Below are 57379 nucleotides of genomic sequence, written 5' to 3' on the forward strand. Positions count from 1 at the left end.
ATCGTCCGGTCATAGCTGTTGTCGCGCATGGGTCGCTCCTTTCCGCGATCCCATCACCGAATATCTGAACTCGCACAATTGCGAGTGAGCGAAGCGAGCGCGGCAATCCAGGGGCCGCACGCTCGGAGCAAGCGGCTCAGGATCGCCGCGTCGGCCTGTCCAGGCTCGCGTCACGCGCCGCTCCCCGTCCTTCGGACCCTCGCGATGACGAGACTCTTCGCCCGGTTCCACTTGCAAGCGCCCCGCCCTGCAATCCGCCGCGACTGCCGTCAGACCGCGTTGACGACCTTTTCCATCTTGTCGCGGACGATGCGGGCGACCTCGCCGACTTCGGCGGAATCGATCATGCTCATGGCCGCAGCCGGGTCCATGGCGGAAATCTCGATGCCCTCGGAGCCCTTGTCCTGGACGACGACGTTGCAGGGCAAAAGGACGCCGAGCTTGTCCTCGGCGGTAAGCGCGCGATGGGCAAGCGGCGGGTTGCAGGCGCCGAGGATGAGGTACGGCCGGAAGTCGGCGTCGAGCTTCTTCTTCAGCGTCGCCTTGACGTCGATCTCGGTCAGCACCCCGAAGCCTTCCTTGGAAAGCTCCTCGCGGGTCCTGGCGACGACGTCGTCGAAGTCGCCGGTGACCGTGCGGCTGATGTGGTAGCTCATGGTGTCGGTGCTCATGTCTTCCTCTCCCTTGTTCGTATCCAATCGTTGCGCGGCATAGTGGCAGAGCTAGGGCGCCGGTCAATTCGGAAAAGCGAATATACGAAGGTGTTGAAAAGAAGGGGGGAGTTTTTGTCGCGAAGGGTTCTGTTCTGTCTCGCGGCCGCGCGTTCGCTTTCGCTCACTGGCCTCCGGCGAGGCCTCACATTCGCTCAAGCAGCCGTTCGCCCTTGCGAAGCCTTTCGGCTTCGGTATTTCGCTCACGGCCGCGCGCTCACTAACGTTCGCTGGCCTCCGCGGGGGCGCGCTGTCGCGCGTCGGCCGTTCGGCCTTGCGAAGCCTTCCGGCTTCGGTTGGTCGCTCGCGGACGAGTATTCCCTGATGTTCGCTGGCCCGCGCGGAGCTGCGAACGACGTGGGCCGGGCGTTGGCGCGAAAACCTCAGCCTAGATTTCCAGTTCCCGCGCCTCTTCCGGCAGCATGATCGGGATGCCGTCGCGGATCGGGTAGGCGAGCTTGGCGGCGCGGCTGATCAGTTCCTGGTGCTCGGCGTCGTATTCCAGCGTCGTCTTGGTCACCGGACAGACCAGGATTTCCAAGAGCTTGCGGTCGAGCTTGTGAGCAGGTGCGGACGGAGAAGCCTCGGTCATGAAAATGTCCTCATCGAAACGCGAATTTGCGGCGAAGATTATTGCAGCCGCGAGACGTTGTCATCGCCGTTTCGGGCCAGGTCGATCTCGGTGATCGCGATCAGCGTCTCGGCCCGGCTCTTGAGGTCAGGCGCCTCCAGCAGCGCCTGTTTTTCTGCCGGTCCGTAGGGGCTCATCATCGCCAACGCGTTGACCAGCGCCTCGTTGGAGGCCTTGTCGAGGCTGTCCCAGTCGGTGTCGAGGTTGTTGGCGTCGAGATAGGCCCGGAAGGTGTCGAGAAGGGCATTGCGGTCGACCGCGTCCTCGCCGAGGTGCGGCGTATAGTCCGACATGAACGGCTCGGTGCTGATGCGACACATCCGGTAGGGCTTGTCCGTCTCGACCTCCCGATCGATGGCGAAGCGGACGATGCCGGTCAGCGTCACCAGATAGCGCCCGTCGCCGCTTTCCTGAAAGGCGACGAGCCGACCGGCGCAGCCGATCTGGCACAGCGCCGGAACCGGATCGACCGTCGCGTCGTCCAGCGTCAGGTCGGGCTGGACCATGCCGATGACGCGGGATCCCGCAAGGCAGTCGTCGATCATCTGGACGTAGCGCGGCTCGAAAATGTTGAGCGGCATCCGTCCGCGCGGCAGGAGCAGCGCACCGGTCAACGGAAAAATCGGGATTTCCGTCGGCAGGTCGCCGGGACCGTCATATCGCGCGTTGCCAGCAAGCATCCAGAGTCCTTTCCATCTCCACGCCGCAAAGGGGTCGGACCCTATTCACGGGCGTTTTAGATCATGGACTCCTAAACTAGCTCGCCGTTCTTAAAAGTCACGAGAAGAGAACGGCGGAAAGCTTGCGGCGACCTTCCGCCGAGGCGGGATCCTTCGCTCCCCAGGCCTCGAAAAACTGCAGAAGCTGCTTGCGGGCGGCCTCCTCGTTCCAGGTCCGGTCGCGGCGGACAATCTGCACCAGATGGTCGACCGCGGCGCTGCGGGCATTGTGGGCGTTGAGCAGGAGCGCTAGGTCGAAGCGGGCCTGATGGTCGTCCGGGTCCTTCGACAGCCGCTCTTCCAGCTCGCTCGGATCGCCGAGCTTTTCGGCCTGTTCAGCAAGCTCCACGGCGGCGCGGGCGGAGGCGACGGCCGGATCGCCGGCCTTGGAATCCGGCACCATGGCGAGCGTCTGGCGGGCGCGCTCCAGGTCGCCGGTGGCCGCATAGCACTGGGAGAGGCCGGCGAGCGCGACGACGTTGTCGGACTCTTCCTGAAGGACGGCGGCGTAGAGCTGGGCCGCGCCGCCCCAGTCCTTGTCCTCGCGGGCCGCGGCAGCCGCTTCCAGCGCCTGGTCGATGCCGGTTTCCTCGGCCGGGCCGGCGATCTTGTCGACGAACTGGCGAATCTGGCTTTCCGGCAGCGCACCCATGAAGCCGTCGAGGGGCTTGCCGTCCTTGAAGGCGATGACCGCCGGGATCGACTGGATGCCGAGCTGGCCGGCGACTTCCGGGTGGTTGTCGATGTTCATCTTGACCAGCTTCACCCGGCCCTTCGTCTCGGCGACGACCTTTTCAAGGGCCGGAGCGAGCTGCTTGCAGGGGCCGCACCAGGGCGCCCAGAAATCGACCAGCACGGGCACCTCGGCCGAAGCCTCGATGACGTCGGCCATGAAGGTCTGGGTGGTGGTGTCCTTGGCGACGCCGCCGGCGGCCGCGCCGCCGGACGTGCCGTTGCCGCCGATGATGAAATCCGGGTGGCTCATGTCGTTGTCTCCCAGCGGATCGTCCGGCCGGCGCGGGCATGGCCGTCGCGGCGGACGTGGATGGATATTAGTTCGCCCTAAAATGCAGTCTCGGCCCGCCGATTACAAACCCGCGGCGACGGATTCTTCCGACACCGCCAGGACGCGGGGATCATGGCCGCAGGCGCGGGCGAATTTCAACAGATCGTCCCGCGCGATGGTCGTGGTGGCGGTATTGATCAGCGGATGGAAGTTGAGGACCTCTTCCTGCATCATCCGTGCGTCGAACACGGGCTGGACGCGGTGCGTCGTGCGGTCGTTGAAGAGGCCGAAGGGGGTGACGGCGCCCGGCTCGACGCCGAGGACCTCGACGAGGAGTTCGGCCTTGCCGAAGCTGACCCGGCCGCTGGCGCCGATCAGGCCATGGATCTGCTTCAGGTCGATGGTGGCATCTTCCAGGGCGACGACGAGGAAGATGTTGCCCTTCTTGTCCTTCAGGAACAGGTTCTTGCTGTGGCCGCCGGCGATCTCGCCGCGCAGGCGCCGGGATTCCTCCACCGTGAAGAGCGGCGGGTGCTCCACGGTCGTCACCGCGATTCCCTCACCTGACAGGAACTGAAAGAGATCGTCGGGGGTGGCTCGTGTCTGTTCCGGCATGGCGGCTCCGGCGGATTTTCTGGCGGCGGGCGAACGGCCGGCCGGTCGGGATCGGTCTGCCGCAACGCCTAACGCGGTTTGGCGACGAAGGAAAGCCGGGCGTCGTCCATTTTCCGGCGCTGCCAGCCCCTGACCGCCGAGCGCGAGCAAATTCAGTGCGCAACCTCAGGTCATTTACTTCGCCTTAAGGTTAATCTGCGCCTTCTGGTGTGGAGCACTTCACGCAACTGAGGTCCACCATGTCGTATCGCAGTGTCTTTCTTGCCCTTGCCGTCGCCGGCGCGGGCATCGCCCCGGCGACAGCCGCCGATCTCTACACGCCGCCGCCGCCGGAGCCGGTGTTTCAGCCGGCGCCGCCCGTCTCGGCCCTGCGCTCCGGCTTCTATGTCGGCGTCAATGCCGGCCTGATGCGCGGCACCTACGACGTCACCGTGGTGACGCTGCCGGACCCGCCCTATTCGGGCTATGGCGCCCTCGTCGGCGTGCAGGCCGGCTATGACCACTACATGGACGGTTTCATGCTCGGCGTGGAAGCGGACATGGGCCTCAGCAGCCTGCACCACGACACCATCGACGTCTTCGGTGCCAAGAATTCCAGCGACATGCTGTGGCTGTCGACCCTGCGCGGCCGCATCGGCGCGCCGGTCTCCAACGATTTCCTGATCTACGCCACCGGCGGTCTGGCGATTGCGGAGATGCGCATGGAGCGCGGCCCCGACAGTCTCGGCCGGGCGCCGGGCCACGAGAGCAACATCCATTACGGCTGGACGGCCGGTGCCGGCGCCGAATTCGCCATCACCGACAACGTCATGCTGCGCGGCGAGTATCTCTACGTCGACCTCAGCGAGGAACGCTACAACGTCGCCCGCGGCCTGCCGCAGATCGACAACACCTATAGCGGCCATCTGATCCGCACGGCCCTCAGCTACAAGTTCAACTGAGGATGGGTTGATCTTGTCGCTCGCGGTCAATCGGCTGCGCCGATGACCTCCGCGGGGGCGGCCTGACCGGCCGGCGGCCATCCGGCCTTGCGAACCCCTCGGGTTCGGATGCGATCGATCGACAGGCTTGGGGAAACGCGGCCGGGAGCAACGCGCGGGCGGCGAGGACATCGCCGCCCGTTTTTTGCGCCTTCCGGCGGGGCTTGGGCGGCCAGAAAAAGGACTTGCACGGCTCACCGATTTGGGCGATACATGCGCCCCGTCGGCGGAACGGCCGGCGATCGAGCGGGTGTAGCTCAGGGGTAGAGCACAACCTTGCCAAGGTTGGGGTCGTGGGTTCGAATCCCATCGCCCGCTCCAGATTTTCCCCTTCAATCGGAAAATCCTCGGCATCAAAGACGGTCCCTTTCGGGGCCGTTTTTGCGTTTTGGGGTTCCGCTGGAGACATTTTCCGCCACGTTCAGATCGCGTTCATCTGGCTTTCAAGATGGTGTGGGCAATAGCTACCGCACATTGTCGTTCTTCGGCCGGCAAAACCGGTGCCGGAGAGATCTCAACGAGGGGGAATTGCCATGGGGCAAGGGATTTCACGTTCTGGGGCCGTCCTTGCGGCGGCCGCGATATCGATCAGCCTTTCCGGCGCCTTTGCCGGCACCGCCGTCGCTGAGACGGAGCGCTATGCCAAGGTCGAGGGCTGGACGGTCGTCGCCGTCAGCCGCGACGGCAGCTTCCGCAGTTGCCGGGCCGCCGTCCGCGGCCGGAGCGGCTTTTTGCGCATCGCCTTTGGCGGCCGCGCCTGGACCGTTTCCGTTCCCGGCGACGGCCGCACGGGCAAGTTCGACGGCAACCTCACCATCGACGACATGTCGGATGCGTTCCGGTTCCGCTCCGGCAACGGCAAGCGCGCCGCGGCCCGGGTCCGCCCGCATGTGATCGACGGTATCCGCGCCGGCCGCAGCCTGTCCGCCACGCTGAATGCCGGCCGGATGTCCTGGCCGCTCGACGGATCGGCGGCGGCGCTTTCCGCCGTCGAAGAGTGCTTCGCCAACAAGGGCAGGGCTACACCGGCTGCACAGCGGCCCGCAGCACCCGCAAAGCGCCGCGCCGCCGGCGCCTGCCCGGGCGGCGACAAGCCCCTGCCGGTCACCGGTCTCTGCCCGGGGGAGGCGCGAGAGGCGTTCCTTTCCATGCGCGCACCCGAGGACTACAGACTGGAGCCCGGCTGCCGCTGGGTCGTCAACGAGACGCCGTTTGCCGGCGCCGACGAGGTGGTGATGTACCTTGCGACCGAGTGCAAGGGCCGCACGGCACGGCTCGATTTCTCCGCCCACAATCGCGGGTTCGAAATGAAATCCAGCGCCGGCGACGTCAAGATCACCGGCATCACGGTCGATGCCGCCGATCCGGAGAAGTCGGTCCAGCGCTTCGCGCGCCAGGCGATCGAGGACAAGCAGCGCCGCCGCGACTGCACCCTGCAGATGGCCGAGGACGGCCAGCGCTACAATCTCGACCTGCCGCCGGCCGAAGTCAGGCGGCTCTCGGCCGAGGGCCCCTATGGCTGGGAATGCGGCCCCTACGGCACCCGCGACGACGCCAGCCACTGGCGCATCTTCGGCGGCTATGGCTGGCACTTCGAGGTCGGCCAGGACGCCTATGCGTCGGTCTCGCCGGAGTCGGTGCGGCTTCTGCACCGCGTCGATGACGGCAATTCCGACAGTCTTGATGGCTGGCGGGTCATGTACGGCGACCGATAGCGCGGACTGCTCGGTCTCACTGAGATCCCAACGTGCTGGCAACGACGGCGTCATACCCGGTTCCGCAAACCGGGTATGACGCTCCTTGGATATTTGGTCCCGCGCCGATCCCGGACAGGCGTAACTCTCTGTGGCCATTCCGTGGGCCTAGCGGGAGGATAAAAACGAACCGGGGTTTGCGGAACCGGGTATCCGCGCACCCGATCGTCCTCAGGTCTTACCGAACCCCGTCATCGCGTCCCCATCGTGCATCCGGTCCAGCACCTGCAAGGTCAGCTTTCCGATTTCTGACGGGAAATCCGGGTTCGACCGCATGAGCGCCGCGGCGCGGCGGCCCTGGTCCAGCCTTCGAATCTGGTCCTGCACATCCCGGATGTCGTCGGACCCGTGAACCGTGGCGCCGAATGCGGCCTTGCCGCGGGTGATCCGGCCCTGGGCAAGCGCGGGGGTTGTCCGGCGATCGCAACGACATGCCGCTTTGTCGTTGGCGATGCCGCAGGTCCGGGCGACAAAGGCGGTTACCCTGTCGCGGGCCCGTTTCAGGCGCTGGCGATAGGTCGCGGGCGCGATCTCCAGCACGGCGGCCGCCTCGGTTTCGGTCAGCTCGAACACATCCCCCAGGACATAGGCGATCCGCAGATCGCGGCCGAGGCAGACCAGCATGGCCAGCGTACAACCGATCTTGACCTCCTTGATCGCCAGCGAGAGCTCTGCCCCGCTCAGGCCGCTTTCGTGCGCCGGCGCAGCGCCATCGGCCAGATCCTCGGCGAAGGCGTCGAACGTCAGGCGCATCGCCTCGACCCGGCCGCGGCGGCGCTCATGCACGAGATGCCGGCAGGCCACCCGCAGGGCCCAGCCGCCGGCGGCTTCGACCTCACGCAGGCTGCCCAGATGGGTGACGATCTTGATCAGGATCTCCTGGCTCGCGTCTTCGGCATCCGCGGGGTTCGCCAGCATGCGCAGCGCCAGATTGTAGACGGGACGCTCGGCGGCACGCACGATCTCTTCCAGGGCGGCGCGGTCTCCCTCCCGCGCCGCCAGTACCGTTTCGGGATTGAGGTGGATCATCCCTCCAACTGCCCTTTCAAGGCGACCAGTTCCCGCGCCAGAATCCGTATCTGGTCATCTAGCGCGCCCTCCAGCATTTCGAGAGGCACGGGCGGCGCCATCAGGACGAAGGAATAGATCGCGCCCGCTGCGCCGTTGGGGGTGACGCGCGAAAACGCCGTGCCCTCGGATCCGTCGGGAAAGGTCATGTGCCAGTCAACCGTGCCGCTGTCCCGGTCGGCGACGGTTTTCAGCCCGATGGGCGCGACACCGTTCGGCGTCACCAGATCGGCGCTTTCGGTATCGGCGCGGCGGAAGGCATTGGTCCATTTCGGCAGATTGGCCGGCGTCGCGACAAAGTCGAACACGGCGGCAGCCGGTTTGTCGATGGACACGGATTGAACGTCGAAGGTCTTCATCGGTCTCTCCTGTTTGATCGGCAGCCGTTGAATCGGTCTGCAGATAGTAAGGAGGCAGGAGTAAGAAGAACCGTGACAGGATTTTTCAACTTTTTTCCGGGGCGCAGCGAAGGACTCCTGGAGGCCCATTCCGGACCGGAAGAAACGTGTCCTGGAGCAGACCCGGTTGCCGGTACCGGGCCGCCGGCCACGGCAATGGTTCTCGAATGTGCCGATGCCAATGCCGCCCGGTCCTCCTTGCCGCAGGACGCCTGTCAAGCGCTTGTCCCTTCGCGGGGGACGAAGGATTCGGCCGGATGCATGTCTACATTTGTGGATTGGGGCCTGTTTCTCAACAGGCCCTGGAGGCGGCCAAGGCGGGATCGCGCGTCCTCAGGCGCTCGATGTCCTGCGCCATGCTCTCCGCCAGCGCGGCCAGATCGCCTGGGTCGGTCCCACGGTGGGCTTCAATCCTCAGCGCCATCAGGTCCGCCTGATAACGTAGCGCCAGATGCCTGACGTCGGCATCCGGGGGCAACTCGCCGCGGTCCCGGGCCCGGGTGAAAAACCCGGCGATCTCGGCTTTCATGTCGTCGAGATAACGTCGCGCACTGGCGGCGATGGCGGCATCGTCGGCGGTAGCGTCGAGAAGGGTCTTGAGCAGCATGCACGCCCGTCCGGCGCCATCGCCTCCCGCGGGCCGAGCGAAGGCGCGCAGCAGGTCGGCCAGCGCCGCAAGCGGCGAGTTTGCCTCGGCGACCTGCTGCCGCATCGTGTCCCGAAAGCGACGGGCATAGCGCTCGAGGCTCGCCAGATAGAGCGCCTCCTTGCTCTTGAAGGCGGCATAGATGCTGCCGGGCTTCATGCCCAGCGTCCCTTCAAGATCCTTCAGCGACGTGGCGTGATACCCCTTCAGCCAGAACAGTTCGAGCGCCGCGTCCAGCGCCTTCTCGCGGTCATATGCCTTGGCCCGTTTCATTGCTCGAAAATACCCCATCGCATCGGAATTGTCTTGCACGGCCCGGCCACCGACGGCCCTCACTATTGAGTGATCACTCAAATTTAGTATTGAGCGATCACTCAAACTGGTCAAGGGTGCACTGCTTCACCGGCCCTGGGCCACATCCAAAAAGGAAACCGAAAATGACCGATTTCACCCTGCACGACATGGACAGCGCTCCCGACGCGTCCAAGCCGCTCCTGACCAAGTCTCAGGCCCTCTTCGGCATGATTCCCGGCCTGCATGCGGTCATGGCAGAAGCCCCGGCGCTGCTTGAGACCTACCAGCTTGCCCACAAGCTGTTCCAGGAGACGAGCTTCGACAAGGATGAGCAGACGGTCGTCTGGCAGACCGTCAACGTTGAAAACGAATGCCATTATTGCGTCCCTGCGCATACCGGCATCGCCAAATCCATGGCTGTCGACGACACGATCACGGACGCGTTGCGCAACAAGACGCCATTGCCCAACGCGCGCCTCGAGGCGTTGCGTACCTTCACGCTCAAGGTCATGCATCAGCACGGCAACCTGTCGGATTCCGACTTTGAGGCCTTCTTCGCCGCAGGTTTTACCAAGCGCCAGGTTCTCGAGGTGATCCTGGGCTACGCCCAGAAGGTCATGTCGAACTACACCAACCACGTTGCCAAGACGCCGGTAGACAGGCCCTTCCGGAAGTTCGCCTGGTCGCCCGCCGACAAAGCCGCCTGACCGGCCTGGCGGCCCGGAACTGCATCCGGGCCGCCATTTCCCGCAAGCGCCGCAGGCCGTTGAGGACGCGGGCGACGCTCCCGACCGGCTTCGCGATCAAGGCGCTGCCCGGACTGTTCGGCTCGAAAAGCGCTTGCCGGTCGGTCGAGAACAGGCAGCCGCCGCGACTGCACCCTGCCGACGACGGCAACTCGGACAGCATGAACGGCTGTCGGATCAGATATGCCGACCGGCAGGACGGTTGATCGTGGGGCTTTGCAGAATGGCTGAAGTCCCGGCAGGCTTGGCGTTATACCCAGCGTCACAAACCGGTTATGACCGTCCTTCATGCGGGTTCCCTACCGCGGAATCAGCGCCCAATAATCGAGGTCGAGGATGACGCCCTCGACGTAGTTGCCTTCAGAATCCTTCAGCGGGAAGTCGGTGCACGGCCGGTCCTTGGTCGCTACGGTGCGCAGCCTCAAGGCGCCGACGTCCTCGCGGCCGGGCAGAGTTGCCGTGTCGAGCACTTCGGACCAGGCGAATACCGTGTCGCCGGCGAACAGCGGGGCGACGTGCCGGCCGGCATTGATGGCGGCGATGTGGAAGGCGTTGCCGAGGCCGTTGAAGGAGAGCGCGCGGGCGAGCGAAATGACGTGGCCGCCATAGATGAGGCGCTTGCCGAAGCGGCCCTTGCCCTCGCTGTACTGGTTGAAATGGACCTTGGCGGTGTTCTGGTAGAGGCGGGTGGCGAGCTGGTGCTCGGCCTCCTCCACGGTCATGCCGTCCACATGGTCGATCTTCTCGCCGACCTCATAGGCCTCGAAATGGTGAGGACTGCCGGAAAGGTCGTCGTCCCAGGCCTCGATATCGAGGAGCGGCACGGCATCGCCGAGCGCGTCCGCGGCGAGCGCCTTCGGCAGTTCGGGGATCACCGGATCGGGCGCCGGGACGCCGGCATCGCGCTTGCGGACCATGACCCAGCGCACATAGTCGAGGACCTCTGTGCCGTCGGACTTGTAGCCGGTGGAGCGCACATAGACGACGCCCGTCTTGCCGTTGGAGTTCTCCTTCAGGCCGACGACCTCGGAGACGGCGGACAGCGTGTCGCGGGGATAGACCGGCGCCAGGAACCGGCAGCCGGCATAGCCGAGATTGGCGACGGCGTTCAGCGAGATGTCCGGCACGGTCTTGCCGAAGACCACGTGGAAGACGAGGAGGTCGTCGATCGGCGCGTGGGCGTAGTTGAGGTCGCGGGCAAAGGCGTCCGACGACTGGACGGCGAAGCGGGTGCCGTAGAGCGCGGTATAGAGCGCCTGGTCGCCGGCGGCGATGGTGCGCGGCGTCGCGTGCCGGATCACCTGGCCGATCTGGAAATCCTCGAAATAGTTGCCCGGGTTGGTCTTGGTCATCGTTTCTCTCCCCGTCCCTGCCCGAAAAGGCTTTGACCGGAGATAGCGGCTTTTGCCGGACCGGTCATCCCCTTCGAAAGGGGTGGACGGAATGAGGATAGCGCGGGACGGCACTACTCGATGCGCGTCACGGTGTAGCCGGCTTCGCGCAAGAGCGTGATGAGGCCGTTCTCGCCGGGAAGGTGCAGGGCGCCGACGGCGATGAAGAGGCCGCCCTTTTCAAGCTCCGGCAGGGCGCGGTCGCGCATGCGCCGATTGCGTTCGTCGACGAGCTTGTCCATGAACACCCGGTAGGCGTCCATGTCGATGTCGTCGCCCATGACGGTGCGCCCGACCGCCTCGACCATGCCGATGTCGCCCCGGCGGTAGAGCTCGATGAAGGTGGCGTGGATGTCACCGATCTTTTCCGTCATCGCCGCGCTGCCGCGCAGCATCTCGATCTGCGCGTCCATGGGAACGGAATCGAGGGAGGCGAACTGCTCCTTCAGGCTCTCAAGGCCGATCAGCGGCGTGCCGGCCGCCTTCGCCCGTTCGGCGACGTCCTGGTCGACGATCGGCCGCTTCATGATGAGGGCGGCGATCTCGCAGGGCGGATAGGACAGGAGCTGCATCAGCATCCAGGGCTTCATGCGCTCCACCGCCTCGAACGCCATCAGCCGGCTGCCGAGGGCCAGGCGCAACTCCGCTGTCAGCTCCGGCGGAAGCACGTCCTTGAGCGTCTGTCCCTCCGGCAACTCGATCATCCTGGCGGCCTCCGGCCCGGCGTCGCCCATCGGACCCTCCAGCGCCTCGACGGATTCCACCGCAACGGTTCTTGCCTTGCCGAGCGCGGCGAGAAGTCCGGGCGAGAAGTCGTGCACTCGCGGGTCGGCGAAATGGATCGTGCCGAGGAGGAAGGAGGGCGGGGTATCCCCGTCCTTTGCCTCGATGCGCCAGAACACGCCCTTGCCGTTTTTCATTGTCGCCGCCTCGCGCAGCAGCGCGCGATAGGCGGCCGGATCGTCCGTCTTCATGGCGGCAAGGAGGTCGCTGCCGCCGCAGGGCATCGGCATCGCCGGCGCCTCGGCGCGGGCCGGAGCGGGGCCACCGGCGGCAAGGCCGGCCGCAAGGCAGAAAAGCCCGGCAAGGGCGGGAAGAAGGCGGAAGGTCATCTTGCGTCGGGCTCCTGGCTGTCTCGGCGGCGGCAAGGTCGTGCCGCCCGATATGGGGACGGCCCGTGCATTGACCAATCCCCCGGCCATGCTATGTCAATCGCCAGCGTTCTCAACCGATGCGTCACGCCCCATGCCCAATTTCCCGAGTGAGCTCCTCGACGGCTATCGCGCCTTTTCCTCCGGCCGCCTGGCGGCCGAACGGTTCCGCTATGCCCGCCTTGCCGAGATGGGCCAGAAGCCGAGCGTCATGGTGATCGGCTGCTGCGATTCCCGGGCCGCGCCCGAGACCATCTTCGATGCCCGGCCGGGCGAGCTCTTCGTCGTGCGCAACGTCGCCAATCTGGTGCCGCCCTACGAGCCGACGGGCGAATATCACGGCACCTCGGCGGCGCTGGAATTCGCTGTCCAGGCGCTGAAGGTGCAGCACATCGTCGTGCTCGGCCACGGCCGCTGCGGTGGCATCGCGGCCTTTCGCGACACCAATCCGGAGCCGCTGTCGCCGGGCGACTTCATCGGCCGCTGGATCACGCTCCTGGAGCCCGCGGCGGAGAAGCTGGAGGGCCGCGACGAGCCGGCCCTCGATCCGCAGACGGCGATGGAATATGCGGGCGTGCGCCAGTCGATCGACAACTTGCGCACCTTCCCCTACATCAAGAGCCTGGAAGACGGCGGTAACCTGCACCTGCACGGCGCCTGGTTCGACATCTCCAATGGCGAACTGAGGGTGCTCGACAAGGAAACGGGCGTCTTCTCCGCCGTGCCGGCGCTCTGACCGGACGCAGCGACTAGAGCGATTTGAGCATGGCGGATGCTGACCACGACAAAATGACGGGCGGCTGCCAGTGCGGCCATGTGCGTTACGAGCTGACCGCGCCGCCACGCGACCTCTATGTCTGCCACTGCGGTGAGTGCAGGGCGCAATCGGCGTCCGCCTTCGGTATCTCGGTGATCGTCGACGGCGGCGATGTGCGGCTCTTGTCCGGCACGCCCTCCGTCTGGACCCGAAAGGCGACGATCGGCGGCACCCTCGACTGCCATTTCTGCCCGCACTGCGGCACGCGCCTCTTCCACGGCACCCTGGCACCGGGCGAGGCCGTCAGCGTCAAGGGCGGCACCCTCGACGTGCCGCCGGACCTTTCGGGCGCCAAGCACATCTGGACGTCGCGCAAGCTTGAGGGCGTCGTCATCCCCGACCACGTGGAGACCTGGCCCGAGGAGCCGGCGTAGGCGGCGAGGGGTTCGCAGGTCCCTTGCCGGCGCCTGAACGCTTTCGTCATCCCGGCCGGAGCGCAGCGGAGAGCCGGGAGCCATTGTCCCCATCCACACGGTATACCGGTGCTTGAGGCGCGGCCGCTCTGGATTGCTTCGCTCCGCTCGCAATGACGGCGAGTTGAAATTCCTAATTATTTTCAACGTCATTGCGAGGAGGCCGCTAGGCCGACGCGGCAATCCATAGGGCCTTTAATGTCAGGCCGCAGTCAGTGGTTTGCGGGCTGCAAACGCGGTGAACCGGCAAGATGCGTAACCATCTTGCCGCCTCCTCAGCCGCGCCCCAGAACCTTGCGCATCGCCCGCCAGATCGGCTTTGCGATCTTCAGGAAGCGGCCGTCGATGGTCTGTTCGTAGCGGTGGCGCCAGCGGTGGGCGCGGGCGTGGAGCTTTTCGTTTTCCAGCTTCAGCCCTTGCGCATAGCGCAGCGCCATGTGGAGGGTCAGCGGCATGGAATCCATATAGGCGTTCATGACGCGAAGGTCGGCGGAGTCGGAATCGAAATGCTTGTGCCGGAGCCGGACCGGCGAGAGCCGGTAGTAGAACAGCGGTTCCGGCACCATCCTCAGCCGGAAGCCGCGCAGGACCGCGCGGGCGAAGAATTCCTGGTCGTCCTTGCCGACGCCGTAGTCCTCGGTGAAGCCGCCGAGTTCCTCCAGCACCTCGCGCCGGGCGAAGCAGTTGGAATCGCCGAAGCCGTTGAGGAAGAGGCCGACGCTGAGGTCGTCGCCGAGGGGCGTGATCCGGCGCAAGGGCTCGACAGTGTCGAGGGTGACCTCCTCGCCGCCCTCGAAGATGTCGGAAAAGCAGGTGAGCACGTCGGCGCCGGAGGCGGCTGCCTTCAGGAAGGTCTCGATCTCGTTCGGGACGGCGAGGTTGTCGTCGTCCATGAAGAGGATGTAGCGGCCGCGTGCTGCGCGCCAGCCGGTGTTGCGGGCCGCGCCCAGATAGCGATTTTCCTGGCGGATGATGCGCCAGCCGCGTGGGGCGATCTCGGCCTCGATGGCGGTGAGTTCGGAAATCGCCATCGGATCGTCGCTGCCGTCGTCGACGACGACCACTTCGAAATCGGTGAAGGTCTGGCGTTCCAGGGATTCCAGGGCTCGGCGCAGGAGCGCCGGCCGGTTGTGGTGGGCCATGCAGACGGTGACGAGCGGCGCACCCTCCTCCGCCTCAGGCAGCGTTTGCGCCGGCACGTGGGAGGTGAACCGCTCGACCACGTCCGGGGCGCCGAAGGCGAGGTGCGCCCGGCGCCAGATCTCCAGGTTTTCCGCATTGTCGAGGATCGGCCGGGCAATGACCGCGCCCTCGGTGATCGCGCGCTTCAGGAGCGCGGCGAGCACGCTCGGGATCGGCTCGAAGATCACATGCGGCCGGTCTTCCGGCAGGATCATCTCCGGGCCGCCGCCGCGGTCGGCGGTGATCATGGCGATGCGCTCGTAGATGCACTCGAACACCGTGAAGGGCGCGTTGTCGATCAGCGAGGGGATGACGGCAAGCCGGCCGGGCTCGCGGAGGTAATCCAGCGCCTCGGCACTCGACTTTTCGGTGATGACCTCGATCTCGCAGGGCCAGTCGCGGCTTTCCTCGGCGATGAAGGCGCGCGATTCGAACCGGGCCGAGGGCTTGCCGAGGAAGGTGATCTTCAGGCCCTTTGCCGCGTCGCCGAGCGCGGAGACCGCGCGCGTGAAGATGTGCAGGCCCTTGCGCCGTTCCAGCCGGCCGAAGAAGACGAGCTCCTTTACCGCCATCGTCATCGGCGGATCGTCCGGATGGGCGGCCACCTTCGTCAGCATCGGGTTCGGCTCGACGAAGCAGCGCTCCTTCGGCAGATTGTAGCCGTAGCGCATCATCCAGCGCAGCATGTGCCGGCTCGGGCTGACGACGATGTCGGCGAGTTCCACGCTGCGCCGCTCGCAGCTCGCCCGGATCAGCTGCTGCGGATCGGTCAGCCGGTCGCCATTGCCGATGGCGTTCCACAGCATCGGAGAGGACGTCTTGACGACGAAGAGGGTGTTGTCGAAGGCGAGTCCCAGATGCTTGGCGAGCAGCGCGTAGTAGCATTTGCCGCCGAATTCCGTGGTGTGGACGATGTCGAAGGACTGTTCCTTCAGCCACTCATAGGTCCGCCGCGAGCGCTCCAGCACCTGGGAGAGCCGCCCGGCCGCGGCCGGCGGATCGGACTCCGGCAGCGCCACCAGCTCGACGTCGTGCTCCTTGCGGTAGACCTTGACCCAGTGGTCGAAGGTCCTGTCTTCCGAAACCCGGCCGAGGGTAAAGAGGATCGTCACCTTGTGGCCGTGGGAGACCAGGAACCGGGCGAGGTGCCAGTAGGCCGTGCCGATGCCGCCGTTGCGCACCGGGCCGAAGAGGTCCGGGGTGACGATGCAGATATCGAGCGCGCGTTCCGGATCGTTGCGCCCGGCAACGAGATCGCCGAGCGAGGAGAACGGATACCAGGGATTGGCGTGCCGCGGCATGTGGCTGGCGACCGGCTCCCAGAACGCCGGATCGCCGTCGAACGGCACGGAGGGAACGTCGTCGAGGTAGGTCTTCAGGCGAAACGCCGGCTGTCCCGACGCCGAAACGGCGCCGTCATCGGCCGGAGATGCCGAGGGATCGGCGGCATCCGGTTTCGGCCCGTCCGGGCTTGCTGTGGTGTCCATCGGCGCTGGTTTACTCATGTCCGATCCGGAACCGCGAGATCGTTGCCGGCGCCCCGGCAAATGCCTGCCGGGGCCGCCTGGCGCGCGGTTTTTCGCCCCCGGCATAGCCGCTTATCGCGGCAAAAGGCAAGCACGGCGGGCGGGCAATGGGTCTAGCGCGACTGGAACCAGGCCCAGGTCGCGGCAAGGCCTTCCTTCAGGTCCATGCGCGGGCTGAAGCCGAGCACGTCGCGGGCCCGGGAGATGTCGCAATAGGTGGAGTGGATCTCGCCGGCGCGGAAATCCCGGTATTCGACCTCGAAGGTCTTCGGCGCGACGACCTCGCGCATCGCCGCGATGAGCTCGTTCAGCGTCGTCGGCTTGCCGGTACCCATCTGGATGGCGCCGTCGAAGTCGCAGGTCAGCGCCGCGACGATGCCGTCGGCGAGGTTCTCCACATAGACGTAGTCGCGCACCTGGCTGCCGTCGCCATAGACGACGAGCGGCTTGCCGGCCATGATCTGCTTGAAGAAATGGGCGACGACCGAGCCCTTGTGGAAGGACCGCGGCCCGTAGACGTTGGAAAAGCGCAGCGAGATCGAGCGCAAGCCGTAGCTGGCGCTGAACGCCGAGCAGTAGCCTTCCACGGCCAGCTTGGAGGCGCCATAGGGCGAGGCCGGATGCGGCACCATCTCCTCATGCACCGGCGGCGGCACTTCGCCGAGGATTGCGCCGCCCGTGGAGGCGCCGACGAAGCGGTTGATGCCGCGCGCGCGCATCGCCTCCAGCACGTTGAAGGTGCCGATGACGTTGTTCTCGAAGTTCTTGCGCGGGTCCTCGATGGAATCCATGACCCGGGTGTCGGCGGCGAGATGGACGACGGCGTCGACGCCGTCGAGCGCTTCCGACACGGCCTCGCGGTCGCGGATGTCGCCATGGATGAAATCCACGTCGAGATCGGCGAGGTGTTCGCGCTTGCCGAGGGTTTCGTTGTCGAGCACCCGGACCTGGTGTCCGCCGAGCCGGTTGAGATGGGCCGTCAGATTGGTCCCGACGAAGCCGGCGCCGCCGGTGATGAGCACGTGCATGGATGTTCCTCTGTTCAGGATGGCGCGCGGCAGCTTCGAGCGAGGGGTCCGAAGGTCGGCCGGCCGGCCGGATATCGGCGGGCGCGCCGGCAATTGCGAAACGACTGTTTCGGCCGGCACTGATTGCGGCCTTTGGCGGCGTCTGTCAAGCCGCGCGCGTGCTTGGTTCTGCCGCAGGTTTTTGCTAAAGGAACCGCAGTTTCAGTTGTCCGGACCGGCATTCGACGCCGCAGGGCGCCGCGACCGCGCCGCCTCGGCGTCATGCTTCGTTTCGCCTGCCTGGGATTGCGGAAGCGAAGGTCCCTGAAGAAAACCCCGAGAACGAGGTCGATGGCCAGCGATGGACACGCGCGCCGATGAAAAGCGAAACGACGACATGACCGACACGACCGAGGCAGGCGGCGAGCCGCAGACGGCACTCGATGCGATCGACCTGATCGAACCGCGGCACGCCGATGCCGACACGGCAACCTTCCCCGGCCTGCCGACCTTCGAGGGCACCGTCACGCCGGACCGGCCGCTGAAGGTCTGCATCGCCACCATCGACGTGGTCGGTCCCGTCCGCAATGGCGGCATCGGCACGGCCTACCGCTATGTCGCCGACTTCCTCGTCTCCTGCGGCCACGAGGTCACCATCCTCTACGGCCTCGGCCAGCATTGCGAGAACGGCGCCATCGAGGACTGGGTCGACTTCTACAGGGAGCGCGGCATCAATTTCGTGCCGATGCCGCAGCCGGAGCTGCGCTCCTCGCGCGGCCCGGTCGGCGCCACCTCGCGGATCTCCCGGCTCACCTATGAGTGGCTGAAGGACAAGGACTTCGACGTCGTCCACGTCTCCGAATGGCGCGGCGTCGGCTACTATTCGCTGCTCGCCAAGAATCTCGGCCTTGCCTTCAAGGACACGACCTTCGTCGTCAAATGCTCCTCGCCGACGATGTGGAACAAGATCGGCGGCAACGTGCTTCCCGACGAAAAGCGCGACCTGATCCTTTCCTACATGGAACGGCGCAGCGTCGAGCTTGCCGACATCGTCGTCAGCGGCAGCCTGCACATGCTGCGCTGGATGCTCGACAGCGGCTACAATCTCGACCGGCCGCGCTGCCGGGTGCAGCCCAACATCATGCTGACCTCGACGCTGGAAGAAGCGGTTCCCGACAGCGACGAGCAGGGCCAGCGCCGGCCTATCGACGAGATTGTCTTCTTCGGCCGCCTGGAGCCGCGCAAGGGCATCCACATCTTCTGCGAGGCGATCGACCGGCTGGTCAAGGCCGGCGGCCCGCTGCCGAAAAAGGTCACATTCCTCGGCAAGTTCGCCAAGGTGTTCGACGCGGAAACCCATATCGGCGAGCGCAAGGAGCGCTGGCCCTTCGAGGTCGAGACCATCACCGGCTACGACCAGCCGATGGCCGTGCACTATCTGCGCCAGCCCGGGCGCATCGCGGTGATCCCCTCGCTCCTGGAAAACTCGTCCTTCGCCATCTATGAGTGCCTGATCTACCAGATCAATTTCCTTGCCAGCGACCGCGGCGGCAACGCCGAGCTGATCCACGAGGACGACCACGACGACATCCTGTTCCAGGCCCATCCGGCGTCGCTGAAGCGCCAGCTCGAACGGGCGCTGACCGGCGGCGCGCTGGTCGCCCGGCCGTCCTTCGACAACAGCGAGAACAACCGGACCTGGGCCAACTGGCACGCCTCGCTGACGAAACCGGGCGCCATTCAGGCGCTCAGCCGGTTCCCCGAGGAGCCGGCCGAGCCGCGCGAGCCGCTGGTCACCGTCTGCCTTGCCCATTACGAGCGGCCGGAGATGGTGCGCGACGCGATCCGCTCCATCGAAGCGCAGACCTACAAGAACGTCGAGGTCGTTCTCGTCGACGACGGCAGCACATCGGCCAAAACCGTTGCCTTCCTGGACGACCTGAAGAAGGATTTTGCGGCCCGCGGCTGGCAGGTCGTGGTGCAGGAAAACGCCTATCTCGGCGCCTCGCGCAACACCGCGGCGCGCCATGCCCACGGCGAGTACCTGTTGTTCATGGACGACGACAACCTCGCCATGGCGAACGAGATCGAGACCTTCGTGCACGTCGCCGAGCGGTCCGATGCCGATATCTTCACGTGCTTTTCCGACATGTTCGCGGGCGACGGCCTGCCGTCGAAGGAAAACGCGGTCTCGCGCATTACGCCGATCGGGTCGAGCCTGACCGTCGGCGCCTTCGTCAACTGCTTCGGCGACAGCAACTCGTTCGTGCGCAAGAGCTCGTTCGACAGGATCGGCGGCTTCACCGAGGACTACCGCATCGGCCGCGACGATCAGGAGTTCTTCTCGCGCGCCATCATCAACGGCTTCAAGCTGGAGGTGGTGCCGGAGACGCTCTACTGGTACCGCCGGCCGAAGCCGGGTGCCGGCATGAAGGCGATGAACTACAGCGTCTCGGCCGGCCAGTACCGCGTGCTGCGGCCCTATATCAATGCGCTGCCGCTGGCGCTCCGCAACTTCGTCCTCTACGCCGTCGGCCTGGAGAACAAGACGACCGCGCTTCAGGCCGAAAATCGCGAGCTGCAACGGCGGATCGACGAACTGGAAGGCACCGCACGGGCGTCCGGCAGGAAGAAATCGCCGTCGGTGCTGAAGCAGGTCAAGAAGCTCTTCAGATAACCGGGCCGACCGGTCCGGATCGCCTCCGACCGCATCTCTCAAAAAACGAAAGGCGCCGGACCCTTGAGCCCGGCGCCCTGAAAAACGCTCGATCATGCCTTGCGGCGGGATCGCCTTAGAGCGTTTCATGCGATTACGGAATCGCCCGAAACGCTCTAACTTATTGTTTTGACGCGTATTCCGGTCCGAAAACCGGTTCCCGCTTTTCGGCAATACGCTCTAGGAGCCGAGACGCTCGGCCGCGGTCTTGTTCCAGGCCGACACGCACGGGATCTTCTCCCGGTCGCAGTTGTCGGCGTAGCGCTTGGCGATCTCGGTGACTTCGTCCAGAAGGCCCTCTTCCAGGGTGATCGGGTCGAGGCCGAGATTGAGGAAGCGGTCGTTGGCGACGTGCAGCTCGTTCTCGTCGGCTTCCTGGCGCGGGTTCGGCACCTTGGAAATCTCCGCGCCGGTCTTGCGCGCGACCAGCTCGGCCAGCTCGCGGACCCGGTGGGTCTCGGTCATCTGGTTGAGGATGTTCACCTTGGCGCCGGTCTGCGGCGGGTTGGTGATGGCCAGCTCGATACAGCGCACCGTGTCCTGGATGTGGATGAAGGCGCGGGTCTGGCCGCCGGTGCCGTGCACGGTCATCGGGTAGCCGATGGCGGCCTGCATCAGGAAGCGGTTGAGCACGGTGCCGTAGTCGCCGTCATAGTCGAAGCGGTTGATCAGCCGCTCGTCCATCTTGGTCTCTTCGGTCTGGGTGCCCCAGACGATGCCCTGGTGCAGGTCGGTGATCTTCAGCTTGTCGTTCTTGTTGTAGAACTGGAAGAAGAGCTGATCCTGGGTCTTGGTCATGTGGTAGATCGAGCCCGGATCGGCCGGATAGAGGATCTCCTTCTTCACCACGCCGTCGTCGGTCTCCAGCATGACGTTGAGGTAGCCCTCGGGGATCTTCATGCCGGCGGTGCCGTAGCCGTAGACGCCCATGGTGCCGAGATGGACCAGGTGGACGTCGAGGCCGCTCTCCACGATTGCCGCGCAGACGTCATTGGTGGCGTTCAGGTTGTTGGTGACCGTGTAGCGCTTGTGGCTCGACGACTTCATGGAGTAGGGGGCAGCGCGCTGCTCGGCGAAGTGGACGATGGCGTCCGGCTTTTCGTCCTCGATCAGGCTGAGCATGCGGTGGTAGTGCTCGCCGACCGTGAAGGTGTGGACCGGGATGTCGCTGCCGGTGAGCTCCTTCCAGACCCGCACGCGCTCGCCGAGCGGACGGATCGGCGTCAGCGACGACGCCTCCAGCTCGATGTCGATGTTCCGGCGGGAAAGGTTGTCGACGATGATCACATCGTGACCGCGCTTGGAAAGGTGCAACGCCGTCGGCCAGCCGCAGAAGCCGTCTCCACCGAGAACTATTACCTTCATCAGGACACTCCAGAGTTCTTTTTCATTGGATCGATCGGTCCGGTTGCGCCCCGGGTCGGGATCGCGGAATCGGTTGCGAAAGCCTCAGTGTCGGCGGCGAGACCAATCGAAGGGTTCGGGATGTTCATGCGGCATGGCAAATTCAGGCGTCCCTGCCGCGCCAAATCGGCGCTCGACCTAGCATCCTTGTAACGCTTTGTCCATAATTCCGGCCAAGCGGACGGCTTTTATTGGTGAAGACCGATGACACTGCTTGCATGCGGGTTCCGCCGACGCGGGTTGGAAACTGTGGTCGCGCTGCCGCGCGCCGGTTCCATGGGGCGGCGACATGGCAGAATTGCGGCATTCAAAAGACATCTTTGGCCGCAGGACTGCCGCATCGTCGCAGGCAAGAAAAAAACGCTGGATCGCCAGTGCCCGCGCGCCGCTGTCGCGCCCAGATGTCGCTGCCCGGCCGGAAAGGAACACCGGTGAGGGCGCCGGCAGCGGTCGGCCCGCGCATGGCATCGCTGCTTGCCCCGTTTCGCGGCGCGGCGCTGATCGCGGCGGCCAGGCTCGGAGATCCCGGCGCGGAAAGTGTCGTCCTTGGTTCCGGTATGGAGCGCATCGACATCGTCATCGTCCGGCTCGGCGGGGACATCCGCGCGTTTCTCAACGAATGCCCGCACGCGCTGACGACGCTGGAGACCTTCGACGGGCGCTTTTTCGACGCCGACGATCCCTCGCTGCTGGTCTGCTCCACCCATGGCGCGCGCTTTGCCGCCCTGACCGGCCTCTGTGTCGCCGGTCCGTGTCTCGGCCGCGCCCTCAGCGCCGTGCCGATCACCGTCGAGGATGGAATTATCCGCGTTGCCCCAGGGCATTAGCACGCTATTGCAGCGCCATACGAAAGTTCGATCTGGCAGCCGTGGATTTGCTGTGCTTGCATACGCATAATGCCACATTGAATGCGGACAACCGTGAAACGGTGTCGCAACAGTTATGACTGGGAGGAAGCGTAATGCACGACGAATTGTACCCCGTGCCCGAAGCGACGGCGAAGGCCGCGCTGATCGACAACGACAAATACCTTCAAATGTACCAGCAGTCGATCGACGACCCGAACGCCTTCTGGGGCGAGCACGGCAAGCGTATCGATTGGATCAAGCCCTATACCAAGGTCAAGAACACCTCCTACGACTACCACAACGTTTCCATCAAATGGTTCGAGGACGGCACCCTCAACGTCGCCGCCAACTGCATCGACCGCCACCTGGAGACCCGCGGCGACCAGACCGCGATCATCTGGGAAGGCGACGATCCGGCCGACGACGAGCACATCACCTATCGCCAGCTGCACGAGCGTGTCAGCCGTCTCGCCAACGCTTTCAAGGACAACGGCGTCAAGAAGGGCGACCGGGTCACCATCTACCTCCCGATGATCCCGGAAGCCGCCTACGCCATGCTCGCCTGCGCCCGCATCGGCGCGGTGCACTCCATCGTCTTCGGCGGCTTTTCGCCGGATTCGCTCGCCAACCGCATCGAGGACTGCCGCTCGTCCTTCATCATCACCGCCGACGAGGGCCTGCGCGGCGGGCGCAAGGTGCCGCTGAAGGCCAACACCGACAAGGCGATCGAGGTCGCCGCCCGCGACGGGGCCGTCGTCGACAAGGTGATCGTCGTCAAGCGCACCGGCGGCGACATCGCCATGAAGGAGGGCCGCGACGTCTGGTACCACGAGGCCGTGGAAGCCGCCTCGCCGGACTGCCCGCCGGAGGAGATGAGCGCGGAGGACCCGCTGTTCATCCTCTACACCTCCGGCTCCACCGGCAAGCCGAAGGGCGTCATGCACACCACCGGCGGCTACCTCGTCTACGCCTCCATGACCCACGAATATGTCTTCGACTACCAGGACGCGGAGGTCTACTGGTGCACCGCCGACGTCGGCTGGGTGACCGGCCACAGCTACATCGTCTACGGCCCGCTCGCCAACGGCGCCACGACGCTGATGTTCGAGGGCGTGCCGAACTATCCGAGCCCGTCCCGCTTCTGGGAAGTGGTCGACAAGCACAAGGTGTCGATCTTCTACACCGCGCCGACCGCGATCCGCGCGCTGATGGGCGCCGGCGAGGATTACGTCAAGAAGACCGACCGATCGTCGCTCCGCATTCTCGGCTCGGTCGGCGAGCCGATCAATCCGGAGGCCTGGATCTGGTACTACGACGTCGTCGGCGAGAAGCGCTGCCCGATCGTCGACACCTGGTGGCAGACGGAGACCGGCGGCATCCTGATCACGCCGCTGCCGGGCGCAACGGCCCTGAAGCCGGGCTCGGCGACGCGGCCGTTCTTCGGCATCCAGCCGCAGATCGTCGACGCGGAAGGCAAGGAGCTGGACGGCGCGACGGAGGGCAACCTCGTCATCGCCGATTCCTGGCCGGGCCAGATGCGCACCGTCTATGGCGACCACGAGCGCTTCGTGCAGACCTACTTCTCCACCTACAAGGGCAAGTACTTCACGGGCGACGGCTGCCGCCGCGACGCCGACGGCTATTACTGGATCACCGGCCGCGTCGACGACGTCATCAACGTCTCCGGTCACCGCATGGGCACGGCCGAGGTGGAATCGGCGCTCGTCGCCCATCCGAAGGTGTCCGAGGCCGCCGTCGTCGGCTATCCGCATAGTCTGAAGGGCCAGGGCATCTACGCCTATGTCACCCTGATGGAGGGCGAGGAGCCGTCGGAGGAGCTGCAGAAGGAACTGGTGAAGTGGGTCCGCAACGAGATCGGCCCGATCGCCTCGCCGGACCTCATCCAGTTCGCGCCCGGCCTGCCGAAGACCCGGTCGGGCAAGATCATGCGCCGCATCCTCAGGAAGATCGCGGAAGACGCCTTCGAGAACCTCGGCGACACCTCGACGCTCGCCGATCCGGGCGTCGTCGAAGACCTCATCGAGAACCGCCAGAACCGGGCATAGCCGGCGCGGAAGAGTGTTAGGGAAACGCTGCAAGAAGAAACGGCCGGGGGGGGGTCTCCGGCCGTTTTTTTCAAAAGCCGCGTTGCCGGGTGGGAACAGGCCGCGTCCTTGGCGAACGCCTGAACCTGCGAACGCCTACGTTCCATCTCCCTGGATTGCTTCGCTCCGCTCGCAATGACGATTGCCCAGTGTTTTCAACGTCATTGCGAGGAGGCCGCAAGGCCGACGCAGCAATCCAGCGGGCGTTTGCCGACGAACTGACGGTTCCTCGTGTGCAGTCCCCCTGCCCAAACCTCAGTCGTCACCCCGGCCCCCGAGCCGGGGCCTAATGCCCGCATCGACACGGTATGCCGGTGGAAAACGGAAAGAAGCCATCGCGCGGACGTCGGCTGCGGCAGGACCCGAGGCGGCATACCGCATCGAGACGGGCATTGGGTCGCGGCTCTCCGCTGCGCTGCGGCCGGGATGACGACCGTGGGGTCGCGAACGGGCCGCGTGACCCGGCACTGCGGCAAACCCAGCGCGCAAGGTGAACAACCGGCGCCGGCCCTACTCGGCTGCGTTGCGGTCGAAGCGCGCCCTGGCGAGGTCCGCGACGAGGTCCGGCAGGGTTTCGGCCGAGGCGGAGCCGCGGTGGCGGTCCGGCGGCGGTTCGGTGCCGGGGGCGGCGTTCTCGAAGACGTCGTAGCTGGCGTTGCGCTCCAGGGCGAGGATGTCGCTTTGCTGGCGGTGGGCGCAGCCCTTGATGCAGCCGGAGACGTGGATGGTCAGCGGCTCGGGCAGGGGCGCGTCGCCGAGGGTTTTGGCGACCGCCGCAAAGACGGCGCGGCCGTTCTCCTTGGTGTGGAGCCGGCCGCCCCGGCAGCCTTCGACGCCGCTGCAGGCGTAGAGCCGAATGCGCACGAAGGCCGGGTCGACGACGAAGCCGAGGCGGTCGGCCTCCGCCAGGAGAGCCTCTGCCGCGTCCGTGCGGACGGAGGGCAAAAAGACCGCGTGCCAGGGGGCGAGCCGCAGCGTGCCGTCGCCGTGGCGGTCGGCAAGGGCGGCAAGGTGCCGGGTCGTCGCCACATCGAGCCGGCCGACCGGAACGCCGAGGCCGCAGGAGACGAACCCGCTGCGGGCCTCCGGAACGATGCCGATGGAGGGATCGAAGACCGGGAGCGGGTCGGCCACGGCGGCGCGCTCTAGCGGGATTTCGGCGAAGTCCTCCAGCCTTTCGACGATGGTCTCCACCGGTACCGTCTTGATCAGCCGCCTGATCCGGTTCTCGTAGGGACCGCCGAGGGCAAGGGCGAGCCGGACGGCGGCGGCTGTCGGCTGCTTCCAGGTCTTCGCGCCGACGCCGTAAGCGGCAAGGCCCCTCGGCAGCGGCGACTGGGCTTCCGCGGCAAGCGCGATGGCGGCGCGGGCGGCGGCGATCGCCAGCAGCGGTGCGGTCTCTTCGGATGCGACGAGTTCCGTCGGCGTGCCCGCAAGGGTCAGGCGGAAGCGGATGCCGCTCGCGGCGCGCTCCGCAACGAGGCCGATGTCGTGGGCAAGGCCGGCAACGCCGCTCGCCCCGCCATTGTCGACGACGAAGCCGACTTCGGAACTGAGGCTTTTGAGCGCCGGGCGCGCCTGGATCGCCGCATCGAGCGCCTCAACGAGTCCGCGCGTGTCGCACAGCGCGTCCGGGTCGCGGCCGTCGAGCGGGTCGGCGACGATGTTGCGGATGCGGTCGGCCCAGGCGGCCTTGGGAAGAAGTCCGGCGCCGCCGAGATGGGTCTTCAGGACGTCGAAGGTGATGTCGTGGAGGCCGCGGACCTGCAGGTTCGCCCGGTTGGTGAGGTCGATGAGGCCGCTGCCGAGATCGCCGGCAAGGGCCGCGACCGCGCGCAACTGGTCGGCCGTCACCGCGCCGCCGGGAAGGCGGATGCGGATCATCGGCCCGTCCTTCATATGGGCGATGTAGAGGCAGCCGGGGGTCTTGGCCATGTCGGCGTCGGGGAAGTCGTTGGGGTCTAGAACAGCATACCGTGACTGCCGGCGACCGCACCCGAAATCGTGATGAGACCGAGTGTCAAAAGGACCCAGTGCAGGCGCCGGATCAGCCGGAACGTCGCTTCGGGCCGGTCTTTTGCCGCGCTCTGAAACCAGCGGTGGAGGAAGAGCGGCTCGGCGACGAACAGCATGACGGAAAAGACCAGCCACACCGCGACCATGGCATGCATCCACCAGAAGGCGGGATCGAGAAACCGGTCCCAGAGGTCCCAGGCCCAGGCCATGTAGAGGCCGGACAGGCCGACGAGCAGCGTCGTCGCCCGCGCCTGCCAGGCAAAGCGGCCCTCGATCTCCTCGAAGAAGGCGACGCGCTCCTCGGCCGACTTGAAGCGCAGGACCGCCGGCAACAGGATGGTGGTGACGAAGGCGACGCCGCCGATCCACAGGACGACGCCGACGACATGGAGCGCGCGGGCGATCGCCATATCGTCCATGGCGGGCCTCCTTTGCGAGGGAAACGATGATCGTTCGCAAAGGCATGACACGGGCAGAGCCGGCGCCCCTTGACTGTCGTCAAGTCGCGCGGAGGCCGGGCAGGGGTCAGGATCGACGGCTCAGAATTTCTCTTCGCCGCGCTGGCGGTGAGGGTCGGGGAAGTCGCGGTAGAGCGCGAAGGTGGCCTTCTCGACCATGGAATTGACCGAAAAGTGCCGGGCCTCGACCGTGCCGTCGCGGCGGGAGACGAGGGCGAAGGCGGCATCGAGCTGGGCGAGGCCTTCGACCTCGATGGCGATGTGGAATTCGCCGAGGTCCTTCGGCGCAAGGCCGAGCTTGCGCCGCATCAACCGCCAGCCGGCGATCCTGCCGTCGGCCTTCAGGCCGTCCAGGAACGTCGCCAGATTGTCGGCAAAGGCAACGTCCGAGGCGCCCGGCTTCAGGTCGATGAAGCAGTGATAGACATCCATCGGCGCCCTTTCCGGACGGACCACCCGCGAAAAGGCCGTCAGAGCGGCTTCAGGGTTTCCGGGTCGATGCCGCCCATGCGGCAGATGCGGTCCCACTCCTCCGGCTCGACGGGCTGCACGGAGAGCCGCGAGTTCTTGGCCAGCACCATGTTCTCCAGCTCCGGCGTTCCCTTGACGTCGTCGAGGGAGACCGGCGTCTTCAGCGGCGCCAGGGCGCGCACGTCAACGCAGTGCCAGCGCTCGTCGTCGGTGGTGGAGTCCGGATGCGCCTCGGCCGAGACCTCGACGACGCCGACGATCTTCTTCTCGTTGACCGAGTGGTAGAAGAAGCCGCGCTCGCCGAGCTTCATGGCCTGCATGTTGTTGCGGGCCTGGTAGTTGCGGACGCCGTCCCATTGCTCGCCCGCATCACCCTTCTTCACCTGGTCGTCCCACGACCAGGTGCCCGGCTCGGATTTGAACAGCCAGTAGGCCATGTCAGCAATCCGGGTTCTTGACCGCCCAGCTCCACGGCCGGATTTCCACATGCTCGAAGAGGCCGGCGCGCTCATACGGGTCCTCTTCGGAAACGGCAAGGGCTTCCTGGCGGTTGGAGGCCTCGATGATGATCAGGCTGCCGGACGGGGTGCCGTCGTCGTCGAGGAAGGGGCCGGCCGCCTTCAGCTTGCTGCCGAGGGCGTCGAGATAGGCGAGGTGGTCGGGGCGGGTGTTGGCCCGCAAATCGGTCATGTGCGGCTTGTCGGTGCAGATGAGCGCGTAAAGCATAAAGGTCTCCCGGAGGCATTTTTGGTAAGGGGCGGGTGCCCTGAAATCTCGGCGGCGGAGATTAGGCGGGGCACCCCGTCGCGTCTAGTGCGGCGGGCCGAGAAAAACCGAATATGACGGGAAATCTCGCCGCTATGCCTCTTCGCGCTTGAGGGGCCGGCGCATCAGCCGCTCGATGGCGGCATCGAGGCGGAGGCGGCCTTCGACGATTTCGGCAACGACCTCGGTGATCGGCATGTCGATGGCCTCGCGCCGGGCAAGGTCGCGGGCGATCAGCGCGGTCATCGCTCCCTCGGCGAGCGGACGGCCCCTCGCAAGGAGGTCGGCGACGGCCGCGCCCTCGCCGATGCCGATGCCGAAGGCGTAGTTGCGGGACTGGACGCTGGAGCAGGTCAGCATCAGGTCGCCGAGGCCGGACAGGCCCATCAGGGTCTCCGCCTCCGCGCCGCGACGGCGCGCGAAACGGCGGATTTCCGCAAAGCCGCGGGCAATGAGGGCGGCTTCGGCGCTCTTGCCGAGCCGCGCGCCGGCAACGGCGCCGGCACCGATCGCCAGCACGTTCTTCAGGGCGCCGCCGATTTCAACCCCGACAAGGTCGGTCGCGGCATAGGGCCGGAACGCGGGCGCGGAGAGGCTGTCCGCGATGGCATCGGCCAGGGCGCCGTCGGCGCTTGCGATGGTCACCGCCGTCGGCAGGCCTCGTGCCACGTCGCTCGCAAAGCTCGGCCCGGAGAGCGCCGCCGGGCGGGCTTGCGGCAGTTCCTCGACAAGCACCTCGCTCATCAGCCGGCCGGTCGACCGTTCGATGCCCTTGGCGCAGAGGACGACGGGCGTACCGCTTGCGACCAGCGGCTGAAGGTCGCGGAGGACAGCGCGCAGGGTCTGGGCCGGCGTGACGAGGAGGAGAAGGTCGGCGGAGGCGGCTTCGGAAAGGTCGATGGTCCCGGAGATCGGTTCCTTGAAGGGGATGCCCGGCAGGTAGCGCGGATTGCCGTTGCCGGCGTTGACGGACGCGACGGTCTCGGCGTCGCGGCCCCAGAGGATTGCCTTCCTGCCGGCGCGGCTGGCGACGAGGGCAAGGGCGCTGCCCCAGGCGCCGGCGCCGATGATGCCGATGGTGTCGAAGGTTTCCATGGCCGCCCTCACACCTTCGCGCCGAGCCGGCCGGAGCCGACCAGCGGTGAGGCGTTTTCATCGAGCGGCCAGCGGGCGCGGGCGGCAAAGCCGAGCGGATCGGTCTCGCCGCGGGAAAGCCGTTCGGCACCGGCCCAGGCGATCATGGCGCCGTTGTCGGTGCAAAGCTTCGGCGGCAGCGCCAGGAAAGTGGCGCCGGCGGTCTCGGCCACCTCGGTGAGGACGGCGCGCAGCACACCGTTCGAGGCAACGCCGCCGGCTGCGGCGAAGCCGATGGGCCAGCCGGGGAATTCCTCGGCAAAGCGCTTCAGCGCCGCGGTGAGTTTCTTGCGGACGACGTCGGCGACGGCGCCTTGGAAGGCGGCACAGATATCGGCGACGTCCTGATCAGTCAGCGGGGCGACGCCCTTTGCCGCAAGCCTGACGGCAGTCTTGAGGCCCGCAAAGGAGAAATCGAGGCCCGGGCGGTCGATCAGCGGGCGCGGCAGATCGAAGCGCTTGGCGTCGCCCGTGCGTGCCGCCTTTTCCACTTCCGGGCCGCCGGGATAGGCAAGGCCGAGCAGTTTCGCGGTCTTGTCGAAGGCCTCGCCGAGGGCATCGTCGATGGTCGTGCCCCAGCGCTCGTAGTGGCCGACGTCGCGCACCAGCAGGATCTGGGTGTGGCCGCCGGAGACAAGGAACATCAGGTACGGAAAGGCAAGCTCGCCGACGAGGCGCGGGGTCAGCGCGTGGGCGGCCAGGTGATTGACGGCAATCAGCGGTTTTCCGCTCGCCGCCGCGATCGCCTTTGCCGTCGTCAGGCCGACGAGGAGGCCGCCGACAAGGCCCGGCCCGGCGGTGGCGGCGATGCCGGAAAGGTCCCGGAACCCGGCGTCGGCCTCCGCCATGGCCGTCTCGATGATGCGGTCGAGGGCCTCCACATGGGCGCGCGCGGCGATCTCCGGCACGACGCCGCCGAAGACGGCATGGGCCTCGATCTGGCTCCAGACGACGTCCGAAAGAATGGTGCCGCGCCCCTCGGCATCCCGGTGGACGACGGCCGCAGCCGTCTCGTCGCAGCTCGTCTCGATGCCAAGCACGATCATAAGGGCTTTTCCGTGCGGCAAACTGTAGGCAATTGACGGGTCCTGACCCTCAGCTTATCACCATAGCCCGTCCGGGCGTCGGTGGTCGATCCTGCCATGATCGCCGCCCGTCCCGGCGCGATCGCGTATCCCCGAGGCCGTAACTCCGGATCGAGACTATTGCAAACGAAACCTGTGCGAATTGGTACCCGAGGCAGCGCTCTGGCGCTCGCCCAGGCCCATGAGACCCGCGACCGCATCCAGGCCGCCCATGGCGATGCCGCGCCGGAGATCGAGATCGTCGTCATCAAGACGACGGGCGATGCCATCCTCGACCGGCCGCTGTCGGAAGCCGGCGGCAAGGGCCTTTTCACCAAGGAAATCGAGGAAGCGCTGCTCGACAAGCGCATCGATCTTGCGGTCCACTCGGCCAAGGACATGCCGACGGTGCTGCCGGACGGGCTGGCGCTGACCGCCTTCCTGCCGCGCGAGGACGTGCGCGACGCCTTCATCAGCCCGAAGGCAAAGACGCTGATGGAGCTGCCCGAGGGCGCCGTCGTCGGCTCCTCGTCGCTCAGGCGCCAGTCGCTGATCAAGCGGCTGAGGCCGGACATCGATGTGGTCACCTTCCGCGGCAACGTGCAAAGCCGGCTGAAGAAGCTGGAAGACGGCGTCGTCGACGCGACGCTCCTTGCCAATGCCGGCCTCCGGCGCCTCGGCATGGCCCACATCATCACCTCGCTGATCGAGCTGGAGGACTTCCTGCCGGCCGTCGGCCAGGGCGCGATCACCATCGAGTCCCGGATCGAGGACCAGGAGACCCTGGCGCTGCTCGCCCCGATCCACGATGCGGACACGGCGGTGGCGCTCGGCGCGGAACGGGCGTTCCTCTTTGAGCTCGACGGCTCCTGCCGCACGCCGATCGCCGGCCATGCGACGCTGAAGGACGGCACCCTGTCGTTCAAGGGCATGATCCTGAAGACCGACGGCTCGGAGGTCCACGACATCGCCCGCGAGGGCCCGGTCGTCGACGCCGTCGCCATCGGCGCCGAATGCGGCCGGATCCTGAAGGAGCGCGGCGGACCGGACTTCTTCGCCCACCTTTGACGGCGTCCGCCGGCCGTCTTTAAGGTCGTGCCCATGCGCTTCCTCGTCACCCGGCCGGAACCCGGCGCCAGCGAGACCGCCCGCCAGCTTGCCGACCTCGGTCACGAGGCGCTGGTGGATTCCCTCATGCATGTGGTGTTCGACGCCGAGGTGCCGATCGCCCTTGAAGGCCTCTCCGCAGTGTTGGTGACCAGCGCCAACGGCATCAGGGCGCTCGCCGAACGGGCCGATTTTTCCGCCATTTCCGCTGTGCCGCTCTTCGCCGTCGGCGCGTCGACGGCAAGCCTTGCCCGCGAGGCCGGCTTTGCCGGGGCCTTTTCGGCCGACGGCGCCGTCGACGACCTTGTCGGTCTCGTCTCCGCGCGCCTCGACCCGGCTTGCGGCACCCTCGTCTATGCGGCGGGTGCGGAGCGGACCGGCGATCTTGACGGCAAATGCCGGGCCAAAGGGTTCTCCGTGGCGGTGGCGGAGGTCTATCGCACCGTCGTCAAGACGGCCTTCAACCCGGAGACGATTGCCGGGTTCAGGACGAAAAGCCTCGACGGTGCGCTGATTTATTCGGCCCGCACGGCCGATGCCTTCGTTGCGGCGGTGCGACAAAACAGCCTCGCAGAGGCATTAAAAACACTGCCCCTCTATGCCATCTCGGCCAAGGCCGCGGCCCCGCTTACCGCGGCAGGCTTTGAAAAAATAGCGATCCCGGCCCGTCCCGACGGGGCCGATTTGCTGGGGTTGCTGCCGAAAAACAGCGACTGAAGGCCACATTGCGGCAAAGTCGAACCGCAATGGGTGTTCTCCCAATGCAATGAAGCCGGTATAACTGAAGCATACCCGCGGTCCGGGGGCAGACCGTCGGGTGATCGCCCACGCTTACCAGAGGAGTTGCATGGCTTCCAATTCTGACAAGGATCGTCCCGGCGCGACCGGACCAGGCAAGCAAGGCCCTCAAGATGATGCCCCTGGAAAGGACAAGACGGACGCGAATCCTTCGGCCGCGGAGCGCAAGCAGGCGAGCCGACCGCCCCGACAACCCGTAACCATCGATCTGAAGGCAACAGAGTCGAGCGACAAGGACAAGGATCCGGGCAAGCCAGCCGCCGGGACCGACGCCAAGCCGGGCGAAAAGCCGACAAGCGCTGCGGGAGGCGCAAAGACGGCAGACACCGGCAAGACGGAGGACCCCAAGGCCGCCGCAAAGCCGGATCCGAAAGCCCCGCCGAAGCCGGACGAGAAGCCGAAAAGCGCTGCTGCGGGAGCCGCGCCGAAGGCCGATCCGGGGGCGACCAAGATGGCGCCGCCGCCGGTCCAGAGCAGCGGTGCCGGCAGTCGTTTCGTTGCCGCCCTGCTCGGCGGCGTGATCGCGCTCGGCGGTGCCTATGGCCTGATCCAGACCGGAAAGCTGCAGTTGCCGGGTGCCCAGGAGGCCGCGGCCACGCAGACGGCGCTCAGCGAGGCTGAGGCCAAGATCGCCGCGCTCGAAGAGCGGATTGCCGGCGGTGGCGAACTGGCGACGACCGTCGACGGCCTGTCGACCCGCGTCTCCGCGCTGGAAGCGGCGCCGGACGACACCGGCACCAGCGACCAGGTCGCAGCCCTTGCCGAGCGTCTGACGGCCGCCGAAGCGGCGGCGCAATCGGCCGCCGAGGCGGTGCCGGATCTGACCCCGCTCAACGAGGAGGTCGCCGAATTGCGGCGGCTGGTCTCGACCGGGGCGGCCGGATCGGACGTCGCGCTGGAAAGCCTGCAGTCGGAGATCACCGACCTGAAGAGCGGCCTGCAGTCGACGCAGGACCAGGTGGCGACGCTGGCCGACAAGCCGGCGGGCGACCCAAGCCTGCCCGAGAAGGTGGCCGATATCGACAGCCGCCTTGCCGCCACGGAGAGCACCGCCTCGGATACGGCGGAACAGCTCAAGCAGGTGGCGCTGACGGCCCAGCAGGCCGATGTCGCGTCCGGCGCGGGCGTTGCGCTCGGGCCCGACGTCAAGGCACTGCAGGCGGCGACCCAGACGCTGACCGAGAACGTCGATGCGGCGACCAGCCAGTTGTCGGCGCTGCAGTCCGGTCAGGAAGCGTTGACGACCAAGGTCGGCTCGCTGGAGGAGACCGTCACCTCGCTCGACCAGCGGATGGGTTCCGCCGAGGAACAGCTCGGTGGCGTCACCGCCCGCGAGACGGCGGCGCGTGCCCTTGCGGTCGCGTCCCTGTCCGATGCGGTCGATGCCGGCCGGCCCTATTCCACCGAGCTGTCGGCCGTTGCCGCCTCGCTCGGCGACGGGGTCGACCTTTCCGCGCTTGAGGCCCATGCCGAGAGCGGACTGCCGACGCGGGCCGAACTGGTCCAGCGCTTCGATGCGGTGGCCGACGCCATGCTGGCGACCACCAGCGAAGTGCCGGAAGACGCCGGCATCCTCGACAAGTTCCTGGTCAATGCCCGCTCCTCGGTACAGGTGCGGCCGTCCGGGGACAGCGGCGGGACCAGCGTTGCGTCGATCGTCGCGCGGATGGAGGCCCAGGTGAAGGCCGGCAAGCTCGCCGAGGCTCTCGGCGAAATGGATGCCTTGCCGGACGACGCCAAGGCCGCCGGTGCCGACTGGGCCGCGGCCGTCCAGGCCCGCCTGCAAGCCGAGTCCCTGGTCCGTCAGACGGCCAAGGACGTGTTGACCATGCTGTCGGGCAACGCCCCGGCGGCGAGCAACTGATCGGCTGAGGGAGTAGTGATATGGTTCGTTTGATAATCTTCTTCGCCGTTCTGTTCGCCTTCGCCCTTGGCGGGGCATGGCTTGCCGACCGGCCGGGAACCGTGATGCTCGACTGGCAGGGCTACCAGGTGCAGACCAGCCTGATGGTCGGCCTGGTGGGGCTCCTGGTCCTCGTCATCGTTCTCTTCATCGCCTGGGCGATCATCGTCAAACTGGTCCGCTCGCCGCGGAGCTTTGCCCGGTTCTGGGGAGCGCGTCGCCGCGAACGGGGCTACAGGGCCCTCACCAACGGCCTCATCGCCGTCGGTTCGGGCGATGTCTCCGGGGCGCGCAAATACGCCAAGGACGCCCAGAAGCTGCTGCGCCGGGAACCGGCGACCAAGCTGCTGGCGGCCCAGGCCGCCCAGCTCGGCGGCGACACCGGCAAGGCCCAGGGTCAGTTCACCAGCATGCTGGAGCATGAATCGACCCAGGTCCTCGGCCTGCACGGCCTCTATCTGGAGGCGCAGCGGGCCGGCGAGACGGAAGCTGCAAGGCACTATGCCAAGGAGGCGATCGCCATCTCGCCCGCCCTTCCCTGGGCCGGCAAGGCGATGCTCGACTTCCAGGCGTCGGAAGGCGACTGGGAAGCGGCGCTCACCACCCTGGAGCGCAACGCCCAGTTCAAGCTGGTCGACAAGAAGACCGCACGGCGCGAGCGCGCCGTGCTCCTGACCGCGCGGGCGATGGAGCTGGAGACCGGCTCTCCCGACCGGGCGCGTGCCCTTGCCAAGGAAGCCCATGGCCTGGCACCGGACCTGGTGCCGGCGGCGGCCGTTGCCGGGCGCCTCTATTCGCGTTCCGGCGATTTCGGCCGGGCCGCGAAGATCCTGGAGGCGGCCTGGAAGAAGAACCCGCATCCGGACATCGCCGAGGCCTATATCCACATCCGGCCCGGCGATTCCATCCGCGACCGTCAGAAGCGGGTGAGCCACCTCAACCAGCTCCGTGCCAACCATCCGGAGGGCGCGCTGGCGCTCGCCCGGGTGGCGATCGACGCCAACGACTGGGAGACCGCCCGCGAGGCGCTCACCAAGCTGTTGCGCTCGGCGCCGACCAAGCGGGCCTGCCTGATGATGGCCGAGGTCGAAGAGGGCCAGCACGGCGATCATGGCCGGGTCCGCGAATGGCTGTCGCGGGCGGTGCGGGCGCCGCAGGATCCGGCATGGGTCGCCGACGGCATCGTCTCGGACACCTGGGCGCCGATTTCGCCGGTCACCGGCGAGCTCGACGCCTTCGAGTGGAAGACGCCGCCAACGGCACTGGCGCCACCCTCGGACGGGCCGCTGATCGACGAGGAGCTCCTGCAGCCGCGTCCGCCGGTTGCCGCCAAGGCGGCGATCGAGCCGGCAAGGGACGTTACCCCGAAGAAGCCGGAAGACGACAAGGCACCGGTCGGCAACCTCGAGGAGGCAGCCGGTACGCCGGGAAAATCTGACGCGGGAGCGGTGAAGACCGCCGCCTTCGACGTTCCCGCGTCATCAAATACCGACGGAGCGCGCTCCGGAACGGGCACCGGCGAGACGCCGGCACCCGCGGCCAGGACGGAAACACCCGCCTCCACGACGCACGCGGCGGCAACGCCGGGCAAGGGCCCGGCCGAGCCGGAGGCGGACACGGACAAGACAGGCGCGGAGGCCAAGGCCCCCGCGCCGGCTGCGGCAAAAGACGATCCCGCGAAAGGCGCGGCGCCCGAAAAGGCGCCTCAGAAGGCGGAAAATGCCGCCGCCGCCAAGTCCCCGAAGCCGGAACCGGCAAAACCGGAGCCGGCGACTGCGGCCGGGCGCGAGACCGTCGCGCCGCCGATCCCCGATGCCGTGGGCGACGGCTATCGGACCCGGCGGAGCACGGTCGCCTATCCGCTCGGCCGGGCACCGGACGATCCGGGACCGCGCGGCAACGGCGCCGACAGGAACGGCTATAAGTCGTACACCTGACGGCTCCGCCGGTCGCAATGGCAAGAAAGGCCGCGCCGCCTCCGCACAAGGGAGCGGCGCGGTTTTTTGTCCGGTCCGTCGTCTGCATCCCGTTGCAGGCTGTGGCGGGGCGGCGAGAATGGCGCTTGAAATACCGGGCCTCTGCCGTTATCAGAGGGCGGTCGAAACGCCGTCCTGGAAGGGTTGCGATCCTTCGCGGGAAAAGCGTTTCGACCGTTCGGCGGGTCTTTTTTAGCGTGAAGCCTCGCCCCTTAGCCGCATTAGCTCAGTTGGTAGAGCACGTCATTCGTAATGATGGGGTCGGCGGTTCGAATCCGTCATGCGGCACCATTCTTCCAGGCTTTTTTTGGCAGGCTCCCGGCGTTCGGCGTGTCCGCTTGGGCGGTGCCTTTGACGCGGCCGGCGATATCCGGCGCCGTCCTGCCTTGAACGCAAGGTCTGCGCTCACACGGCTTCGCGGCGCATCCGTGAGGATGGGGCGGAGGCGTGGTTCGGCCGCTCACTTGATCCGGAACATGTTGCGCAGCGCCAGCGCGATCAGGAACAGGAAGGTCACCGACAACAGGGTCTGGAAGACGCCGAGATAGGCGACGGCGACGGGGATGTCCGGCGGCAGGTGTCGTACGGCGGCTTCCATCGTTGCCGCGTCGGGGTACTTCGCCGGGTCGACCTTCGCTGGATAGAGGCAGGCATAGGCCTTGAGGATGCTCTGGCGCTGGGCGCCGCTGATCGCCGGCAGGGCGTTGGCGAGGGCGAGGAAGGCGGACTTGGCGAAGGCGACGTCCTGGCAGTCCCCGGCCGGGTTCGCCTTGGACAAGTAGATCCCCGCGAAGGCCCATGTGGTGGCAAAGAGCCAGGAGAAGGGGCGCACGAACGAGCGGCCGTAGTCCGACGTCATCCAATAGATGCGATTGAACTGGCGCGACCAGAAGGGTTCCCGTTCGAGCAACAACTCGGCGCTCTTCAGACCCTTGAAGAACAGCATCTCCTGCTCGTGGTCGTGGCCCTGGATCGCCAACCGGGCAAGGGCGCGGTATCGCGCCGGGTCGTCGGTGTCGGGAAAGGGGCGATGGGTCAACGGACTGGGAATTGGCACCGATACGTTGTCGAGCCGCAGCGCTTCGGTGAAATGGGCTTGAATGAAACCTGGAACGCGGGTTTCGAAGCGCGTATCGGCGAGGCTGAACGCGCGGGAAGCGTCGATCGCCCCGAAGTCGGCTTCACCAGCAAATTTGGCACCATCGAAGCTTGTGTTGCCGTCAAAACCGGAAAGGCCAAACAAAGCGTTACCTCTGAACGTCGCGCTGTCGAACCAAGCGATGCTGCTGAATGTCGCGTTGTCGAACCAAGCGTTGCCCTCGAACGTCGCGCTGTTAAACGAAGCGACGTCGTTGAACGTCGCGCTGTAGAAGTGAGCGTTGCCGCTAAACGTCGTGCTGTCGAACCAAGCGTTGCTGCCGAACGTCGCGCGGTTAAACGAAGCGATGTCCCTGAACGTCGCGCTGTAGAATTGAGCGTTGCCGCTAAACGTCGTGCTGTCGAAGGAAGCGCTGCTTCTGAACGTCGCGCTGTCGAACCAAGCGTTGCCGCTAAACGTCGTGCTGTCGAAGGAAGCGTTGCTTCTGAACGTCGCGCTGTCAAACGAAGCGACGCTGCTGAACTTCGCGCTGTAGAAGTGAGCGTCGCCGCTGAACTTCGCGCTGCCGAAATCTGTCTGTCCTGGAAACAGGAAATCCTGGAAACGGATGATTGCGCCAACACACGAAAGTGTATTTGCAGACGTGGATTGCCTGCTTGCGGATTCTCCCTCCTGCCGATCCTCCCCTGATGCCGACCGCAGCCGGACGGAGTGGAAGCTCGTTGCCGCCTTCTCAAGCCAATCTTGGGTGCCTTGGTTAGTGCCCACCTCACCCCAGAAGCCGAAAACAGTCTGACCGGCGCCGACTGCCCATTTCCTTTCGTCGACTAGCTTTTCCTTGTCGGCCAGCATCTGTTCCGCCCAGCCGTTCCAGACGGCCTTGGCCGCCTCGTGGGCCTCGTCCTCCGATTTGCCCGCGTCGAGGGCGGCTTTGCGCTCCGCTTCGCAGTCGGTCCATCGCGCGATGGTGCGGTCGCGAATGCGCTTGCGGACGCCTTTGGGGGAGTCGTCCGGCCGTTCGGGCGGGTCGGGTTCAGGATTGTGGTCGTCGGACATGATGGTTCGGGATGTGGCAGGTTGAGAGGGCAGGGTAATCGGGTTGTGGATTGCTGCTAGTCTCAACCGCTTTTCCCGTCCGCGCAAGCGCATGCGTCGGCTCTTGGCACTGCCGCGCCCAACACTCTCCCCGTCACCCCGGCCTCCGAGCCGGGGCCTATTGCCCCTCACCGCGCGGTATGCCGTTGGCGGGGAGCCGCCGGCCGTTGCGGCGGGGCGGGCAGGAGCCGCGGTGGACATACCGTGTCGAGGTGCGCAATGGGTCCCGGCTCACGCCGCTTTGCGGCGCGTCCGGGATGACGGGGAGAGTTGGTGGCGAGGGAGGTGGTTACGCCGCCTCTGTCGCGGCGACGCCCACATGGTGCAATTGGCGGGCTGAGAGGCGCTCGGGGCCGCATTTTCCGAGCGGGTCGCCCTGGATTGCTTCGCTGCGCTCGCAATGACGGTGAGAGGTGGATTTCCGAATGAATTCACCTTTATTGCGAGACGAGCAGGACGGGGAGCAGCGTGTGCCACGAGCCTCATCAGGCCGACGCGGCAATGCAGCGTCGGTTGAGCATGGCGGAAGGGCCAGGACCCGCCTAAATCGTCGGGCTCAGCCGTCCCCGTTCCCCTAATTCCGCCCCTCAAGCAGGCGCCTTGCAATCACCTGCGCCTGTATCTCCGCGGCGCCCTCGAAAATGTTGAGGATGCGGGCGTCGCAGAGGACGCGGGAGATGGCGTATTCGAGGGCAAAGCCGTTGCCGCCGTGGATCTGCAGGGCGTTGTCGGCGGCGGCCCAGGCGACGCGGGCGCCTAGGAGCTTGGCCATGCCGGCCTCCAGGTCGCAGCGGCGGCCGGAGTCCTTTTCGCGGGCGGAGAAATAGGTGAGCTGGCGGGCGATCATGATCTCGACGGCCATCATCGCCAGCTTGTCGGCCACGCGCGGGAAGTTGACGAGGGCCTCACCGAACTGCACCCGCTCCTGGGCGTAGCGCAGGCCCAGGTCGAGGGCCGACTGGGCAACGCCGATGGCGCGGGCCGCGGTCTGGATGCGGGCGCTCTCGAAGGTCTGCATGAGCTGCTTGAAGCCCTGGCCCTCCTCGGCGCCGAGAAGGTTTTCCGCCTTCACCTCAAAACCGTCGAAGGCAATCTCGAATTCCTTCATGCCGCGATAGCCGAGGACCTCGATTTCGCCGCCGCTCATGCCCTCGGCGGGGAACGGATTGGCGTCGTCGCCGCGCGGCTTTTCGGCGAGAAGCATGGAAAGGCCCTTGTAGCCCTTTTCCTCCGGGTTGGTGCGCACCAGCAGCGTCATCAGGTCGGCGCGGACAGGGTGGGTGATCCAGGTCTTGTTGCCGGTGACCTTATAGACGTCGCCGTCCTTGACGGCGCGGGTCTTGAGGCTGGCGAGGTCCGAGCCGGTGTTCGGCTCGGTGAAGACGGCGGTCGGCAGAACCTCGCCGGCGGCGATCAGCGGCAGCCACTTTTCCTTCTGGGCGTCGGTGCCGCCGCCGAGGATCAGCTCCGCGGCGATTTCGGAGCGGGTGCCGAGCGAGCCGACGCCGATATAGGCGCGGGACAGCTCCTCGGAGACGACGCACATGGATTCCTTGCCGAGCCCGAGGCCGCCGAACTCTTCGGGGATGGTCAGGCCGAAGACGCCGAACTCGGCCATTTTGGCGACGACGTCGAGGGGAATGTAGTCGTTCGCCAGGTGCCACTCATGGGCATGGGGCAGGACTTCGGCCTCGGCGAAGCGGCGCATTTCCTCGCGGAACGCCTCGAAGGTCTCGTCGAGGGCGCAATCGCCGATGGTGTGGACGCCCTCCACCTTCTGCATATGCTCGACGAGCGCGGCGCGGTTTTCCGCCGTGTTGCCGTTGTCGAGGAACCAGGCGACGGCGGGGACGTCGGCAAGGAGCGCAACGTCGTCGCGGGAAAGGCCGAGGTCGACCGGGCGGACGATCTCGCCCTGGCTCATCGGGATGCCGCCGACAAGCTCCGACAGGTATTCGCCGAAGGCGATCTCCACGATCAGCGCCTCGATCTCGCCGAAGCTGCCATGGTCCTGCAACCGGTCGACATAGCCGGCCATTTCGCGCAGCGCCTCCACATAGGTGGCGGCCCAGGCAAGGCCGTGGCAGGCGCGCTGCTCCTTGGTGACGAGGGCGCCGGAGACGCGGCCGTCTTCCATCACCTTGTCGCCGACGGCGGCCTTGGCGCGGGCGAGGAAGCCGTCGGCGGCGGCGACGGCATCGCCGCATTTGGACGTCAAGACGTCGAAGGAAAGGGGCGCAGTATCGGCAGTTGTCATGGCTGGCTCCGGCGTTTCATCCTGGGTGTTGGTATGTTTTTCTTCTGGTTTGCAGTGCAACATGCGCAATTCGGCGGGGCGATGCAACTCCGCCTTTCGGCCGAGCGGCGGTTCGCCCCGGCGCCGGCCGGCGGCGGGAACAAGGGGCGCCGGAACGGCGTTGGGTTCCGGGTGAGAGAACAGACCCGGCCGCCATCAGCGCCCCGCGCACCCGTTCGCTCCGCGCCCCTTCCCTCCGGGGCGGCAACCCAGGATCCCGGTCCCATGGCTCGCAGACGCAGGATGTTTCATGGCATTTATGCAATGATGCGGGCGATCTTGAACCCGGCGACGCGACGGCCGGTGGAGATCGACGATTTCCGCCCCCGGCGCCTGCCGGACGTCGGCAGGCGGATTGCGGAGGAAGGGGGAAACAGCGTGGGTCGGATTGCCCGGCGAACCATCGTCGTCATTCGAAGGGTGCTGAAGGACGCGCTCGGGCATTTCAACAATGACGACGGCTGGGCGATTTCCAGCCATGTGGCGATGACCTCGCTGATGGCGCTGTTTCCGTTCCTGATCTTCGTCGCAGCGCTTGCCGCGGCAACGCTCGGCAGCGCTTCGCTCGCCGAAGAAGCGGCCTCGCTCCTCCTCAACGCAATCCCGGAGCGCATCGCCATGGTGCTGTCGCGGGAGATCCACACGGTGCTGACCGTGCCGCGTGGCGACCTCGTCACCGTCGGTATCCTGCTCGCCATCTGGTTCGCCTCCAACGGCGTCGAAGCGCTTCGGACGGCGCTCAACCGGGCCTACCGGATGAAGGAAACCCGCTCGATCTTCCGGCTTCGGCTGCAATCGATCTTCTTCGTCATCTTCGGGGCGACGGCGATGCTGGCGCTGGCCTTCCTCGTCGTGCTGGCGCCGCTCGCCTGGGCGACCGCGATCAAGATCGCGCCCTGGCTGCAGCCGGCGACCGCGTCGTTCACGCTGATCCGGTTCGGGGTCGCGACGGTGATCCTGCTTGCCGGCCTCTTCATCAGTCATGGATTCCTGCCGGCCGGGCGGCGGCCGATCACCCAGCTCTGGCCGGGCATCCTGACGACGCTCGTCCTGTGGCTGGTCGCCGGCTCGGCCTTTGCCGCCTATCTGGAACGGTTCGCCAACTACGTGTCGACCTATGCCGGCCTTGCCGGCGTGATGACGGCGCTGGTGTTTCTCTACCTCGTGGCGGCGCTGTTCATCCTCGGGGCCGAGCTCAATGCCGCGATCCTGCGCTTCCGGGCGGCGCGGGCAAGGGTCCGCCCGGCCCGGGTGCAGATCGTCGGCTGATGCGTTGCTATTTCCCGCTGCGGGCGACGAGGGCGATGGCAAGGCCGGTGATCGCCATGCCGAGGAGCTGGACGAGGGTGAGCGTTTCGCCGAACAGCAGCCAGGCGATCAGCGCCGTCAGCGCCGGCACCAGATAGAACAGCGAGGCGACGCGCGAGACGGCGCCGGCGCGGATCAGCATCATCAGCAGCGTGACGCCGCCGATCGACAGCACCAGCACCAGCCAGGCCATGGCGAAGACGAACTCGCCGCTCCACACGATCTCGAAATCTTCCACCATCAGCGCGCCGAGGCCGACGACGACGCCGGCGCCGAGATACTGGTAGACACCGCCGGCAAGCAGGCTCGTCGCCGTCGCGAACCGCTTCTGGTAGATGGTGCCGAGGGTGATCGCCGCCGTGGCGAAGACGGCCGGGCCGATGGTGGCGAGCGAAATGCCGGAATCGGTGATGTCGAGCTTCGGGCCGAGCACCAGACCGAGGCCCACCAGGCCGACGCCGAGGCCGATCCAGTGCCTCAGCCCGACCTGCTCGCCGAGCAGCGGCCCGGCGGCGATCGCCGTAAGCACCGGCTGCAGGCCGACGATGAGGGCGGCAACGCCGGCCGGCATGCCGCCGTCGATGGCCCAGAACACTCCGCCGAGATAGAGCCCGTGGATAAGGATGCCGGCGATGACGGCGTGGAGGGCTCCCCGCCGGTTCGGCCAGGGCGCGCGGAAGGCGAGCGCCAGCCCGGCCATCAGCACCGTCACGATCGAAAAGCGGATCAACAGGAACGTCAGCGGCTCGGCATAGGGCGCGCCCATGCGCGAGCCGATATAGCCGGTCGACCACAGGAGGACGAAAACGGCCGGGGCAAGTGCGGCAAAAAGTGGCGGCGAGCGATCGGACATCCGGCCTTCCTATCGGCTTCAGAGGACCGCCGCAATTGCTTCCTGCGCGACAACGCATTTTCTGTATACACGCGGGGGCTGCGACGCTGTTTTAGGTGCATTGCAGCATAAATTCATGCTAATGGACTTCGATGGGCGCCTGTGCGGATGTCTCCCGGCGGGGGCCCCCAAAACGACAAGGCGGGGAGAGCATGGCCGAACCAATCGTGATCGTCGGCGCCGGACTTGCCGGCGGGAATGCGGCGGAAACGCTGCGCGCGCTCGGCTATGACGGCGATCTGGTGCTCATCGGCGACGAGGCCGAGGCGCCCTATGCGCGGACCCTGTTGTCGAAGTCGTTCCTTTCCGGCGAGGCGACGCGCGAGGATATCGCCCTCAAGGGCGCGGATTTCTTCGAAGACCTCAACATCGATTTTCGTGCCGCAACGCGCGTTACCGCCCTTGATGCGGCGGAAAAGACGCTGGGCTTTGCCGACGGATCGACGCTCGCCTTCGACAAGCTGCTGCTGACCACCGGCAACCGGGCGCGCTTCCTCGACCTCACCGGCCGCGACCTTGCCGGCATCGTCGCGCTCCGCAAGATCGGCGATGCGGAGTTCATCCGCCCGCGGATCAAGGAAGGCGGGCGGGTCGTCATCGTCGGCGGCGGCTATATCGGCATGGAGGTGGCGGCCGTCGCCCGCGCCTTCGGTGCCGAGGTGACCGTGGTCGAAGCCGCCGACCGGGTGATGCGGCGGATCGCGTCGCCCTTCGTCTCGGACTATTTCGTCGCGCTGCACCGCGACAACGGCGTCGACGTCCGGCTGCAGACCCGCATCCGCCGGTTCGCCGGCGGCAAGAGCGTGGAGACGGTGCGGCTGGAGAGCGGCGAACTGATCGCCGCCGACCTCGTCGTCATCGCCACCGGCACGGTGCCGAACGACGAGCTGGCGACGGCGGCCGGCATTGCCACCGACGACGGCATCATCGTCGACGCCATGGGCCACTCCACGGCGCCGGACATCTTTGCCGCCGGCGACTGCGCCCGCTTCTTCTCGGCCCGCTACGGCCGCGAGATCCGGGTGGAAAGCGTTCAGAACGCCATGGAGCAGTCGAAGGTGACGGCGGCCGGCATGCTCGGCCAGCGGGTCCATTACGATCCGGTGCCCTGCTTCACCTCGGTGCAGTACGGCAAGAAGCTGGAGATCGCCGGCCTGTCGCAATATTACGACGACACCCGCATCGTCGGCCGGCCCGAGGACGACCGCTTCGTCGTCTACTACATGCATGAGGGCCGGCTTTTTGCCGCCGATGCGCTCAACGACAGCGCCGCCCACGAACAGGCGGTGGACCATATCGGCGAGGTCTGGCAGCCGGCCGAGCCGGTCTGACGCGGCGCGGCACGCGCGCCGCCGCATTTTTCGCAAATACGTTAATTGACGTATGCCGCAGGATGGGATGAACTGCGGTAGGTGGCGCTGTGCGCCATCGACCCCTTTTCATGGGAGCGGACGCCGTCGGGCGAAGGGGCTGACCGCTTCCAAGTGATGGACGGACGAGCGCATCGGCCGGAAACCGGGGCAACGACCCGGGCGGTGTCGATCGTCTACGACCGCGTCGGCTCGCGGGAGCGCCGGCGCCGGTCGACACCCGGAGGATGCATATGCACCGTGCGTTCTGGATGATCCTGTTGTGGATCGCCATGGCCCTTCCGGCCGCAGCCCTGCCGCCGACCGACAAGTTCTTCGATCCGGTGTCCAAGCAATGGGTCCGCTACCGGATCTCGCCGGAAGCGGCGGGGGCGATCGCCCGCGAGAAATACAAGCGCCAGACGATCTACTACCGGTCGCACGAGGCGCCCGGGACGGTCATCATCGATACCGACGACCGTTACCTCTACTACATCCTCGGCAACAACCGGGCGGTGCGCTACGGCATTGGCGTCGGCCGCGAGGGTTTCGAGTGGTCGGGCGTTGAAAAGATCAGCCGCAAGAAGAAATGGCCGAGTTGGACGCCACCGCCGGAGATGATCCAGCGCCAGCCGGACCTGCCGCGCTTCATGCCCGGCGGGCCGAAGAACCCGCTCGGCGCCCGCGCGCTCTATATCGGCTCGACGCTCTACCGCATCCACGGCACCAACGAGGACTGGTCGATCGGCCGTGCCGTCTCCTCGGGCTGCATCCGCATGCTCAACGACGACGTCATCAACCTCTACAACCGCGTCGATATCGGCGCCAAGGTGATCGTGAAGTAGCGAGGCGACGCGGCCCGGCTGACGGTTTCAAACCAGAAGGGAACGACTTGAGGGCGGCGCTGGTCGAAGCGTCGCCCTTTTTATGTCTCACGGCCGTGCGCTCGCTATCGCTCGCTGGCCTCCGACGGGGCGGCGCAAAGGCGCCGGCGGCCGTTCGGCCTTGCGAGCCCGTTGGGCGCGATTGTCCTTGCGTCACTCTCAGTCGTCATCCCGGCCGGAGCGAAGCGGAGAGCCGGGACCCCTTGCCCATGTCGGCACGGTATGCCGTCGCGGCTCCTGTCTGCCCCGTCGCGATTGTCCATGGCTCCTCACCCAGGGCATACCGGGTGGACGGGGGCAATAGGCCCCGGCTCGGGGGCCGGGGTGACGACGGAGTGTTTTGGCCAGCGGGAGCGGGTTCAAACGAATGCGGAGCTTGTTGCCAACGCCCTATGGATTACCGCGTCGGCCTATCGGCCTCCTCGCAATGACGCTGAAACTATTGAGGAAAACGTCATTGCGAGCGGAGCGAAGCAATCCAGTTCGGCCGTGCCGATTGGATGGCGATGGCGCCTCCCTGCTTGTGGCCAAGGGCGACCGGGCGAGAATGCGGCCGGGTAGCGCCAAACTGTCGAGCCGGGGTGGCGAGACCGCGCCGCCCCTCACACCACCAGACGCTCGCCGCTGCGGGGGACGTCCTGGGGGACGCCGAATTCGCGGCCGGAGCGGGTGAGCAGGCACCAGATGTAATCGGCCATGGAGGCACGGATGTGGAGGTCGAAGACTTCTTCCCCGCCTTCCGGCAGTGCCAGCACCGCGACGGCCTTGGCGAAGTTGGAGCCGCGCACCTCGCCGGGCTTGAAGGCGACGGGGTCGAGGTCGAGGGTGGTGAGTTTTGAAAGCGCCTGCCGTGCGCCGGTCCCGGAAATGGCGATGGTCGTGTAGTAGTCGCTGATGCGCACGACCTGGTGCGGGGTCTCGCCGAGAGCCTCTTCCAGACGGCCGGCAAGGTCGGCCTCGGTCTCCGGGGCGCCGACGACCATCCATTCGTTCGGGCCGAGCCAGAGCAGCGAGATGTCGCCGGTGGCGGCGATCTTCGAAGCGCCCGGCAGGGGCACGCCGAGCGCCTTTTTCACAGCGGCACCGCCCGTTTCCGGGTCGACGCGCAGGATCAGCTTTGCCAGGAGCGGCCGTTCGGCAAGGCCGAAGGCGCCGCCGTCTGCTTCAAGCGGGCGGCGGTGGGCAAGGGGCGAGCGGCGGCGGGCGTCAGCCATCGGCCTTCTCCGCGAAATGGGCGAGGAAATCGGTGTCGGTGACAGTGGCGGCCAGCGGCTTTGCGCCATTGCGCGAGATGTAGACCGTCTCGCCCATGCGCGCGCCGCCGGACTCCACGAGCGCCATTGCGATGGAGCGGCCGAGATTGGGGCTCAGATAGCTCGACGTCACATAGCCGAGCATCGGCACGGGCGGGGCCGGCTCGTCCGGGGTCGCAATGATCTGGGCGCCTTCCATCAGCACGGTCTGAGGGTCCTCGGTGATAAGGCCGACAAGCTGCTTGCGGTTGGTGCGCACCGTGTCGGAGCGATAGAGCGAGCGCTTGCCGACGAAGTCGCCCTTCTTCTGGCTCACGATCCAGTCCATGCGCAGATCGAACGGGGTGATGGTGCCGTCGGTGTCCTGGCCGACGATGATGAAGCCCTTTTCGGCGCGAAGCAGGTGCATCGCCTCCGTGCCATAGGGGGTGATGCCGAAGGGCGCGCCGGCCTCCATCACCTTTTCCCACAGCCACAGGCCGTAGCTGGCGGGCACGTTGATCTCGTAGGAGAGCTCGCCGGTGAACGAGATGCGGAAAATACGGCAGGCAACGCAGTCGATCGCGGCCTCCTTCCAGCTCATGAACGGGAAGTCGTCGGGCGCGAGCCCGTCGCCGGCATTGTCGCAGATCGCCTTGATGACGTCGTAGCTCTTGGGGCCCGACAGCGAGACGACCGCGGTTTCCTCGGTGACACTCGTCAGGAAGACGTCGAGGTCCGGCCATTCGGTCTGGAGATAGTCCTCCAGCCAGGTCAGCACGCGCGCGGCGCCGCCGGTCGTCGTCGTCATGTGGAAGTGGTCGTCGGCGATGCAGGAGGTGACGCCGTCGTCGAACACCATGGCATCCTCGCCGAGCATCAGGCCGTAGCGGCAGCGGCCCGGAGCGAGCTTCGACCAGGCGTTGGTGTAGATGCGGTTGAGGAACGTGCGGGCGTCCTTGCCTCTGATGTCGATCTTGCCGAGCGTCGAGGCATCGAGCACGGCGACGTCGGTGCGGGCGGCCTTCGCCTCGCGCTGGACGGCGTCCTCGAAGGTCTCGCCGGGGCGCGGATAGGAGCGGGCGCGCAGCCAGTCGCCGACGGGCTCGAAGACCGCTTCCGCGCGCACGTGCCAGTCGTGCATCGGGGTCGTGCGGCGCGGCTCGAAATCGGCGCCGACGAACTGGCCGGCAATGGCCCCGAAGGTCACCGGCTTCCAGGGCTGGCGGAAGGTGGTGGTGCCGAGTTCGGGCAGGGACTTTCCTTGCGCGCCGGAGATGATGCCGAAGGCGTTGAGGTTGGAGATCTTGCCCTGGTCGTTGCCCATGCCGACGGTGGTGTAGCGCTTGGCGTGCTCGACCGAGCGGTAGCCCTCGCGCACGGCCAGTTCCAGGTCGCTCGCCTTGACGTCGTCCTGCAGGTCGACGAAGGCCTTCTTGCCGCCCTCGGTGGTGACCATCTGCCAGATCGGCGAGATGCCGGTCGGCTCGGGCGCGATATCCGCAAGCTCCGGCACCGGTGCGGCATTGGCTGAAAAGCCGGCGGCCTCGGCCGCCCAGGCACCGACGCGGGCGCCGCTCTCGAAACAGGCCGCCGTGGTCATGGCGCCGTCGGCGCTGCCGCAGACATGGGTGCGCTGCCAGTGCCAGCCGGGCCGGAACGCGGCAAGGTCGCCGTCATAACGAAGCTGGCCGCGGGACTGGGAGAACAGGGCCACATTCGGCATCCAGCCGCCGGAAATGGCGACGAGGTCGGCATCGAACCCCTCGATGTTGCCGGTCTCGCTTTCAACGGTGATTTCCTTGACCCGGTGGCGCCCGCCGGTGCTGGCGACCTGGTTGCCGAGGCGGACCGGGATGTCGCGCTCGGCCGCCTTGCGCACCAGGGCATCGTCCGGCTGAAAGCGGCTGTCGGAAATGACGGAGATGGTGGCCCCGGCGGCCTGAAGCTCGAAGGCCGTCCGCCAGGCCGCGTCGTTGTTGGCGATGACGGCCGCGCAGCGCCCGCCCAGCGCCCCGTAGCGGTGCAGATAGGTGCGCGCGGCGCTCGCCAGCATGATGCCGGGTCGGTCGTTTTCATGGAAGACGAGGGAGCGTTCCACGGCGCCGGTGGCAAGCACGACCTCTTTTGCCCTGATCCGCCACAGCCGCTGGCGCGGCAGGAGCGGGTCGCGGTCCTTCGGCGCCAGGTGGTCCGAGACCTTTTCCCAAAGGGCGACGAAATTGTCGGCGTAGTAGCCCATGGCCGAGGTCCGGGTCAGCACCGTGACGCGGTCGTTGGCGGCAAGTTCGGCAAGGGTCTCTGCGATCCAGTCGCGCGGGGCCTTGCCGTCGATGGTCATGGCGCCGTCGCCGGCCTGCGGCAGCGACAGGAGCTGGCCGCCGGCCTCCGCCGTCTCTTCGGCAAGGATGACGCGGGCGCCGCTCCGCGCCGCGCTCAAGCCCGCCATCAGGCCGGCCGGGCCGGCGCCGACGATCAGCACGTCGCAGTGCCGGTTGATGGTCTCATAGGCGTCCGGATCGGGTCCGTCCGGCGTCTTGCCGATGCCGGCGGCAAAGCGGACGATCGGCTCGAAGGTCATCCAGTTGCCCGGAGGGCCCATGAAGGTCTTGTAGTAGAAGCCGGCCGAATAGAAGCGCGAGACGAGGTCGTTGGCGGCATAGAGGTCGTGCTTCAGGGACGGCCAGCAATTCTGGGCGTGCGCTTCAAGGCCGTCCCAGAGCTCCTGCTCGGTGGCGCGGGTGTTGGGATCGGCGGCGGCGCCCGAGCCGATCTGGACGAGGCCGGCGGGGTCCTCCGCGCCGGCGCCGACGATGCCGCGCGGGCGGTGGTACTTGAACGAGCGGGCGACCATGTGGACGCCGTTGGCGATCAGCGCCGAGGCGAGGGTGTCGCCCGGGTGGCCGGCATAGCTCTTGCCGTCGAAGGAGAACGAGATCTCGCGGCTGCGGTCGATCGAGCCGCCTTCGTCGAGACGGAAGGGTTGGCGGGTCATCGGCCGGCCTCCGGCGGGCGCTCGACCTTGACCGCGTCGTTGCCGGAGCCGACGGTCTCGCCGCAGGGCGTTGCCGGCACCACGTCGTCGATCTCCGGCGGCTTCTCGCCGATCTTGTAGAAGGCGAGGAAGCGGTCGGTGGCGGTGTTGCGCAGCGCATTGAAGAAGCGGCGGCAGCCGGCGGCGTGGATCCAGCGCTCGGCGTGGATGCCCTTGGTGTTGTCGCGCATGAACAGGAACTCGGCCCATTCCGCGTCGGTCATGGTCTCGCTTTCGGTCGGGCGCGAGATGTGGGCTTCGCCGGCATGGGCGAACTCGCTCTGGTCGCGCTCGCCGCAATAGGGACAGGTAATGACGAACATGGCGGATGCCTTAAGACGGGGTCAGTGGGCGACGGCGGCGGCGCCGTGTTCGGCGACCAGGTCGCCGGTGACGAAGCGCTCCAGGGTGAAGGGCGCGGCAATGGCGTTGGGGGTGTCGTTGGCGACGAGGTCGGCAAAGGCGTGGCCCGAGCCCGGGGTCGCCTTCCAGCCGCCGGTGCCCCAGCCGCCATTGACGTAAAAGCCGCCGACCTCGGTCTTCGATATGATCGGGCTGGCGTCCGGGCAGACGTCGACGATGCCGCCCCACTGGCGCATCATCCGGAGCCTGGAGAAGATCGGGAACAGCTCGATGATCGCCGCCATCTGGTGCTCGATGATGTCGAGGGAGCCGCGCTGGGTGTAGGAGGTGTGGCCGTCGATGCCGGCGCCGATGACGAGCTCGCCCTTGTCGGACTGGGAGCAGTAGACGTGCACCGCGTTCGACATGACGACGCACGGATTGATCGGCTTCAGGGGTTCCGAGACCAGCGCCTGCAGCGGGTGGCTCTCGATCGGCAGGCGGACGCCGACCATGCCGGCGATGACGCTGGTGTGGCCGGCGGTGACGCTCGCCACCTTTTCCGTCCTGATGTCGCCGCGCGAGGTGCGCACGCCGGTGACCGCGCCGCGCTCGGTGAGGATTTCCGTCACCTCGCAGTTCTGGATGATGTCGACGCCGAGGGCATCGGCGGCGCGGGCATAGCCCCAGCAGACGGCGTCGTGGCGGTTGGTGCCGCCGCGCCGCTGCAGGGTGGCGCCGATGACCGGATAGCGGATGTCCGGCGAGGTGTTGAGGATCGGGCAGAATTCCTTGATCTCTTTGGGGCCGAGATATTCCGCGTCGACGCCGTTCAGCCGGTTGGCCTCGACCCGGCGCTTCAATTGCCGCGCCTCGTTGTCGTCATGGGCGAGGTTGAGCACGCCGCGGTGGCTCATCATGATGTTGTAGTTGAGCTCCTGGGAAAGGCCCTCCCAGAGCTGCAGCGCGTGCTCGTAGATCGCGGCGGAGGCGTCGTAGAGGTAGTTGGAGCGGATGATGGTGGTGTTGCGGCCGGAATTGCCGCCGCCGATCCAGCCCTTTTCGACGACGGCGATGTTCTTCATGCCGTGCAGCTTGGCGAGGTAATAGGCTGTGGCGAGGCCATGGCCGCCGCCGCCGATGATGACGGCGTCATAGGACGGCTTGGGGTCGGGATCGCGCCAGGCCGGCGTCCAGCCCGTGTTGCCGCGTAGTCCCTCGCGGACAATGGAAAACAGCGAATAGTTGCCCATCGCGCCGACCCCTGCTCATGCTGGAAGGCGCCGGCGGTCTCCGGCCCCTGTCGGTCATGACATTAACCGCAGGCGGCGTCCAGATCGATCCGGTTGCAGACATCGGCCTTTCTAATTGCGACATGCATTCAGCGGGTTTTCGGCGCCTTTTCGGCTGCGGCGCGTCGCCGCTGGCCCGCGATCGGGAATGCCGGACGATGTCGCATCCGGATGCCGAGACGCGACCGAGTTTAGTAATCCAATGTATTCATGTGAGCCGATAAATGTACTTAACATCTTGTTATTGGTTCTTTGTGACGATCTCTATATCGAGTCACAGATATACTATCTAGTATATCTTGTCCCCGTAAGTCTCCCGGCGGCTCTGCCGGGCAGATCTTGAGATGGCGGTCCGCAGGCCGCTGTTCGCGCAACAACTCAACGCTGCCTTTCCGGGCGCGGATTCGGGACACTTCAAGATGAAGAATTTCGCGATCTCCACCAAGGTCTTCGGCGGTTTCGCCATCGTCCTCATCCTGCTCATCGTCATCGGTGCGACAGGCGCCCTCAACCTCAACGCGGGCAACGACAGCTTCAAGCGCTACCGGGCGATCGCGCTGCAGACCAATCAGGCCGGCCGCGTGCAGGCAAACCTTCTGACGGCACGGCTGGCGGTGAAGAATTTCATCATCGCGCCGTCGCCGGAGAGCATTGCGGTCTTCAATGACCGCGCCGGCAAGACGCGCGAGTTCAACGACACCCTCGGCACGCTGGTTCACAGCGCGGAAAAAAAGCAGGTCGTCGGCGACGTTCGCGACAATCTGGCGACATATGGCACGAACTTCGAAGAGGTCGTGCGGCTGCAGGCGGAACGGTCGGATCTGGTGATCAACACGCTCGATAAGGTCGGCCCGCAGATGGAGCGCAAGCTCACCGAGATCATGGAAAGCGCCTATAGCGACAAGGACGTCATGGCCGCCTACCAGGCCGGCACCGTGCAGCGCAATCTGCTGCTGATGCGGCTCTATGTCGTCAAGTTCCTGCTGGAGAACAGCGAGGAGGCATATGCCCGGGTGCTGCAGGAATCGGTGGAGATGGCGAAGCACCACGAGGCGATGCTGGCCGAACTGCAGAATCCGGGGCGGCGCCAGCTTGCCGAAGAGGTCGGCGAGCTGCACGCCACCTATGAGGCCGCCTTCCGCAAGGTCCACGACACGATCGGCACGCGCAACGACATCATCAAGAACCGCCTCGACGTCATCGGCCCGGCGATCGCCGGTTCGATGGAAGACCTGAAGCTCGCGATCAAGACCGAGCAGGACACGCTCGGACCGGAGGCCAGCATGGCGATGGACCGGGCGGTCATGATCACGATCGCGGTCGCGGTGGTCAGCATCCTGCTCGGCCTCGTTGCGGCCTGGGTGATCGGCACCGGCATCGCCCGGCCGATCCGGGCGATGACATCGGCCATGGGCCGGCTTGCCGGCGGCGACAAGGAGATCGACATTCCGGGCCTGGACCGCAAGGACGAGGTCGGGTCGATGGCGGGTGCCGTCGAAGTGTTCCGGGAGAACATGATCAAGGCCGACGAGCTGGCGGCCCGCGAGGCGGCGGAACTGGCCGCCCGCGAAGAGCGCGCCCGGCATATCGAGGAGGTGACGCGGGCCTTCGACGCCGCGGTCTCCGGCCTCCTCGGCAGCCTTGCGAACGCTTCGGAGGAGATGAAAAGCACGGCCACGTCGATGTCCGAGATCGCCCACACCACCAACGACCGGGCGACGAGCGTCGCCAGCGCGGCGGAGGAGGCCTCGACCAATGTGCAGACCGTGTCGGCGGCGACCGAGGAGCTCTCAAGCTCCATCCACGAAATATCGCGCCAGGTGACGCAGTCCTCGCAGATCGCCGACAAGGCGGTGTCGCAGGCCGACACGACGGATGCGCAGGTGCAGCGCCTGGCCTCGGCCTCGCAGCACATCGGCGAGGTCATCGCACTGATTTCGGAGATTGCCGAGCAGACCAACCTGTTGGCGCTGAATGCGACCATCGAAGCGGCGCGGGCGGGCGAGACCGGCAAGGGCTTTGCCGTGGTCGCCGCGGAGGTCAAGACGCTTGCCGGTCAGACGGCGAAGGCGACGGACGACATCCGCAAGCAGATCAGCGACATCCAGCTCGAAACGGAGGAGGCCGTCGCGGCCATCCAGCAGATCGGCGCGACGATCAAGGACATGAACGAGATCGCGCTCGGCATCTCCTCGGCCGTGGAAGAGCAGAATGCGGCGACGAACGAGATCGCCCGCAATGTGGAGCAGGCCGCCATCGGCACCCGCGAGGTGTCGTCGAACATCCTGGAAGTGACCCGCTCGGCCGGGCAGACCGGGGCGGCGGCAACGCAGGTTACCGGCGTTGCCGGCGATCTCGGCTCCAAGTCGGATCAGTTGCGCGCCGAGGTCGAGACCTTCCTGAAGACCGTGCGCGCCGCATAGCGCGGCGCGACCGGAGGCGCCGGTCAATATATGGCGTTGAAGAGCAGCCCGAGGCCGAGCGAGCCGACGAGCGCAAAGCCGAGATAGGCGGCGAACACCGGAGGGCGGGCGAGCGCATAGACGGCGACCGCCGCCGGGATCGAGGTGACGCCGCCGGCCAGCATGAAGGCCATGCCGGCGCCGGGCGCCATGCCCTGGTCGATGAGGCCACCGACCAGCGGCAGGGCGGCGTAGCCGTTGAGATAGGCGGGCACGCCGACGAGGGTGGCGATGACGACCGGCAGAACGCTCTCGCCGCCGACGAGGCCGACGACGGTGTCGGCCGGGATGTAGGCGACCATCAGGCTTTCCAGGAAGAAGGCGAGCGCCAGCCATTTGCCGAGGAAATTGAGGTTGAAGAGGGCGTTGGTGCGGAATTTCTCGCGCCGGTCCCTCTCCTGCCAGAAGCGCCAGACGACGGGTTGCGGCGCGCGCACGACCCTTGCGCTGCAGCCGCCATTGCCGACGCCTTCGCGCAAGGGGTTCTGGAGCGCGCCGGCGGAGAGCAGCGCCCAGGTGCCGAAGCCGCCGAGAAGGCCGATGGCGACGGCGGCAAAGGTCTTGTAGACGGCAAAGCCGGTCCCCAGCGTACCGACGGTCAACACGAACATGGAGGGATCCATGATCGGCGAGGCGAGCCAGAAGGCCATCACCGCCGGCAGCGGCACGCCCATGGCCAGAAGCGCGGCGATCAGCGGGATGACGCCGCAGGAGCAGAAGGGCGAGAGCGCGCCCATCAGCGCTGCGGCAAGGATCATCCAGGCGGGCTGGCCGGAAAAGGCGCGGGCGATCAGATTGTCGGCGCCGGAGGCCTTGGCAAAGGCGGCAACGCCGATGGAAAGGGCGAGGAAGACGGCGACGCCGAGCAGCGCATCGGCGGTGAAGCGAAGCGAGCGGGCGGCCTGGTCGCTGTCGATGAGGGCAAGCAGGGCGAGCGCAGCGGCCAGCACCAGCCAGACCCTGTCGATGTGGGGCAAGCGGGCGAGGGGACCGTGGGGACGGCGGACGGTTTCGGTGCCATTGGACATTTTCTGTCTCCGGTCGGGCTCCGCCTTTGAGCGGAGAAATGACGGGCAGCGTCGCCGTCAGGCGACGTCGTCGGATCTGGTGTCGGCGTCGTCCACATCGAAGCCGCGGCAGCAGGCTTCGAACAGGAAGTCGCCGAGGCCGCGAAGCCGATCGAAATGCGCCGTGGTGCGGACCTCGCGCCCGGCCTTTTGCTGGGTGACCAGGCCGGCGCGGGCGAGTGTTGCCAAATGGTGGGCGAGCGTCGAGGCCGGCACCTTCAGCCGCTCCTGGATCGCGCCGACCGCAAGGCCGCCCGGGCCGGCCCTGACGAGCAGGCGGACAAGACGGAGCCGTGTGCGGTTGCCGAGGGCGGCAAAGGCGTCGGCGGCGTTCTTTTCGGAATAATCGGCGGGCATGGGACGGTCCGAAAACGGGAGGCCGGGCCACGACAGCGTGGCGGTCTCGGTGTGAAAGAACGATATCACTAGTTTTCTGGTTATGTCGAGTGATTCGTTTCGAGGCTGCCATCTGTCAATGTATGCAATGCATATATGTGAATGCGTCGAGCTGTCGCAGGGGCGTCGCGGCCCGCGCAACAGGATCGGACGCCGTCGCGGGTGACCGGGCCTGTCTTCACCGCGACCCACGCCCGGACAGATATCATCATCAAATCAATTCATTAATGCCGTTCACGCGGTGCGATTGGCAGTGATGTCCGGCGGCTGATCGGCGCCCGCGGGCCCAAGCCCACCGCCTGATATTAAATACGTAGTTAACGGTTCATTATCCATTCGGAGCGATTGTTACTACGCAGTTTTAGCAGGCGGAAGAAGGCCCGAATTCTGCACACGCCAAGCGAAGCGGTTGGGACCCCGTTTTTGAGTTAGATGCCCAACAAAATAAACAACCGGCCACCTCTCAAACCCAAGCGAGATAACAAGGTGCTCAAGAACCTCAAGATTTCCACCAAGGTCTTTGGCGGATTCGCCATCGTCCTTGCCCTTCTCGTCCTGATCAGCCTGACCGGCGCCATCAACCTCATGGACGGCAACGACAGCTTCAAGCGCTATCGCCACATTGCGCTGCAGACGGCGCAGGCGGGCCAGGTGCAGGCCAACCTCCTGGAATCGCGGGTCGCGGTTCTCAACTTCCTGCGCAACGCGTCGCAGGAAAACATCGCCGCCGTGAAGGAGCGGGCAGAGCGGACACTGGCCCTCAACGAGGAGTTCGACACCCTCGTCAACAGCGATGACAAGAAGAAGCTCATCGCCGCCACCGGGACCGATCTCACCACCTACCTGGCCGCCTTCCAGGACATGACCAAGTACCAGGCGACGCGCGACGACCTCTTGAACAATGTGCTGAACGTCAAGGGTCCGCAGATGGAGCGCAACCTGACCAAGATCATGCAGAGCGCCTATCAGGACAACGATGCCGGGGCGGCCTACCATGCGGCGGCCGTGCAGCGAAATCTCCTCCTGATGCGGCTCTATCTCCTCAAGTTCATCGAGAGCAACGACGCGGCGGCCTATGAGCGCACGGTCGCGGAATCTGCCGAGACGACCAAGAACCTGCAATCCCTTCTCGGCGAGCTGCAGAATCCGATGCGGCGGCGCCTCGCCACCGAGGTTGTGGAGCTGCACTCGGCCTATGAGGAGGCCTTCAAGGGCATGCATGCGGCGATCCTTCAGCGCAACGCGCTGGTCAACGACCGCCTCAATACGATCGGCCCGAAGGTCGCCGCCGAGATGGACAAGCTGAAGCTCGACATCAAGAACGAGCAGGAAACCCTCGGTCCGGCGGCCAGCCAGGCGATGGAGACCGCCGTTTACGTCGCCGCCGGCGTGGCGCTGGTCGGCGTCGTCCTCGGCATCCTCGCCGCCTGGTTCATCGGCATCGGCATCTCCCGCCCAATCAGCGCCATGACCGACGTCATGCGCAAGCTCGCCGACGGCGACAAGACTGTCGATATCCCGGGTCTCGACCGCAAGGACGAGGTCGGGTCGATGGCCGGCGCCGTCGAAGTGTTCAAGGAAAACATGATCAAGGCCGACCAACTGGCCGCCAGCCAGGCCGAGGAGCGCAAGGCCCGCGAGGAGCGCGCCCGCAAGATCGAGGACCTGACCAAGGGCTTCGATTCCAACGTCTCGGAGCTGCTGCAGGCGCTGAGTGCGGCGGCCAACGAGATGGAGAACACGGCGTCCTCCATGTCGGAAATCGCCAACGGCACCAACCAGCGGGCAACGACGGTCGCCAGCGCCGCGGAGGAAGCCTCCACCAACGTGCAGACCGTGTCGTCGGCGACCGAGGAGCTCTCCTCCTCGATCCAGGAGATCGCCCGCCAGGTGGCCCAGTCCTCGCAGATCGCCGAGAAGGCCGTCCAGCAGGCCGACCACACCGACGGTCAGGTGCAGAATCTCGCCGAGGCCGCACAGCGGATCGGCGAGGTCGTCAGCCTGATTTCCGAGATCGCGGAACAGACCAATCTCCTCGCCCTTAACGCCACGATCGAGGCGGCCCGGGCCGGCGAGACCGGCAAGGGGTTCGCGGTGGTCGCGGCCGAGGTCAAGGAACTGGCCAGCCAGACCGCCAAGGCGACCGACGACATCCGCGCCCAGATCCTCGGCATCCAGACCGAGACCCAGGATGCCGTCGCCGCGATCCAGCAGATCGGTTCCACGATCAAGGACATGAACCAGATCACGGTCGGCATCGCCTCGGCGATGGAAGAGCAGAACGCGGCGACCGACGAGATCGCCCGCAATGTGGAGCAGGCCGCGATCGGCACCCAGGAGGTCTCCTCCAACATCGTCCAGGTGACCCATGCGGCCGGCGAGACCGGCGCGGCGGCGACCCAGGTCACTGGTGTCGCCGGCGACCTCAACGCCAAGTCGCTGCAGTTGAAGTCGGAAGTGGAGCAGTTCCTGGCCGGCGTCCGCGCCGCCTGATCGACGCGCCGGAAAAAGAGAATGCGACGCCGGGCGGGGCTTCCCCGCCCGGTTTTCTTTTCGCCGGAGGGAGCTGCGTCCATGGCGTCTTCCCCTGGACAGGACGGCGAACTGAGTCGCCGGTTTTCGGGGATGTCGCGGTCGCGCCCTGGTTGCGAGGGTGTGCGATGCCTATTTTCGCGCCCCTCTTAACATTTTTTTTAGGCGGTACTTTTTGGTTTTTCCTGAATGATTTCCGACCATCGATCGCTGAAATCGACTACTTCGGAGCGCACGGTAAAGTTTATCGTTAACGTCCCGTTAACCGTGTTTTTCCAGA

General features: G+C 66.4%; 46 protein-coding genes and 2 tRNA genes. 19 read left to right on the forward strand and 29 right to left on the reverse strand.

Annotated elements, in window-relative coordinates; translation table 11 throughout:
* Positions 1-269: 269 nt before the first annotated feature.
* The 5 genes from M2319_RS20865 to M2319_RS20885 all read right to left on the reverse strand — a co-directional run bounded on the left by M2319_RS20865 (position 270) and on the right by M2319_RS20885 (position 3681).
* Complete coding sequence (locus M2319_RS20865; protein WP_264603476.1) at positions 270-656, reverse strand: DUF302 domain-containing protein; 387 nt, start codon at positions 654-656, stop codon at positions 270-272.
* Between the two features lie 442 nt (positions 657-1098).
* A complete protein-coding gene (locus M2319_RS20870) occupies positions 1099-1302 on the reverse strand; it encodes a Trm112 family protein (protein ID WP_264603406.1) in 204 nt (67 codons plus the stop codon).
* A gap of 38 nt (positions 1303-1340) precedes the next feature.
* The gene (locus M2319_RS20875; RefSeq protein WP_264603407.1) at positions 1341-2021 is read right to left on the reverse strand and encodes an LON peptidase substrate-binding domain-containing protein; all 681 of its coding nucleotides are present in this window, start codon (positions 2019-2021) and stop codon (positions 1341-1343) included.
* Between the two features lie 97 nt (positions 2022-2118).
* The gene (trxA, locus tag M2319_RS20880) at positions 2119-3045 is read right to left on the reverse strand and encodes a thioredoxin (RefSeq protein ID WP_264603408.1); all 927 of its coding nucleotides are present in this window, start codon (positions 3043-3045) and stop codon (positions 2119-2121) included.
* Between the two features lie 102 nt (positions 3046-3147).
* Complete coding sequence (locus M2319_RS20885) at positions 3148-3681, reverse strand: prolyl-tRNA synthetase associated domain-containing protein (protein ID WP_264603409.1); 534 nt, start codon at positions 3679-3681, stop codon at positions 3148-3150.
* 239 nt (positions 3682-3920) lie between these two features.
* Between M2319_RS20885 and M2319_RS20890 the strand changes: the two genes are divergently transcribed.
* The 3 genes from M2319_RS20890 to M2319_RS20900 all read left to right on the forward strand — a co-directional run bounded on the left by M2319_RS20890 (position 3921) and on the right by M2319_RS20900 (position 6376).
* Positions 3921-4622, forward strand: a complete 702-nt coding sequence (locus M2319_RS20890; protein WP_264603410.1) for an outer membrane protein — start codon at positions 3921-3923, stop codon at positions 4620-4622.
* Between the two features lie 285 nt (positions 4623-4907).
* Positions 4908-4982 (forward strand) — tRNA-Gly (locus M2319_RS20895).
* 212 nt (positions 4983-5194) lie between these two features.
* Positions 5195-6376 carry a hypothetical protein gene (locus M2319_RS20900; protein ID WP_264603411.1) on the forward strand — a complete coding sequence of 394 codons (1182 nt, stop codon included), beginning with the start codon at positions 5195-5197 and terminating at the stop codon, positions 6374-6376.
* A 210-nt stretch (positions 6377-6586) separates the two neighbouring features.
* Here the strand turns inward: M2319_RS20900 and M2319_RS20905 are convergent, their stop codons facing one another.
* From M2319_RS20905 to M2319_RS20915, 3 genes are all read right to left on the reverse strand, one after another.
* Positions 6587-7444 (reverse strand): RNA polymerase sigma factor, encoded by an 858-nt coding sequence (locus tag M2319_RS20905; protein WP_264603412.1) that lies wholly within the window; start codon positions 7442-7444, stop codon positions 6587-6589.
* A complete protein-coding gene (locus M2319_RS20910; RefSeq protein WP_264603413.1) occupies positions 7441-7842 on the reverse strand; it encodes an SRPBCC family protein in 402 nt (133 codons plus the stop codon). The genes M2319_RS20905 and M2319_RS20910 overlap by 4 nt, the downstream gene beginning before the upstream one ends.
* 331 nt (positions 7843-8173) lie before the next feature.
* The gene (locus tag M2319_RS20915) at positions 8174-8800 is read right to left on the reverse strand and encodes a TetR/AcrR family transcriptional regulator (protein ID WP_264603414.1); all 627 of its coding nucleotides are present in this window, start codon (positions 8798-8800) and stop codon (positions 8174-8176) included.
* Positions 8801-8964: 164 nt separating this feature from the next.
* On the opposite strand from M2319_RS20915, the gene M2319_RS20920 reads away from it, so the two are divergent.
* Complete coding sequence (locus M2319_RS20920; RefSeq protein WP_264603415.1) at positions 8965-9528, forward strand: carboxymuconolactone decarboxylase family protein; 564 nt, start codon at positions 8965-8967, stop codon at positions 9526-9528.
* A gap of 338 nt (positions 9529-9866) precedes the next feature.
* On the opposite strand, the gene M2319_RS20925 is transcribed toward M2319_RS20920, so the two are convergent.
* Both M2319_RS20925 and M2319_RS20930 read right to left on the reverse strand, forming a co-directional pair.
* Positions 9867-10919, reverse strand: a complete 1053-nt coding sequence (locus M2319_RS20925; protein ID WP_264603416.1) for a MaoC family dehydratase — start codon at positions 10917-10919, stop codon at positions 9867-9869.
* A 113-nt stretch (positions 10920-11032) separates the two neighbouring features.
* Positions 11033-12070, reverse strand: coding sequence for a TraB/GumN family protein (locus M2319_RS20930; RefSeq protein WP_264603417.1), 1038 nt, complete (start codon positions 12068-12070; stop codon positions 11033-11035).
* Between the two features lie 133 nt (positions 12071-12203).
* On the opposite strand from M2319_RS20930, the gene M2319_RS20935 reads away from it, so the two are divergent.
* Positions 12204-12845, forward strand: coding sequence for a carbonic anhydrase (locus M2319_RS20935; RefSeq protein WP_264603418.1), 642 nt, complete (start codon positions 12204-12206; stop codon positions 12843-12845).
* Positions 12846-12874: 29 nt separating this feature from the next.
* Positions 12875-13300 carry a GFA family protein gene (locus tag M2319_RS20940; protein WP_264603419.1) on the forward strand — a complete coding sequence of 142 codons (426 nt, stop codon included), beginning with the start codon at positions 12875-12877 and terminating at the stop codon, positions 13298-13300.
* Positions 13301-13614: 314 nt separating this feature from the next.
* On the opposite strand, the gene M2319_RS20945 is transcribed toward M2319_RS20940, so the two are convergent.
* Together M2319_RS20945 and M2319_RS20950 are read right to left on the reverse strand one after the other, a co-directional pair.
* A complete protein-coding gene (locus M2319_RS20945) occupies positions 13615-16026 on the reverse strand; it encodes a glycosyltransferase (RefSeq protein ID WP_264603420.1) in 2412 nt (803 codons plus the stop codon).
* A gap of 134 nt (positions 16027-16160) precedes the next feature.
* Positions 16161-17075, reverse strand: coding sequence for an NAD-dependent epimerase/dehydratase family protein (locus M2319_RS20950; protein WP_264603421.1), 915 nt, complete (start codon positions 17073-17075; stop codon positions 16161-16163).
* A 376-nt stretch (positions 17076-17451) separates the two neighbouring features.
* On the opposite strand from M2319_RS20950, the gene M2319_RS20955 reads away from it, so the two are divergent.
* Positions 17452-19731, forward strand: a complete 2280-nt coding sequence (locus tag M2319_RS20955) for a glycosyltransferase (protein WP_264603422.1) — start codon at positions 17452-17454, stop codon at positions 19729-19731.
* A 219-nt stretch (positions 19732-19950) separates the two neighbouring features.
* On the opposite strand, the gene M2319_RS20960 is transcribed toward M2319_RS20955, so the two are convergent.
* The gene (locus M2319_RS20960) at positions 19951-21135 is read right to left on the reverse strand and encodes an NAD-dependent epimerase/dehydratase family protein (RefSeq protein WP_264603423.1); all 1185 of its coding nucleotides are present in this window, start codon (positions 21133-21135) and stop codon (positions 19951-19953) included.
* Positions 21136-21605: 470 nt separating this feature from the next.
* Between M2319_RS20960 and M2319_RS20965 the strand changes: the two genes are divergently transcribed.
* Entirely contained in the window at positions 21606-22001 is a 396-nt protein-coding gene (locus M2319_RS20965; RefSeq protein ID WP_264603424.1) for a Rieske (2Fe-2S) protein, read from the forward strand.
* 134 nt (positions 22002-22135) lie between these two features.
* The gene (gene acs, locus M2319_RS20970) at positions 22136-24088 is read left to right on the forward strand and encodes an acetate--CoA ligase (RefSeq protein WP_264603425.1); all 1953 of its coding nucleotides are present in this window, start codon (positions 22136-22138) and stop codon (positions 24086-24088) included.
* A gap of 549 nt (positions 24089-24637) precedes the next feature.
* On the opposite strand, the gene cobG is transcribed toward acs, so the two are convergent.
* The 7 genes from cobG to tsaD all read right to left on the reverse strand — a co-directional run bounded on the left by cobG (position 24638) and on the right by tsaD (position 30017).
* Positions 24638-26062, reverse strand: coding sequence for a precorrin-3B synthase (gene cobG / locus M2319_RS20975; RefSeq protein WP_264603426.1), 1425 nt, complete (start codon positions 26060-26062; stop codon positions 24638-24640).
* Between the two features lie 26 nt (positions 26063-26088).
* On the reverse strand, positions 26089-26562 hold the full coding sequence (locus tag M2319_RS20980; RefSeq protein WP_264603427.1) for a hypothetical protein: 474 nt from the start codon (positions 26560-26562) through the stop codon (positions 26089-26091).
* Positions 26563-26682: 120 nt separating this feature from the next.
* Positions 26683-27033 carry a DUF6614 family protein gene (locus M2319_RS20985; protein ID WP_264603428.1) on the reverse strand — a complete coding sequence of 117 codons (351 nt, stop codon included), beginning with the start codon at positions 27031-27033 and terminating at the stop codon, positions 26683-26685.
* 38 nt (positions 27034-27071) lie between these two features.
* Positions 27072-27509 (reverse strand): EVE domain-containing protein, encoded by a 438-nt coding sequence (locus tag M2319_RS20990; protein ID WP_264603429.1) that lies wholly within the window; start codon positions 27507-27509, stop codon positions 27072-27074.
* Position 27510: 1 nt separating this feature from the next.
* Positions 27511-27798, reverse strand: a complete 288-nt coding sequence (locus M2319_RS20995; protein WP_264603430.1) for a YciI family protein — start codon at positions 27796-27798, stop codon at positions 27511-27513.
* Between the two features lie 132 nt (positions 27799-27930).
* The gene (locus M2319_RS21000; protein ID WP_264603431.1) at positions 27931-28932 is read right to left on the reverse strand and encodes an NAD(P)H-dependent glycerol-3-phosphate dehydrogenase; all 1002 of its coding nucleotides are present in this window, start codon (positions 28930-28932) and stop codon (positions 27931-27933) included.
* 8 nt (positions 28933-28940) lie between these two features.
* Positions 28941-30017 (reverse strand): tRNA (adenosine(37)-N6)-threonylcarbamoyltransferase complex transferase subunit TsaD, encoded by a 1077-nt coding sequence (gene tsaD / locus M2319_RS21005; protein ID WP_264603432.1) that lies wholly within the window; start codon positions 30015-30017, stop codon positions 28941-28943.
* Positions 30018-30176: 159 nt separating this feature from the next.
* On the opposite strand from tsaD, the gene hemC reads away from it, so the two are divergent.
* The 5 genes from hemC to M2319_RS21030 all read left to right on the forward strand — a co-directional run bounded on the left by hemC (position 30177) and on the right by M2319_RS21030 (position 36110).
* Positions 30177-31103, forward strand: a complete 927-nt coding sequence (hemC, locus tag M2319_RS21010; protein ID WP_264603433.1) for a hydroxymethylbilane synthase — start codon at positions 30177-30179, stop codon at positions 31101-31103.
* Between the two features lie 33 nt (positions 31104-31136).
* Positions 31137-31859 carry a uroporphyrinogen-III synthase gene (locus tag M2319_RS21015; RefSeq protein ID WP_264603434.1) on the forward strand — a complete coding sequence of 241 codons (723 nt, stop codon included), beginning with the start codon at positions 31137-31139 and terminating at the stop codon, positions 31857-31859.
* A gap of 130 nt (positions 31860-31989) precedes the next feature.
* Positions 31990-33804, forward strand: a complete 1815-nt coding sequence (locus tag M2319_RS21020; protein ID WP_264603435.1) for a mitofilin family membrane protein — start codon at positions 31990-31992, stop codon at positions 33802-33804.
* Positions 33805-33824: 20 nt separating this feature from the next.
* Positions 33825-35780: a heme biosynthesis protein HemY gene (locus M2319_RS21025; RefSeq protein ID WP_264603436.1), complete on the forward strand. Its 1956-nt coding sequence runs from the start codon at positions 33825-33827 to the stop codon at positions 35778-35780.
* Between the two features lie 254 nt (positions 35781-36034).
* Positions 36035-36110, forward strand: a tRNA-Thr gene (locus M2319_RS21030).
* A 169-nt stretch (positions 36111-36279) separates the two neighbouring features.
* On the opposite strand, the gene M2319_RS21035 is transcribed toward M2319_RS21030, so the two are convergent.
* Together M2319_RS21035 and M2319_RS21040 are read right to left on the reverse strand one after the other, a co-directional pair.
* A complete protein-coding gene (locus M2319_RS21035; RefSeq protein WP_264603437.1) occupies positions 36280-37974 on the reverse strand; it encodes a pentapeptide repeat-containing protein in 1695 nt (564 codons plus the stop codon).
* Between the two features lie 613 nt (positions 37975-38587).
* Positions 38588-40270, reverse strand: coding sequence for an acyl-CoA dehydrogenase family protein (locus M2319_RS21040; protein WP_264603438.1), 1683 nt, complete (start codon positions 40268-40270; stop codon positions 38588-38590).
* A 417-nt stretch (positions 40271-40687) separates the two neighbouring features.
* Between M2319_RS21040 and M2319_RS21045 the strand changes: the two genes are divergently transcribed.
* Entirely contained in the window at positions 40688-41578 is an 891-nt protein-coding gene (locus M2319_RS21045) for a YihY/virulence factor BrkB family protein (RefSeq protein ID WP_264603439.1), read from the forward strand.
* Between the two features lie 7 nt (positions 41579-41585).
* Here the strand turns inward: M2319_RS21045 and M2319_RS21050 are convergent, their stop codons facing one another.
* Positions 41586-42470 (reverse strand): DMT family transporter, encoded by an 885-nt coding sequence (locus M2319_RS21050; protein ID WP_264603440.1) that lies wholly within the window; start codon positions 42468-42470, stop codon positions 41586-41588.
* A 191-nt stretch (positions 42471-42661) separates the two neighbouring features.
* Here M2319_RS21050 and M2319_RS21055 point away from each other — a divergent pair, with 191 nt between their 5' ends.
* Together M2319_RS21055 and M2319_RS21060 are read left to right on the forward strand one after the other, a co-directional pair.
* Positions 42662-43840 carry an NAD(P)/FAD-dependent oxidoreductase gene (locus M2319_RS21055; RefSeq protein WP_264603441.1) on the forward strand — a complete coding sequence of 393 codons (1179 nt, stop codon included), beginning with the start codon at positions 42662-42664 and terminating at the stop codon, positions 43838-43840.
* A gap of 272 nt (positions 43841-44112) precedes the next feature.
* A complete protein-coding gene (locus M2319_RS21060) occupies positions 44113-44703 on the forward strand; it encodes a L,D-transpeptidase (protein ID WP_319801808.1) in 591 nt (196 codons plus the stop codon).
* Positions 44704-45344: 641 nt separating this feature from the next.
* Here M2319_RS21060 and M2319_RS21065 read toward each other — a convergent pair.
* Genes M2319_RS21065 through M2319_RS21080 form a run of 4 tightly spaced genes read right to left on the reverse strand, consistent with a single transcriptional unit; the run spans position 45345 to position 50603 of the window.
* A complete protein-coding gene (locus M2319_RS21065; protein WP_264603442.1) occupies positions 45345-45956 on the reverse strand; it encodes a sarcosine oxidase subunit gamma in 612 nt (203 codons plus the stop codon).
* On the reverse strand, positions 45949-48969 hold the full coding sequence (locus tag M2319_RS21070) for a sarcosine oxidase subunit alpha family protein (protein WP_264603443.1): 3021 nt from the start codon (positions 48967-48969) through the stop codon (positions 45949-45951). Before M2319_RS21070 ends, M2319_RS21065 begins: the two co-directional genes overlap by 8 nt.
* A complete protein-coding gene (locus tag M2319_RS21075; RefSeq protein ID WP_319801809.1) occupies positions 48966-49331 on the reverse strand; it encodes a sarcosine oxidase subunit delta in 366 nt (121 codons plus the stop codon). Before M2319_RS21075 ends, M2319_RS21070 begins: the two co-directional genes overlap by 4 nt.
* Before the next feature lie 21 nt (positions 49332-49352).
* Positions 49353-50603 (reverse strand): sarcosine oxidase subunit beta family protein, encoded by a 1251-nt coding sequence (locus tag M2319_RS21080; RefSeq protein WP_264603444.1) that lies wholly within the window; start codon positions 50601-50603, stop codon positions 49353-49355.
* Between the two features lie 458 nt (positions 50604-51061).
* On the opposite strand from M2319_RS21080, the gene M2319_RS21085 reads away from it, so the two are divergent.
* The gene (locus tag M2319_RS21085; RefSeq protein ID WP_264603445.1) at positions 51062-53065 is read left to right on the forward strand and encodes a HAMP domain-containing methyl-accepting chemotaxis protein; all 2004 of its coding nucleotides are present in this window, start codon (positions 51062-51064) and stop codon (positions 53063-53065) included.
* A gap of 23 nt (positions 53066-53088) precedes the next feature.
* On the opposite strand, the gene M2319_RS21090 is transcribed toward M2319_RS21085, so the two are convergent.
* Together M2319_RS21090 and M2319_RS21095 are read right to left on the reverse strand one after the other, a co-directional pair.
* Positions 53089-54132 (reverse strand): permease, encoded by a 1044-nt coding sequence (locus tag M2319_RS21090; protein WP_264603446.1) that lies wholly within the window; start codon positions 54130-54132, stop codon positions 53089-53091.
* A gap of 57 nt (positions 54133-54189) precedes the next feature.
* Positions 54190-54528: an ArsR/SmtB family transcription factor gene (locus M2319_RS21095; RefSeq protein ID WP_264603447.1), complete on the reverse strand. Its 339-nt coding sequence runs from the start codon at positions 54526-54528 to the stop codon at positions 54190-54192.
* Between the two features lie 525 nt (positions 54529-55053).
* Between M2319_RS21095 and M2319_RS21100 the strand changes: the two genes are divergently transcribed.
* Complete coding sequence (locus M2319_RS21100; RefSeq protein ID WP_264603448.1) at positions 55054-57060, forward strand: HAMP domain-containing methyl-accepting chemotaxis protein; 2007 nt, start codon at positions 55054-55056, stop codon at positions 57058-57060.
* The last annotated feature ends 319 nt before the right edge of the window (positions 57061-57379 follow it).

Origin of the sequence: Rhodobium gokarnense (genome assembly GCF_025961475.1) — a bacterium.
In the GTDB taxonomy this organism is placed as follows: domain Bacteria; phylum Pseudomonadota; class Alphaproteobacteria; order Rhizobiales; family Rhodobiaceae; genus Rhodobium; species Rhodobium gokarnense.

Coding starts and splice junctions, on each gene's coding strand:
- trxA (WP_264603408.1), bottom strand. CDS start 3,045: ATGAGCCACCCGGATTTCATCATCGGCGGCAACGGCACGTCCGGCGGC.
- acs (WP_264603425.1), top strand. CDS start 22,136: ATGCACGACGAATTGTACCCCGTGCCCGAAGCGACGGCGAAGGCCGCG.
- M2319_RS21095 (WP_264603447.1), bottom strand. CDS start 54,528: ATGCCCGCCGATTATTCCGAAAAGAACGCCGCCGACGCCTTTGCCGCC.
- M2319_RS20920 (WP_264603415.1), top strand. CDS start 8,965: ATGACCGATTTCACCCTGCACGACATGGACAGCGCTCCCGACGCGTCC.
- M2319_RS21090 (WP_264603446.1), bottom strand. CDS start 54,132: ATGTCCAATGGCACCGAAACCGTCCGCCGTCCCCACGGTCCCCTCGCC.
- M2319_RS21075 (WP_319801809.1), bottom strand. CDS start 49,331: ATGTTCGTCATTACCTGTCCCTATTGCGGCGAGCGCGACCAGAGCGAG.
- M2319_RS21035 (WP_264603437.1), bottom strand. CDS start 37,974: ATGTCCGACGACCACAATCCTGAACCCGACCCGCCCGAACGGCCGGAC.
- M2319_RS20910 (WP_264603413.1), bottom strand. CDS start 7,842: ATGAAGACCTTCGACGTTCAATCCGTGTCCATCGACAAACCGGCTGCC.
- M2319_RS20980 (WP_264603427.1), bottom strand. CDS start 26,562: ATGGACGATATGGCGATCGCCCGCGCGCTCCATGTCGTCGGCGTCGTC.
- M2319_RS20950 (WP_264603421.1), bottom strand. CDS start 17,075: ATGCACGTGCTCATCACCGGCGGCGCCGGCTTCGTCGGGACCAATCTG.
- M2319_RS21070 (WP_264603443.1), bottom strand. CDS start 48,969: ATGACCCGCCAACCCTTCCGTCTCGACGAAGGCGGCTCGATCGACCGC.
- M2319_RS20875 (WP_264603407.1), bottom strand. CDS start 2,021: ATGCTTGCTGGCAACGCGCGATATGACGGTCCCGGCGACCTGCCGACG.
- M2319_RS21055 (WP_264603441.1), top strand. CDS start 42,662: ATGGCCGAACCAATCGTGATCGTCGGCGCCGGACTTGCCGGCGGGAAT.
- M2319_RS21020 (WP_264603435.1), top strand. CDS start 31,990: ATGGCTTCCAATTCTGACAAGGATCGTCCCGGCGCGACCGGACCAGGC.
- M2319_RS20905 (WP_264603412.1), bottom strand. CDS start 7,444: ATGATCCACCTCAATCCCGAAACGGTACTGGCGGCGCGGGAGGGAGAC.
- M2319_RS20955 (WP_264603422.1), top strand. CDS start 17,452: ATGACCGACACGACCGAGGCAGGCGGCGAGCCGCAGACGGCACTCGAT.
- M2319_RS20945 (WP_264603420.1), bottom strand. CDS start 16,026: ATGAGTAAACCAGCGCCGATGGACACCACAGCAAGCCCGGACGGGCCG.
- M2319_RS20960 (WP_264603423.1), bottom strand. CDS start 21,135: ATGAAGGTAATAGTTCTCGGTGGAGACGGCTTCTGCGGCTGGCCGACG.
- M2319_RS21000 (WP_264603431.1), bottom strand. CDS start 28,932: ATGGAAACCTTCGACACCATCGGCATCATCGGCGCCGGCGCCTGGGGC.
- M2319_RS21080 (WP_264603444.1), bottom strand. CDS start 50,603: ATGGGCAACTATTCGCTGTTTTCCATTGTCCGCGAGGGACTACGCGGC.
- M2319_RS21015 (WP_264603434.1), top strand. CDS start 31,137: ATGCGCTTCCTCGTCACCCGGCCGGAACCCGGCGCCAGCGAGACCGCC.
- M2319_RS20935 (WP_264603418.1), top strand. CDS start 12,204: ATGCCCAATTTCCCGAGTGAGCTCCTCGACGGCTATCGCGCCTTTTCC.
- M2319_RS20915 (WP_264603414.1), bottom strand. CDS start 8,800: ATGAAACGGGCCAAGGCATATGACCGCGAGAAGGCGCTGGACGCGGCG.
- M2319_RS21040 (WP_264603438.1), bottom strand. CDS start 40,270: ATGACAACTGCCGATACTGCGCCCCTTTCCTTCGACGTCTTGACGTCC.
- cobG (WP_264603426.1), bottom strand. CDS start 26,062: ATGGCCAAGACCCCCGGCTGCCTCTACATCGCCCATATGAAGGACGGG.
- M2319_RS20995 (WP_264603430.1), bottom strand. CDS start 27,798: ATGCTTTACGCGCTCATCTGCACCGACAAGCCGCACATGACCGATTTG.
- M2319_RS20985 (WP_264603428.1), bottom strand. CDS start 27,033: ATGGATGTCTATCACTGCTTCATCGACCTGAAGCCGGGCGCCTCGGAC.
- M2319_RS21085 (WP_264603445.1), top strand. CDS start 51,062: ATGAAGAATTTCGCGATCTCCACCAAGGTCTTCGGCGGTTTCGCCATC.
- M2319_RS21060 (WP_319801808.1), top strand. CDS start 44,113: ATGCACCGTGCGTTCTGGATGATCCTGTTGTGGATCGCCATGGCCCTT.
- M2319_RS20885 (WP_264603409.1), bottom strand. CDS start 3,681: ATGCCGGAACAGACACGAGCCACCCCCGACGATCTCTTTCAGTTCCTG.
- tsaD (WP_264603432.1), bottom strand. CDS start 30,017: ATGATCGTGCTTGGCATCGAGACGAGCTGCGACGAGACGGCTGCGGCC.
- M2319_RS20865 (WP_264603476.1), bottom strand. CDS start 656: ATGAGCTACCACATCAGCCGCACGGTCACCGGCGACTTCGACGACGTC.
- M2319_RS21050 (WP_264603440.1), bottom strand. CDS start 42,470: ATGTCCGATCGCTCGCCGCCACTTTTTGCCGCACTTGCCCCGGCCGTT.
- M2319_RS20890 (WP_264603410.1), top strand. CDS start 3,921: ATGTCGTATCGCAGTGTCTTTCTTGCCCTTGCCGTCGCCGGCGCGGGC.
- M2319_RS21065 (WP_264603442.1), bottom strand. CDS start 45,956: ATGGCTGACGCCCGCCGCCGCTCGCCCCTTGCCCACCGCCGCCCGCTT.
- M2319_RS20990 (WP_264603429.1), bottom strand. CDS start 27,509: ATGGCCTACTGGCTGTTCAAATCCGAGCCGGGCACCTGGTCGTGGGAC.
- M2319_RS20930 (WP_264603417.1), bottom strand. CDS start 12,070: ATGACCTTCCGCCTTCTTCCCGCCCTTGCCGGGCTTTTCTGCCTTGCG.
- M2319_RS20925 (WP_264603416.1), bottom strand. CDS start 10,919: ATGACCAAGACCAACCCGGGCAACTATTTCGAGGATTTCCAGATCGGC.
- M2319_RS20900 (WP_264603411.1), top strand. CDS start 5,195: ATGGGGCAAGGGATTTCACGTTCTGGGGCCGTCCTTGCGGCGGCCGCG.
- M2319_RS21025 (WP_264603436.1), top strand. CDS start 33,825: ATGGTTCGTTTGATAATCTTCTTCGCCGTTCTGTTCGCCTTCGCCCTT.
- M2319_RS20940 (WP_264603419.1), top strand. CDS start 12,875: ATGGCGGATGCTGACCACGACAAAATGACGGGCGGCTGCCAGTGCGGC.
- M2319_RS20870 (WP_264603406.1), bottom strand. CDS start 1,302: ATGACCGAGGCTTCTCCGTCCGCACCTGCTCACAAGCTCGACCGCAAG.